General features: G+C 41.9%; 35 protein-coding genes and 3 pseudogenes. 20 read left to right on the plus strand and 18 right to left on the minus strand.

Annotated features, from left to right (window positions below):
- Positions 1-678 precede the first annotated feature (678 nt).
- On the minus strand, positions 679-1,155 hold the full coding sequence (locus J2S25_RS16640) for a CarD family transcriptional regulator (RefSeq protein ID WP_044395855.1): 477 nt from the start codon (positions 1,153-1,155) through the stop codon (positions 679-681).
- A gap of 394 nt (positions 1,156-1,549) precedes the next feature.
- On the opposite strand from J2S25_RS16640, the pseudogene arr reads away from it, so the two are divergent.
- Positions 1,550-1,966 (plus strand): annotated as a pseudogene (gene arr / locus J2S25_RS16645) (NAD(+)--rifampin ADP-ribosyltransferase).
- 20 nt (positions 1,967-1,986) lie between these two features.
- Here the strand turns inward: arr and J2S25_RS16650 are convergent.
- The 6 genes and pseudogenes from J2S25_RS16650 to J2S25_RS16675 all read right to left on the minus strand — a co-directional run.
- Positions 1,987-2,217, minus strand: a pseudogene (locus J2S25_RS16650) (type II toxin-antitoxin system death-on-curing family toxin); the annotation flags it as partial.
- A gap of 686 nt (positions 2,218-2,903) precedes the next feature.
- A complete protein-coding gene (locus J2S25_RS16655) occupies positions 2,904-4,172 on the minus strand; it encodes a cytosine deaminase (protein ID WP_307192444.1) in 1,269 nt (422 codons plus the stop codon).
- A gap of 4 nt (positions 4,173-4,176) precedes the next feature.
- Positions 4,177-5,442: a cytosine permease gene (gene codB / locus J2S25_RS16660; RefSeq protein WP_307192445.1), complete on the minus strand. Its 1,266-nt coding sequence runs from the start codon at positions 5,440-5,442 to the stop codon at positions 4,177-4,179.
- 576 nt (positions 5,443-6,018) lie between these two features.
- Entirely contained in the window at positions 6,019-6,444 is a 426-nt protein-coding gene (locus J2S25_RS16665; RefSeq protein WP_044393961.1) for an acyl-CoA thioesterase, read from the minus strand.
- 260 nt (positions 6,445-6,704) lie between these two features.
- A complete protein-coding gene (locus tag J2S25_RS16670) occupies positions 6,705-6,863 on the minus strand; it encodes a DUF3934 domain-containing protein (protein WP_084221813.1) in 159 nt (52 codons plus the stop codon).
- A 363-nt stretch (positions 6,864-7,226) separates the two neighbouring features.
- Positions 7,227-7,763 (minus strand): cupin domain-containing protein, encoded by a 537-nt coding sequence (locus J2S25_RS16675; RefSeq protein WP_307192446.1) that lies wholly within the window; start codon positions 7,761-7,763, stop codon positions 7,227-7,229.
- A 166-nt stretch (positions 7,764-7,929) separates the two neighbouring features.
- Here J2S25_RS16675 and J2S25_RS16680 point away from each other — a divergent pair, with 166 nt between their 5' ends.
- The gene (locus tag J2S25_RS16680) at positions 7,930-9,756 is read left to right on the plus strand and encodes a S9 family peptidase (RefSeq protein WP_307192447.1); all 1,827 of its coding nucleotides are present in this window, start codon (positions 7,930-7,932) and stop codon (positions 9,754-9,756) included.
- 616 nt (positions 9,757-10,372) lie between these two features.
- Here the strand turns inward: J2S25_RS16680 and J2S25_RS16685 are convergent.
- From J2S25_RS16685 to J2S25_RS16700, 4 genes are read right to left on the minus strand one after another with little or no spacing between them, the layout of a single operon-like run.
- Positions 10,373-11,443, minus strand: a complete 1,071-nt coding sequence (locus J2S25_RS16685; RefSeq protein WP_307192448.1) for a glycosyltransferase family 4 protein — start codon at positions 11,441-11,443, stop codon at positions 10,373-10,375.
- The gene (locus J2S25_RS16690; RefSeq protein ID WP_307192449.1) at positions 11,440-12,429 is read right to left on the minus strand and encodes an NAD-dependent epimerase/dehydratase family protein; all 990 of its coding nucleotides are present in this window, start codon (positions 12,427-12,429) and stop codon (positions 11,440-11,442) included. Before J2S25_RS16690 ends, J2S25_RS16685 begins: the two co-directional genes overlap by 4 nt.
- Positions 12,392-14,146, minus strand: a complete 1,755-nt coding sequence (locus J2S25_RS16695) for a glycosyltransferase (protein ID WP_307192450.1) — start codon at positions 14,144-14,146, stop codon at positions 12,392-12,394. Before J2S25_RS16695 ends, J2S25_RS16690 begins: the two co-directional genes overlap by 38 nt.
- A gap of 49 nt (positions 14,147-14,195) precedes the next feature.
- A complete protein-coding gene (locus tag J2S25_RS16700) occupies positions 14,196-14,993 on the minus strand; it encodes a sulfotransferase family 2 domain-containing protein (protein ID WP_307192451.1) in 798 nt (265 codons plus the stop codon).
- A 263-nt stretch (positions 14,994-15,256) separates the two neighbouring features.
- On the opposite strand from J2S25_RS16700, the gene cysC reads away from it, so the two are divergent.
- The 4 genes from cysC to J2S25_RS16720 all read left to right on the plus strand — a co-directional run bounded on the left by cysC (position 15,257) and on the right by J2S25_RS16720 (position 21,440).
- Positions 15,257-15,862 carry an adenylyl-sulfate kinase gene (cysC, locus tag J2S25_RS16705; protein WP_307192452.1) on the plus strand — a complete coding sequence of 202 codons (606 nt, stop codon included), beginning with the start codon at positions 15,257-15,259 and terminating at the stop codon, positions 15,860-15,862.
- Positions 15,863-15,886: 24 nt separating this feature from the next.
- Positions 15,887-17,032, plus strand: coding sequence for a sulfate adenylyltransferase (sat, locus tag J2S25_RS16710; RefSeq protein ID WP_307192468.1), 1,146 nt, complete (start codon positions 15,887-15,889; stop codon positions 17,030-17,032).
- A gap of 160 nt (positions 17,033-17,192) precedes the next feature.
- Positions 17,193-18,953 carry an SLC13 family permease gene (locus tag J2S25_RS16715; RefSeq protein ID WP_307192453.1) on the plus strand — a complete coding sequence of 587 codons (1,761 nt, stop codon included), beginning with the start codon at positions 17,193-17,195 and terminating at the stop codon, positions 18,951-18,953.
- A 153-nt stretch (positions 18,954-19,106) separates the two neighbouring features.
- Positions 19,107-21,440 carry a TOTE conflict system archaeo-eukaryotic primase domain-containing protein gene (locus J2S25_RS16720; RefSeq protein ID WP_307192454.1) on the plus strand — a complete coding sequence of 778 codons (2,334 nt, stop codon included), beginning with the start codon at positions 19,107-19,109 and terminating at the stop codon, positions 21,438-21,440.
- A gap of 217 nt (positions 21,441-21,657) precedes the next feature.
- On the opposite strand, the gene J2S25_RS16725 is transcribed toward J2S25_RS16720, so the two are convergent.
- On the minus strand, positions 21,658-22,041 hold the full coding sequence (locus tag J2S25_RS16725; protein ID WP_044394600.1) for a DUF4183 domain-containing protein: 384 nt from the start codon (positions 22,039-22,041) through the stop codon (positions 21,658-21,660).
- 169 nt (positions 22,042-22,210) lie between these two features.
- Here J2S25_RS16725 and J2S25_RS16730 point away from each other — a divergent pair, with 169 nt between their 5' ends.
- Entirely contained in the window at positions 22,211-22,612 is a 402-nt protein-coding gene (locus J2S25_RS16730; RefSeq protein ID WP_307192455.1) for a DUF4183 domain-containing protein, read from the plus strand.
- Positions 22,613-22,696: 84 nt separating this feature from the next.
- Here J2S25_RS16730 and istA read toward each other — a convergent pair.
- A pseudogene (istA, locus tag J2S25_RS16735) lies at positions 22,697-23,620 on the minus strand (IS21 family transposase); the annotation flags it as partial.
- Positions 23,621-23,810: 190 nt separating this feature from the next.
- Between istA and J2S25_RS16740 the strand changes: the two are divergent.
- Complete coding sequence (locus tag J2S25_RS16740) at positions 23,811-24,086, plus strand: hypothetical protein (protein WP_307192457.1); 276 nt, start codon at positions 23,811-23,813, stop codon at positions 24,084-24,086.
- Positions 24,087-24,223: 137 nt separating this feature from the next.
- A complete protein-coding gene (locus J2S25_RS16745) occupies positions 24,224-24,487 on the plus strand; it encodes a hypothetical protein (protein WP_307192458.1) in 264 nt (87 codons plus the stop codon).
- Positions 24,488-25,398: 911 nt separating this feature from the next.
- Here the strand turns inward: J2S25_RS16745 and J2S25_RS16750 are convergent.
- The 4 genes from J2S25_RS16750 to J2S25_RS16765 all read right to left on the minus strand — a co-directional run bounded on the left by J2S25_RS16750 (position 25,399) and on the right by J2S25_RS16765 (position 30,001).
- Positions 25,399-26,889: a glycoside hydrolase family 32 protein gene (locus tag J2S25_RS16750; RefSeq protein ID WP_307192459.1), complete on the minus strand. Its 1,491-nt coding sequence runs from the start codon at positions 26,887-26,889 to the stop codon at positions 25,399-25,401.
- A gap of 70 nt (positions 26,890-26,959) precedes the next feature.
- Positions 26,960-28,372 (minus strand): sucrose-specific PTS transporter subunit IIBC, encoded by a 1,413-nt coding sequence (locus tag J2S25_RS16755; protein WP_307192460.1) that lies wholly within the window; start codon positions 28,370-28,372, stop codon positions 26,960-26,962.
- 225 nt (positions 28,373-28,597) lie between these two features.
- Entirely contained in the window at positions 28,598-29,593 is a 996-nt protein-coding gene (locus J2S25_RS16760; protein WP_307192461.1) for a LacI family DNA-binding transcriptional regulator, read from the minus strand.
- 168 nt (positions 29,594-29,761) lie between these two features.
- On the minus strand, positions 29,762-30,001 hold the full coding sequence (locus J2S25_RS16765; protein WP_307192462.1) for an alpha-amylase family glycosyl hydrolase: 240 nt from the start codon (positions 29,999-30,001) through the stop codon (positions 29,762-29,764).
- Positions 30,002-30,420: 419 nt separating this feature from the next.
- On the opposite strand from J2S25_RS16765, the gene J2S25_RS16770 reads away from it, so the two are divergent.
- The 6 genes from J2S25_RS16770 to J2S25_RS16795 all read left to right on the plus strand — a co-directional run bounded on the left by J2S25_RS16770 (position 30,421) and on the right by J2S25_RS16795 (position 36,738).
- Positions 30,421-31,074 (plus strand): ABC transporter permease, encoded by a 654-nt coding sequence (locus J2S25_RS16770; RefSeq protein ID WP_044394603.1) that lies wholly within the window; start codon positions 30,421-30,423, stop codon positions 31,072-31,074.
- Positions 31,075-31,099: 25 nt separating this feature from the next.
- Complete coding sequence (locus J2S25_RS16775; RefSeq protein ID WP_044394605.1) at positions 31,100-32,065, plus strand: ABC transporter ATP-binding protein; 966 nt, start codon at positions 31,100-31,102, stop codon at positions 32,063-32,065.
- Between the two features lie 14 nt (positions 32,066-32,079).
- Positions 32,080-32,823, plus strand: coding sequence for an ABC transporter permease (locus J2S25_RS16780; protein WP_044394607.1), 744 nt, complete (start codon positions 32,080-32,082; stop codon positions 32,821-32,823).
- Between the two features lie 29 nt (positions 32,824-32,852).
- The gene (locus tag J2S25_RS16785; protein ID WP_307192463.1) at positions 32,853-33,773 is read left to right on the plus strand and encodes a glycine betaine ABC transporter substrate-binding protein; all 921 of its coding nucleotides are present in this window, start codon (positions 32,853-32,855) and stop codon (positions 33,771-33,773) included.
- Between the two features lie 156 nt (positions 33,774-33,929).
- The gene (locus J2S25_RS16790) at positions 33,930-35,378 is read left to right on the plus strand and encodes an ATP-binding protein (protein ID WP_307192464.1); all 1,449 of its coding nucleotides are present in this window, start codon (positions 33,930-33,932) and stop codon (positions 35,376-35,378) included.
- Entirely contained in the window at positions 35,353-36,738 is a 1,386-nt protein-coding gene (locus tag J2S25_RS16795; protein WP_307192465.1) for a sigma-54-dependent transcriptional regulator, read from the plus strand. The genes J2S25_RS16790 and J2S25_RS16795 overlap by 26 nt, the downstream gene beginning before the upstream one ends.
- 53 nt (positions 36,739-36,791) lie before the next feature.
- Here the strand turns inward: J2S25_RS16795 and J2S25_RS16800 are convergent, their stop codons facing one another.
- Positions 36,792-37,307 (minus strand): DoxX family membrane protein, encoded by a 516-nt coding sequence (locus J2S25_RS16800; protein ID WP_044394615.1) that lies wholly within the window; start codon positions 37,305-37,307, stop codon positions 36,792-36,794.
- Between the two features lie 269 nt (positions 37,308-37,576).
- On the opposite strand from J2S25_RS16800, the gene J2S25_RS16805 reads away from it, so the two are divergent.
- From J2S25_RS16805 to J2S25_RS16825, 5 genes are all read left to right on the plus strand, one after another.
- On the plus strand, positions 37,577-38,347 hold the full coding sequence (locus J2S25_RS16805) for a YhcN/YlaJ family sporulation lipoprotein (RefSeq protein ID WP_307192466.1): 771 nt from the start codon (positions 37,577-37,579) through the stop codon (positions 38,345-38,347).
- A 217-nt stretch (positions 38,348-38,564) separates the two neighbouring features.
- On the plus strand, positions 38,565-39,386 hold the full coding sequence (locus J2S25_RS16810) for an STAS domain-containing protein (RefSeq protein WP_241768513.1): 822 nt from the start codon (positions 38,565-38,567) through the stop codon (positions 39,384-39,386).
- 317 nt (positions 39,387-39,703) lie between these two features.
- Positions 39,704-39,904, plus strand: coding sequence for a cold shock protein CspC (cspC, locus tag J2S25_RS16815; RefSeq protein ID WP_044394619.1), 201 nt, complete (start codon positions 39,704-39,706; stop codon positions 39,902-39,904).
- 218 nt (positions 39,905-40,122) lie between these two features.
- Positions 40,123-41,058 (plus strand): endonuclease I family protein, encoded by a 936-nt coding sequence (locus J2S25_RS16820; protein WP_307192467.1) that lies wholly within the window; start codon positions 40,123-40,125, stop codon positions 41,056-41,058.
- Between the two features lie 150 nt (positions 41,059-41,208).
- On the plus strand, positions 41,209-41,748 hold the full coding sequence (locus J2S25_RS16825; RefSeq protein WP_241768514.1) for an MEDS domain-containing protein: 540 nt from the start codon (positions 41,209-41,211) through the stop codon (positions 41,746-41,748).
- The last annotated feature ends 156 nt before the right edge of the window (positions 41,749-41,904 follow it).

Genomic DNA, 41,904 nt, shown 5'->3' on the forward strand with positions numbered 1-41,904 from the left:
CTAAAGCCAACCAAAATTCATCTCCCACCTACTCATTGGGCTTTAGCCCTTCCCATTCCTTGAGGATGGGAGACTTCTTTCGGAAATCCGTTAAATTCCATTATAATCATATAAATCCTTCCTAGATTAACGCCTCCGGAAGAATTTAATTAAACGTTTGATTAAATGGATGCACATCACCGTCCCCTGTCCCACATCGACCAGTAATCTTTACCATTATTATGTAATTAAAAAGTGGTTCCCTCGTCTGGAAACCATTTTTGTAGTGAACCATATGGTGATACCAATTCGTTTTCTCTTTTACGTAAGGAAGCTAAACAATTATATTTCACTGTCTCAATAGATGCAGAAAATTCTTAAAGATAGAGGTGAGATTGATTGTATTTTTTTCTAGAAATAATGACTTAAATCATAGATTGTATACCTAAAACAATGAAAGCCCTACCTCTCTTTCATCCTTACAGCTCCTAGTCCGTGCCAGTGTGAATCAGGATTGCAAAAATCAAGTGACTATTTATCGAGTTATGTAAAGGAAAATAAAGTGATAAAAATGGATTAGATTGTAGAAAAAACAAAAGAGGTTCATGCTATGCTCTAAAGGTGAGTTGGAGAAGTTAAATGTCTTTGAAAAGATTTATTTTAATAATAAACATAAAAAAGAGATGTATTACAGAAACCTTAACAGAAACTTTTTATTTGATTTTCAGTAATTCCTTTAATTAATCCCAGTTCACTAATCAAAGATTGATGTGCGTTTTTTAACATTTTTTTTTCGCTTGTATTAAGTGATTTTTCTTTCTTCATACGCATTAAATCACGTACCACTTCAGTACATTCTTGCATTTTACCTGTTTTTATTTTTTCCGTATTCACTTTATACCTTTGTTTCCATGGCAGTAATCGATCTGATTCTCCATGTTGAAAAATGTTCATGATGTGTTTTAATGCAATTATGTCAGTAACAGGGCGTATATTCGAACTCAATATTTTACCCGCGGGAATCATGACCTGCATATTACCGATCAACATTTTTATGACATAATATTGTTGCTTTTCCCCTGAAATTTCCTTTTCTTCTATGGCTTTTATTATACCTACTCCGTGCATTGGATAAACAATGTTATCGTCAATTTGGAACAAATAATCCACCTCCATATTTGGTAACCTTCTTAACCTTAACATATAGATTATTTTTTATCAAATTTTTAATAATATCATAAATTTATTTATAGCGTCAACAACTTTTTCTTTAAAATTAAAAAAAGTAACAACAATAGAAATCGTGTCGAGAAGCGAAGGGACGTACGCAACAAAAAAGGCAATCCCCCTCGTCGGCTAAAACAAGAGTGGATTACCTTCGTTACAGCGACCTATTTCGCAGTTGAATCTTACCGTTCAGCAAAATCGAAAATACCGGATCCAAACCTCCGACAACATTCTCTCTACTTCCATTATACGATTAATTATCTATTATTTATAGACTACATTTTCTAAAATCCCTGTCTTATACTGTTATATACAAATCCAAAACAATTAGAGGTGTATCAGGATGAATGACAAAAAAGCAGTCTTAGATCATGGTCCTTTCTTTCACGGTACTAAAGCAGATATGAAAATTGGAGATTTCTTAGAACCGCAGCACTTATCAAATTACCAAGACAAAAAATCGAATTAAATCTATTTCACTGCAACATTAGATGCCGCAAAATGGGGTGCAGAATTAGCAACATCTCAATCAAAAGAAAGAATTTACATCGTAGAATCCATAGGTGATTTTGAAAATGATCCGAATTTGACTGATAAAAAGTTCCCTGGGAATCCAACTCGTTCGTATCGGTCTAAATCCCCTTTGAAAATCATAGCTGAATTACGTTCATGGGAAAGACATTCCGATGAAGAAATAAATCATATGATCACATTTTTAACAAAATTACGTGAACAAGGAACTGCTGTAATAGAGGATTAATTGTTTAGGGGACATAAGACCGCATTGTGGAAGGCATGGTTCTTGGCTATTGACTCAAAAAGTGCGGCTGCTTTTTCGAAAATTGTTGGATAAGCATCACTACCAAATACAGATTGTTTTGGGCGGTTAATCGCTGAATCAAGCAGGTTTGGATCTTTTACACCTAATGGTTCATCTGGGGAATATAGACGAATTCGCACCGTATTAATAGCTATTACTTGGTTTGTTGTAAGATAGATGACTTTATCCATTACAGATTTTCCGAACGAGAAAGCCCACGCAGGTGCGATAGCACCCTCTTTAGAGGTGGGATGAAAGTTCGGTCAGACAAGGGGCAGCTTTTGCTACCTTAATTGTCTGAAAATATGCTATAATCAGCATATAGACAAGCAAAAGTCTCTAAAACATTGTCAAGTATAAGACGTTAAAACGCCTAGTGTTCATTGAAAACTAGATATTATTGTATGTGGTTCGATAGCCTAAATCATGCTATCGGTAAAACAATATGTGTCGTCAAGACAAAGACGCTAAAACATATCGAACACACACAAGCTGATACACTTGGTAACAGGGTGTATACCCTATCTGCTATATGCACTGGATAGGGAGGGGTGATGGGACACCCCAATCTTAGCACTTAGACGAAGCAGAAATGAATGGAGTCTGAAACAGGTAGCTAAGAATCCCACTGACGTTAGTCAGCTTGCGACTTTAGTCGTGGGAGTCTCAACTGTTCACTAACCCTTTAAATGCTTTGTCATGCTCCTTAACTTTGTTGCTATTGACTACAAAAATAGAATGGAATGACCTATGTTTCTTCACAAAATGAACGCTTATTATGAGAAAAGAGCTTGCACACTTGATACCGACTTACAAAATAGCGTGTTAGCCCGTTAAAATCGGCTTTCGATTTTAACAACCATCTTTACGAAAACTGCTATTTATTAAAAAGAATTTTTTCCTCTGAATCGCCAATTCGAATGGATGCTTCACTTGGTTTCGTTTCTGCAATTATTTTCCCTTCACGAATCGAGTACCGTACTGCGGCCTGCTTACGGATTGCTTCGTATTCGTTTTCAGCTGCTAGTACTATGAAATTGGCAGGCTTGCCTGTTTCGATTCCATAGCTCTCCTCGATGTTCAAGGTTTTTGCGCTGTTTGTTGTGATTAAATCGATTGAGTTCATGATTTGCTCATAGCCCATCAATTGGGAAACATGGATGCCCATATGCAGAACCTGAAGCATATTGCCTGTTCCTAGTGGATACCACGGATCAAAAATGTCATCATGGCCAAAGCTTACATTCAGTCCTGCTTCAAGCAATTCTTTTACCCGTGTGATTCCCCTGCGCTTCGGATACGTATCAAACCTGCCTTGAAGATGGATGTTCACTAACGGGTTTGCAACAAAATTGATGTTGGACATCTTCAATAATCTGAAAAGTTTGTACGTGTAGGCATCATTATAAGAGCCCATTGCTGTTGTGTGGCTGGCTGTGACACGGTTGTTCAATCCGCGTTCATAAGCTTCGGTCGCCACTACTTCAACGAATCGAGATTGTTCATCATCAATTTCATCACAATGGATATCTACAAGGCGATCATATTTTTCAGCCAGGTCAAACGCTGTTTTTAATGAAGACACGCCATATTCCCTTGTGAATTCAAAATGAGGAATGCCGCCAACGACATCAGCCCCCATTTTCAAGGCTTCCTCAAGCAGCTCTGCCCCGCTCGGAAAAGAGTTGATTCCTTCCTGAGGAAAGGCTACAAGCTGTAAGTCCACATAGGAGGCCATTTCTTCTTTTACCTCAAGCAGCGCTTTTAAAGCTGTTAACTTAGGATCCGTCACATCTACATGTGTGCGGACATGCTGGATTCCCTGGGCAACTTGCCATTTCAATGCTGTTTTAGCTCTTGTTTTCACATCATTCTCTGTTAATGTTTCTTTACGCTGGGACCATCTCTGGATGCCTTCAAACAATGTCCCGCTCTGGTTCCATTCAGGCTCACCTGCCGTCAAAGTTGTGTCAAGATGGATATGCGGCTCGATGAACGGGGGCAGCACAAGTGAACCTTCAGCATCTAGCCCTTCCTGCCCTGTTTCTTCTATTGCATTCTGTGTAATTTGATCGAACTTCCCTGCTTTTATAGCTATATTCCATAGCCCGTCTTTTCCTCTGAGTTTTGCATTTTTAATAATCACTTTTTTAAGCCACCTTCTTCATGTCTGTCATAGAAGCCTTTCTTGCCTGCACTAACACCGCAATCTTTGAAACGATGACGAATGTTAAGACTGATCCCAATAGCGCATTGATTGGCGGGATGCCTGGAACAAAATTCGCTCCTGCAATGCCAACGCCCCATGCTAGTAAGGCAATCCAGTTAACTGCTTTAAATTCCATTTCTTCAAATCGCTTGTATTTTCCTCGATTGACGATGAAATAATCCGCTAAAATAATCGCTCCGATTGATGGCAGAGCAGTTCCTAAAATCGTCAGCCAGCCAACAAAGTTATTGTAAAGCCACATTGCTGCAATCGTACCGACGATGCCATTGAAGATGACGACCTTGCTTTTTGCGATTTTAGTAATATTGGAAAACCCAAGACCTGAAGCGTATAATGCATTATCATTTGTTGTCCAGATATTTAAGCCTAGCACGATGATTGCCGGGATAATCAATTTTTGCAGGAACATTACCTCTGAGATATCAGACTGCCCTGTGGCAATCGCACCAATTGCTCCAAACACGAACATAAGAGAATTTCCGATAAAGAAGGCCACGACTGTTGTGATGACAGCTGACTTTTTCGTATGGGCAAAGCGAGCAAAGTCTGGTGTCAATGTACCTGCACTGATGAATGATCCGACAGTAATTGTTAACGCCGCTGCCAGTCCAATCGCTTCAGTTGGCTGATATTGCAATAATCCTTCCAACCCGCCAGCTGTTTCGGTTGCTTTAAAAACTGAGAAGCTTCCTAATACAGTGATTAGGGGTACCGCTATGAAACTAAGAATTGCCAGGGCCTTCATTCCGAAGAATGCGGTAGCTGTCATTAAAATACCAGCAACAGCGATGAGCAAAGTCGTATCCATTCCAGTCACTTTTTGGACAGGAAGAGCGAACATCGCTACCCCAACTCCAAACCAGCCTACCTGTGTAGCTGCCAGTAAAAACGAGGAAAGATAGGAGCCTTTTTCCCCAAAAGCATAGCGGGCAAGCAAATGGGTTGATAACCCCGTTTTAGCTGCGATATAAGCAAGGGCTCCTGTATAAGCCCCAAGAATCAGGTTTCCTGCCAGGACAATTCCGATGAATTGAATAAATGTTAACCCAGTTCCTAACGTTCCCCCAGACCACATACTAGCTGAGAAGAAAGTAAGCCCTAGCATCACAACAAGCATTTTCCAGAATCCACTTCGGTTACCTTGTGGCACGGCCTGTAACGGAAAATCTAAATCTACTTTTTTCATTTCAATTCCTCCAATGTCTATTGTTTTGAATCTGGTACCGAAGAGATCTTCGATTTAGACATTTGGAAACGAAAAAAGGCTACTTGCCGTTTTCCGACAAGTAGCCTTTCCGCCATGATAAACCAAAGAGCATGGGTATACCTCACCCAATGGCCATCATTACATCCGCTGTCCTTGTCAGCCTCACGGGACTGAATTAAAGGTACCAGTATTTAATTGTTCTTAGTATCACAGAAATTCTGCTAGATGTCAATATGGATATTTTGATAGGATGATATTTCTTGAAGGATTTAGTCTTTAAGAAATGATTTAAAGGAGCATTTAACATCATATTTCACTTCTATGGCCCACCACGATTGGAATACAGGAGACCCGCTCATTTTGAAAGATGAATCGGAAATGAAAAAGACCGTCCCCATCTCCCGTTATCCCTCAATCGTTTTTCATGAAATTTTGTCTCTCCAAGTATTTCAGCATTGTTTGTGAAAATTCCTGATCGGTGCCTGTGGATTCCATCATATAATTCCAAAATAATCCCACCTCAGTATCAGTTATCACAAAGGATAGTTCCGTTTTCTATCCTTTTTCCAGTTCTACTAAATATTCCTTTAATCGATCTTTTGTTTTAGAGGAGAGCGGCGCCGACTTTCTAGTATGCTCGTCCATTTGAACAATAACGGTCTCAGCCATCGCAGCAAGCTTTCCTTTTTGATAGATTCCTTGAAATAAAGAAAAGGAACTGCTGCCAACTCTTGTAATGGCACTGCCGATTTCCACTGTTCCAGGCCACCGTATTTCTGAAAGCAGATCCAGCTTTAGGCTCGCTATGACGAACGCGGCGTTTTCAGCATGCAGCGGCTCATTTGCATAGAGAAGCTCGGTTCTTCCCGTTTCCAGGAAGGTTGAAAACAGTGCGTTATTCACATGTCCCTGTCGATCCGTATCTGCATATCTGATCTTGTCATATGCCTTTAATGGAAAAGCTTCATATTCTGGTTTCATCTGAATCACGATCATTCCTCCTGCATGTATGCTTTCTTGTTAGATACTTCAACAACTTAAACGACAATTCCTTCTTAAACCTGTTTGCTCTTCTTTAAATGATGATATCCAATTCAGTTGCAACTGAAATAATCAAAGAGAAGTGCAGGTCCTGCTTGAGACCCTGGCATGTTTTTAGATGATAGTTTGTATTAACGAACTTTCCCTCCAAAGAAAAAAACACTTAGAGAATCAACTCTATGTGTTTTCTGAAATCTCTATCAGTCATCATTACTCGTCTTGGAACCATCTGTGTTTTTTACACCTTTACTTTTGTAAGGTTTAGCACTTTTTGCTTTGTTTGCACTGGCTTGCCAGCGGTTCCAACCTTTTTTTCCTGTTCCACTGCCTGTTCCGTTTTTACCCTTGGTTTTACTCATTGAATCAACTCCATTATTCTTTACGTTGTTCTACCGCTCATTGAATAGTCTTAACCATTTTAAATTGGCAAAACCAATAAGCAATGAAATATAAGCATATTACATTAGTTAGTATTTTACCAACACACAATGAAGGGATGATGTCCCCTTGCTCCAATTTAAAGGTAAACTCCAGATTTTATCAACCAGACGCTATGTTCAGATGACTCATTTTAACGAACTTTCCCTCATACAAAAAAGTAAGAAGGAAGGCGAAAAGCTTTCCATGCGATAAATTTACATCAAAGCTCGGATTCCTTCTCCTTACGTCTTATCCGGAAAAAAAAGTGAAGAGTAGCCTTTTCAGATTACATAGTTAGATTCTTACAATACCCTTGTCGCCGCCATCGCATCGGCTTTCGTCCTATGAACAGTTCCGAATGGATGGTTAGGGGGAGCGTAGATGGAGTATAGCTTTAAAGGAGTATTACCGGTATTGGTCACATTATGCCATGTTCTAGCTGGAACCATGATTGCAAAATCGTCACTGACCGGGCTTTGAAAGGTTAGGTTCTTTTTGCTCTTGCCCATCTGAACGATCCCCTGGCCTTGCTCGATCCGTAAAAACTGATCTACATTAGGATGCATTTCCAAACCGATATCACCGCCAACAGGGATGCTCATCAACGTGACTTGTAAATGCGGTCCTGTCCATAAAGCCGTGCGGTACGTGTTGTTTTGTTTCGTCGCTTCATTGATATTGACCACATATGGATTTGGTCCATAATCCGCTAAAGGAATCCTTCCATTACCGTTAGGATAGCGGTATGCATGAAAGCCGTTCACCTGCAGCACTCCATAAGGATTAGCCCACTGACCAGACTGTCTTCCATAGTAGTAACCATTTGGATCATAGTACATTTTTGTCAATCCCTCCCTAGTTTATCAACATATCCTATGCAATTAATACGGGTGGAGACACAATAACAGTTGTTCATGCATTAGCTCTCCCCTTCGCAATCTTTAAAAAGGTTTTTACAGTTATTGAGCGAATTCTTAATGTAATGGATAGGAGATGGGAAAAATTATGGTTAAAGAGAGTAAGGTCACTGAAGTAAAGCGGTACACAATACAGCAGTTTTATGAATCAGAGTCGATAACGGATAATTCGATTTCATCTGATGGCAGGAAAGTTTTGTTTTCAGGAGACAAAACCGGGATTTACAACGCATATTGTCTGTCAGTTGACGATGGAGTGAGGACACAGCTTACGCACTCTGAGGATAATGCAGTTCATATTGCAGGCTATTTTCCCGATGATGACCGGTTTTTATTTTTAAGTGATAAGGGTGGGAACGAAATCTTACATATTTATGTAAAAAATGAGAATGGGGAAGAGCTTGATCTCACTCCAGGAGAGCAAGAGCGTGCGAAATTTTATGGCTGGAGTCAGGACGGAAAAAGCTTTTTCTACGGGTCCAATAAGCGGAAGCCTAGTTTCATGGACGTCTACGAAATGGATATTGCCACTTTTGAATCTACTTGTATTTTTACGAATGAGGAAGGATATGAATTTGGGTCTGTCTCTCTGAATAAACAGTTTATTTCCTTAGGAAAAGTGAACAGTGCCAATGATTCCAATGTTTATGTTTTTGACCGGCAAACAGAGCAGCTTATGCATGCCACTCCGCATGAAGGGGATATCCAGAACATCCCACAAGCATTCTGCAGGAATTCCGAGACCCTTTATTTCCTAACTGATGAAAATGAGGAATTCTTCTATCTGAAAAAGTATCATCTTTTTACAGGGCTAACAGAGGATGCTGTGAAGGAAGATTGGGATATCATGTTCACGCGCTTCTCCAAACAGCATACCTATATGGTTTATGGGGTTAATCAGGATGCCAGTACTGTCGTCAAGGTCCTTCACACAGGAACTGGAGATTATCTGGAGCTGCCTCAACTTCCAGAAGGGCAGATTTTGGACTTGAAATTTTCGGCAGATGAGAGTCTGATAACTTTCTTGTTTAACAGCACGACTTCGCCTACGAACTTATATAGCTACGAGCTTGGAACAGCTCAATTAAAACAGCTTACTGATACTCTTAACCCGGAGATCAACCAAGCGGACTTGGCAGACGCGGAAGTGATTCGTTTCCATTCTTTTGATAGATTGGAGATTTCGGCAATTTATTACCAGCCAAATGTGAAAACAGGCGAAAAGGCAGCTGCCCTTGTATATGTCCACGGAGGTCCTGGCGGGCAGTCAAGAACAGATTACAACCCGCTGTTACAATACCTGTCCAATAACGGTTATGCTGTTTTAGCAGTAAATAACCGCGGCAGTTCGGGATATGGAAAAACCTTCTTTAGCGCGGCCGACCTGAAGCACGGGGAAATTGATCTTGAAGATTGCATCCAGGCCAAGAAGTTTCTCCAGGAGCAGGCTGATATTGATGGCGAACGGATCGGAATCATTGGCGGAAGCTACGGTGGCTATATGGTTCTTGCCGCGTTAGCTTTCAGACCGGATGAGTTCAATGTCGGGGTGGATATCTTCGGAGTCTCCAACTGGGAACGTACGCTGAAAAGCATTCCGGCCTGGTGGGAAAGCTTCCGAAACGCACTTTACAAAAAAATCGGAGACCCGTATACGCAGACAGAATACATCCGGAGCATCTCACCACTGTTCCATGCTGACAAAATCAACAAGCCGATGATTGTTTTGCAGGGCGCAAATGACCCGCGTGTCCTCAAGGTCGAGTCTGACGAAATCGTGACTGCATTAGAAAGGAACAATGTACCGGTGGAATATATCGTCTTCCCTGATGAGGGACACGGATTTATGAAAAAGGAAAACCGGATAAACGGCTACCGAGCCGTCTTGGATTTTTTGGAACATTATTTAAAATGATCGTACTAAAAAAATCGTCTGGAGTGACTTCCAGGCGATTTTTTCGGCATAAATCCACGAAAAATGAATTACATATTTTCCGAACGAGAAAGCCCACGCAGGTGCGATAGCACCCTCTTTAGAGGTGGGATGAAAGTTCGGTCAGACAAGGGGTAGCTTTTGCTACCTTAATTGTCTGAAAATATGCTATAATCAGCACATAGACAAGCAAAAGTCTCTAAAACATTGTCAAGTATAAGACGTTAAAACGCCTAGTGTTCATTGAAAACTGGATATTATTGTATGTGGTTCGATAGCCTAATCATGCTATCGGTAAAACAATATGTGTCGTCAAGACAAAGACGCTAAAACATATCGAACACACACAAGCTGATACACTTGGTAACAGAGTGTATACCCTATCTGCTATATGCACTGGATAGGGAGGGGTGATGGGACACCCCAATCTTAGCACTTAGACGAAGCAGAAATGAATGGAGTCTGAAACAGGTAGCTAAGAATCCCACTGACGTTAGTCAGCTTGCGACTTTAGTCGTGGGAGTCTCAACCTAATCGTTTCTCATTTTTTAAACTACGTTGAATGCTAACAATTCCCTTGACCTAGGATCCACTTGTCTCACCCTACTCCCAAATCCTTCAGCATTTTCTCGAAGTTCTCTGCGTATTTTTCCAGGCTGAAGTTTTCCTTTAGATGTTTTACGCCGTTTTCGCGGATTTGCTCTCGTAATGGTAGATTGTTCATCAATTCGGTGCCTTCCTTGATTGCATCCTCGATATTTCCAATCGCATAATATTTCCCTGTATAATTATGAATCACCGAGCTTCTGACTCCATCTGAATCGGTTGTAAGGATCGGGCATCTACAGCTCATCGCTTCGAGAATCGAGTAGGGAGCCCCTTCTACTTTGGAGGTGGAGCACAAGAAGCCGCCGGAATCCCCTATGATGGAATAATAATCCGCCATTTGATGATTGGGGATGTTTTGCAGGGTAACCAATTGATCGCTCAGCCGATAATCTATTACCTTCTGTTGGAAACGCACACGCTCTTGCGGGGTGGACAGTGATGGGTCTTCGAACATGAATAACAGAAGGTCTTTATTCGCTTTCACCAGCTTATTTCCAATCTCTATGAATTCTGTCCAATTCTTATTTCCTTCTAATCTCCCTACCCAGCCTATAATCGGACCCTTCGCCTTTTTGATCTGCCGGTAGGAGAATTTTTCTGAATCAAAGCAGTTATTAAAGCTGAACTTCTTCTTGTTTGGGAAAAACTCTTCAATCAGGCAATCGATATGCGGGGTGCAGGGAGTCAGCAGTCCGTCCGCATACTTTTGGATTGAATGGGATGCCATCACGAAAAAATCTCTTGCTCCTTCTTTCGACCCGAGCCCCTGGATTTCTAGAACAAGCGCTCCCTTATACCCCCATGCCCTATATTTCGAGAGAGAATAAAAATCAGAAATCACAATTACAGCCTGATAGTTGCCGGCGAGCAGGATTTTTTGGATTTCATCGTCTTTCTTGGCAATGAACACATTCCCATCATGGTGATTGATGGTATCCCGCTTGTTTTCAAAATAAAGGAAATCGCATTGAATATTCTTTTTTTTCAGGGCCGCGGCTCTTTGCCTGTTAAGCGTCTCGACCCCCCCGCTTGGAACATAGAAGACAAATAGTACCTTCATTCTTCGTCCTCCTTTTTACCATCCTGTACGGTGCTTTGATAATATTCGAAGGTTTTTCTTAAACCAGCTTTCAAGTCCGTAACTGGCTTCCATTGCAGGGCTTCTTCTGTTTCTCTTATACATAAATAACTTTGCCGAATATCGCCTTCTCGTCCGGGAACATAAATCGGATCGATGTCAGAGCCGCTAATGGATTTCATGAGGCGATAGAGCTCATTGATAGAGACTTGTGTCCCTGATGATACGTTCAATGTTTTTCCGCTGCCATGATGGAGCGCCTGGACGTTCGCAGAAACAACATCCTCAACAAAAACAAAGTCTCTCGTCTGCTCTCCGTCTCCATAAATAACCGGCCGACTATTTTGGGCCAATGCTGTTGAAAATACAGCGACCACTCCGCCTTCCAGTTTTGAGTTCTGCCTTGGCCCATAAACGTTCCCATATCTTAAAATTGTATAGTCTAGTTGATATAACTTTTTTGCGAGGCTTAAATATAGCTCTGAAGCATATTTTGAAGTTCCGTATGGTGAAAGCGGCCTTATTTTATGCTGCAAATCGATCGGGAAGTATTCTGGTTTTCCGTAGACAGCGGAAGAGGAGGCAAAAATCATTTTCTTCACCTTGGATTGAATGGCAGCATCCATCACTTTTAACGTCCCACGCACATTCACCTGCTCGTCGTACAAGAAATTTTGAATCGATTTATGGACATTGGCCTGGGCAGCAAGGTGAATCATATAATCTGGACTGAATTCCAAAACTGTCGGGGTAAACCGATCCTCCAAGATGTCGCATATTTCCAACCTGATCCCTTCCTGGCGCAGATTCCCAAGATCTCCTGTTGCCAGGTTATCAATGACAAGAACGTCATAATTCCATTCAGCAAGTTTCTGGGCCAAATGCGAGCCTATGAATCCGCATCCACCCGTGATTATCACCTTTTCCATCTTATCTTTGTTCCAGAGCTGTGCGGCAAATGTTCTCAAAGGTATCGACACTCCTAGTCAAGGTCCACTTTTCAGCCTCTTGTTTCCCGTTCAAGGCAATTTCTTTTCTTAAGGCAGGATGTTCAATCAGGCGAATGATGTCAGCGGCAAGCCTATTTTCATGCCTGTAAGACATCAAACACGTCTCCTCGTGGCGGCCATACTCTGTATTCCCTCCTGAATATACTGTGGCAAGGGCTGCACCGCATTTCATCGCTTCCAACCCTGGCAGCTGCGCCGCTTCATAAATGGAAGATGCAACAAAAATATCTGTCTGGCTGTATAAAGAACAAAGTTCAACATCGTTCTGTGGAGTATGGACGACAAAACGGTTCGATTTCTTTAATTCTTGTAAAAATGGGGAATGTTCGAATTCCCTTGGAGGACAAATAAAATTGTATTGCAAATCAGGGTAGTGATGCTTCACGTTATAGAGCTGTTCAAACAGATAATTTTGATCCCTGTGCCAGGCATCCCCGCCCTCCGGCTTCCTGACAATAGCTGAAATTTGCAGGTTTTTATTCTCTGCCCGCAGCTCTTGATCGACAAAATTCGGGCTGACATAGATTGGAATGGTCTGACCCTTCAGGCCATGCAGCAAGTGAACGAGCTCCTGCTGGTGTTTTGATAGAAGCAATAGATACGGAGCTTCAAAGTAGGAGGGAAAAGTAACATCCTGATTAGGAAGGAACACCGGTTCATAACAGAGGCTTAAGCGGAAGTGCAGGCCCCTCCCTTTTTCAAAGGCTTGCTGAGCCGAGTCTACAGTTGTATAAAAATTCGATACAATGATATCGCTCGGCGGATAGTCGCTCCACTGTAGGGTCGTATCGTTCGCGTACAGGATTTTCGCACGGACATCGTATTCTTTGATGCTATATTTTGGCATAAGGATGGTCACATCATGTCCCCTGTCTACAAGGCTGTTGGCGATGTCAACCAGCATGCGCTGAGCACCGCCTTTGTTCAGCGACAGGATCGGGAAGGTGAACTTCATCCTTTTTTCTTTCTCCATCATCATGTTGAGTACCTCCCTGTATTGATGTTGGATTTTTTCAATTTCTTTCGTCTGGAAATCGGGATATTTACGTGAGCCCATTCCTTCATGAACCCGGTATTGGACGAGCGGCTCATTGAGGAAGTAAAATTCATAAGATTGCACGGCTCTCAGCCAAAAATCATAGTCCTGGGTATAGAGCAGCTTTTCATTGAAGAGACCGACGGAGCCTATTACTTCTTTCCTCATCATGACTGTGCATCCATTGATATGATTGGAGGTTTTCAGGTTCCTGAGAAAATCGACTTTACGGGAAATGACAACCCCTGCGGAAGAAACGTACACTTTGCCTTCTTCATTCATCAAGGAGAAATTCGTATAACTGATATAGGCATTCCTTTTTTTCATGAATGCTACTTGCTTTGCCACTTTATCCGCGGAATAAAGGTCGTCGGAACTGAGCCAGGTGATATACGTTCCTTCCGCTTTTTTAATCCCCGCATTCAAAGCGCTCCCTGTTCCTCCATTTTCTTTTTCCAGATAAATGATTTTGTCCATGTATGGCAGGATCTTTTCCTTGTATCGATTCGATCCATCGTTGACGACCACGACTTCTTTGTTTGGATACGATTGATTTAAAGCGCTCTGAATCGATAAGTCGATATACGGGCAATTGTAAAAAGGAATAATAATTGATACTTTCTCCATGATTTCCTTCATCCTTCTCTCCTGACCAAGATTCCAGGCAGGTGATGATCATATTTCATGCTCAACTCCCCGACCTCCTCTCATATCCATAAATCTCGAAATCCTTTTGGAAGATGTCATTGACAAGGCGGATTGCTTCTTTGTCATAAAAGCTTTCATAGGTTGGAAACCGGCCGATTCCAATAAAGCTCTCATTCGTCAATTCCCTGTCAGCCCAATCTCCCTTTAGGACCATCGATTTTTTCATATGATGAGATGAATTGGCCAGCTTCTTGATATTGGAGTTCTTCAGCTGGTAGGTGCTTTCTAGCTGTTTTATTTCCGTAGTAAAATTCTCCAGATGGATATAGTGTTGGACGAAATTTTCTTCTCCTTCGGTATACTGGGGATGGAAGTGATTATCTGCCATTTCCTGGTGATCCCGGATATAGCCCAAAAATTGCTTAAAAGTGATCCCCTTCTCCCTATCTTTGTCTCCATAGAGAACCGACCTGATTTTCTCCCATTCCTGATTCCAGTAAAGGCTCTTGCTAGTCAACAGGATCATAAACTGGCTCACTGCCCTTGTATAAGGATTGCGGACGAGCTTGAAAGCATCCTTTTCTCCAGAAACCGCTATTTCGAAAAGCTTGTCGCGATAATTGGCTTTGTTCTTATAAACCTCCTGATCGTAAAAATGAATCCATTCGTTATAAGCAAGTGCTTCATCCAATAATCCAATCTGGTCATAAAACCATTTTGCCAATGTGGTACAACCGCTTTTTTGGCTCCAAAAAAGGATCAGCGGGAACTCTTCCTGTACGTGCGGCACTCTATATTTCACAACATGATCCCAAACCTTTTTCAGATCAACGCTCAAATGATCACTACCTTTCTTTTACTTTCCTGCAGTTATTTATCCTCTCTAGTTACTACAGTATGCCAAGCCGCAGTGTTTGCTATAGGCAGAGAGATTATCTTGTCTGCCAGAATGCCTAATGTGAAAAAATACGTTCATAGCAGGCGGATTTTCTATACAAGCCGGCAGGAATTGCATATTTTACTATCAATCCAACTTAGTGGCCAATTCAGTTCCCGGTGGTACTTACAGGGGCATCCCCTTCTGGAAAGGAGGAATTTTACTTGGAAAAGAAAGAATCAGCAGCCACTATCTTTTGGCACAGGCACGCCGTTACAAAAGAAGACCGACAGCGGCTCCATGGTCATAAGAGCCTCATGGTTTGGTTAACTGGACTGTCAGGTTCCGGAAAATCAACAATTGCCAACGCTGTTTTGCTTGAATTATTTAACAAAGGAATCAGCGCCTATCTATTGGATGGTGATAATTTGCGCCATGGGCTCAACAGCAATCTATCCTTTTCTCCCGAAGACCGGAAAGAAAATATCCGGAGGACGGCAGAAACAGGCAAATTGTTTGTCGACGCAGGAATCGTCGTTCTTTCAGCGCTCATTTCCCCCTTCAGGGAAGACAGGCTGAATGCCAGGACCATTTTAGGTGAGGAGAATTTCATCGAAGTGTATATCAAATGTCCTCTCGAAGAATGTGAAAAACGTGATCCAAAGGGTCTATATAAAATGGCCCGAAGAGGGGAAATCAAGCAGTTTACTGGCATTGACCAGGAATACGAGGAACCGGAAGCAGCGGAACTCGTCCTCGACACAAGCGAGTCCTCGATGGAAAAGGCAGTCGATACTTTAGTCACTTTTATCATGGAAAAAATAATCTAGGATAGATAGGGAGGGATTGATTTGGTGCCTATCACCCCACACGGCGGCGTCCTTGTCAATCAGGTTGATTTAGGCAGCGATCTTACAGAGATCGAGGTGGAAATCGAATTGGATGCGATGGCTCTTTCGGACCTGGAGCTGATTGCCACTGGAGCATACAGTCCGATTGATGGCTTTATGGGCAGAGAAGACTATCTTTCTGTTCTTCAAAATATGCGGCTGGCAAATGGGATGGTTTGGAGCATTCCCATCACACTTGCCGTTGATGTGGACAGGGCAAAAGTCCTGTCACCTGGACAGAAACTTAACTTGAAATACGGCGGGGAAAGCTATGGTGTCATGGAGTTAAGGGAAATGTACCATCCAGACAAGAAAAAGGAAGCGGAAGCCATCTTCCAAACAACAGACTTGCAGCATCCGGGAGTGAGCAAGCTTTTTGACCGGCCCGGCCTTTATCTTGCAGGCCCTGTGAAGCTGACAAAATTCCCGAAGAAGAATCCAGAATTTTCGCGTTATCACCTGACACCGCAAGAAACAAGGAAAAGGTTCACAGAAAACGGTTGGAAAACAGTCGTCGGCTTCCAGACGCGGAACCCCGTCCACCGCGCACATGAGTATATTCAGAAGACAGCACTGGAAACAGTTGATGGGTTGTTCCTCCATCCATTGGTCGGCGAAACGAAAAGAGACGACATACCGGCAGCGATCAGGATGGAAAGCTATGAAGTGCTCCTTGAAAATTACTATCCAAAGGACATGGTTGTGTTAGGCGTCTTTCCGGCTGCGATGAGATATGCTGGTCCGAGGGAAGCCATCTTCCATGCGCTTGTCAGAAAAAACTATGGCTGCACCCATTTTATAGTCGGCCGGGACCATGCAGGGGTAGGCGATTACTATGGCACTTATGACGCCCAGAAAATCTTCGGCCATTTCCGCCCAGAAGAACTAGGCATCACCATCCTCGCTTTTGAACATAGCTTTTATTGCAAAGCGTGCGGGAACATGGCCACCAGCAAGACATGCCCCCACTCCGCAGAGGACCATCTGCACCTTTCCGGAACGAAAGTCAGGGAAATGCTCCGCCAAGGAAAATTCCCGCCACCACATTTCACCAGGCCCGAAGTCGCTGAAGTCTTGGTAAAAGGGCTGACGGCTGACCAGACTCATTAACATAAAAACGAGCTGCTCACTCGTTTTTATGTCATTACATCCCTATATAATTTTCATTCATTTGTGAATGATGCTTTAGTTTTTCAGGCGAAAATCATGTACAGGCATCCTAACCTCCACATACCCTGTCATTAGTATGATTTTAAGGAGGAATCAAGTAATGACAATCCAGGCAATAGGTCTATGTATCATTCTTCTAGCCATGTTCATTGCCTTGTTGAGGGAGCAGCTGCCTCCAGAAATAGGAGTTTTTCTCGCTCTTGCCGCCATCACTCTCTTTGGGATTCTAACACCAGAAAAGGCTTTATCTGGTTTTTCTAACCCGGGAGTACACACCGTTGCAAACCTATTGATCGTAGGTGCTGCCGTATCAAGAAGTGGTCTGCTTCATGGCATCATCGAAAAAATATTAACAGGAAGCAAGTCCATTTCCTCCATCATCCTAAAAATCATGCTACCGACTGGAATGTTGTCGGGATTTATCAACAACACTCCACTTTTAACCATTATGCTGCCTTCGGTCCAAAGGTGGGCACTTGCCAATAAGGTCAGCCCGTCTAAACTCCTCATCCCTCTGTCCTACGCGAGCATACTCGGCGGAACAACCACCCTGATTGGTACTTCATCCAATCTGCTTGTGCAAGGATTGCTACTGGAAAATGGAATCAACGGGTTCCAACTATTCGACTTTGCCTTTATCGGGGTGCCGCTAACGGTGATCGGAATACTCTATTTTTCCTTATTAGGACATCGGCTGCTGCCAGACAGGAAGCCGAATATTGATAAATTCCAAGAAGAACAGTATTTATATATCCATCATTACAAAGTCAGGCAAAATTCCACCCTGGTTGGCAAGTCTATAACAGAAGCGATGCTGCAAAACTTGGACCATCTATTCTTAATCGAAATTCACCGTGATGGCAAATGGATCACCGCCGAAAAAGATGAAATCATCCACGCAAATGATATCCTTTTGTTTTCAGGGAATCCAAAAGGAGTCTTGAATGCCGGACTCTATCTTGGCCTGGAGAAGTGCCTGGAAGGAGAAATTCCAGAATTGTCAAACTCACGGTCTGCCCTTATCGAAGCAAGTATCCCTGAAGGATCTGCCCTGGCTAATAAGAGAATCAAGGATATTCATTTCCGTTCAAAATACCATGCTATCATTCTAGCAATCAAAAGAAGAGGGTGCGAAATCACCAGCGGTTTTGGCAATCTGCCTCTTAAAGAAAACGATACCCTTGTGCTGATGGCCGACCAACATTTTTTAAAAAACTGGGGAGAATCAGATATTTTCCGCCTGCATTCTTCTGTTCAGCCAGAGCCGAAAAAAACAGGCTGGCATATGGTCATGATCTGTATTTTGCTGCTAATGATGGGCATGGCGGTCTTTCAGGTGATGTCCATTTACAAAATCTCCTTGTTCACAACCGTCCTATTAATTTCCACTAAATCGATCAGTCTGGCTGATGCCTTTCGTGCTGTCAATTGGCGGCTGATCATCATGATGGGATCCTCAATAGGAATCGGGAAGGCCGTGGAATCAACCGGGCTGGCAAAAATCCTGTCAGAACTTCTTTTATCCATTGGCGGAATCAGCGGGTTACTTGGAATTCTAATCTTCTTTTTCCTGGCAACCATGCTCCTGACCGAAATTCTTAATAATCTTGCAACTGCAGCTGTGATGTTTCCTGTCGGATTCAGCATTTCAGAGAAATTGATGCTGGATCCCCTAATGTTCGCGATTGTCACCGCCATAGCCTCTTCCTGCAGTTTCCTGACCCCCATCGGCTATCAGACGAATATGATTGTTCTTGGACCTGGCGGCTATAAATTTTCCGATTACCTTAAAGCAGGATTCCCCTTGAGCCTGCTCTGCATGGGAGCCACCATCCTGCTGGTTTCAATCAGGTGGCTTTAAAGGCGGCACTGGGGGGTTCTCCCGTCCCATTTGAGAAACGAAAAATATTTAAAGGATTTGCATTTTTTCCCTTGTTTCCATCTTCCATTTGTCCTCTAAACCTTTTATCCCGTACAATAGAAGCAAATTATTATTTAATTCAGAGGGGCGCTTATGTATCAAAACAAAACGCTGGAGGACTGGATTGTGGAGTGCAGCCGCTTGAGGAAGGAGAATGCCTACCTTAAGCAGCAGATTGCCGGTCTTCTCCATCAGAAAAAAGCAGAAAAAAATTCATTAGAATCTCCTGAGGTTGTGACGAAACATTCGCCGTTGCCTGTAAAAATCCAGCTTTTTAACAGCTTGTTCAAAGGGCGGGCCGATGTGTACGCGACTCGCTGGGAAGCTAAGGATGGACGGGCTGGATATCTTCCGGCATGTGCCCATGAATGGGATCGGCCAATTTGCCAGAAACCGAAGATTAAGTGTTCAGAGTGCCAGCATCGCACGCTGTTGCCTCTAACTGATCAGGTGATTGAAGGCCATCTTTTTGGCCAGCATATTGTTGGCCTGTATACGATGCAGAAGGATGAATCATGCTCGTTTCTGGCGGTTGATTTTGATAAAGAGAATTGGCAAAAGGATGTATTGGCGTTTATTCAGATTTGCAAAGCGTACGGTATTCCATACAGTTTGGAACGTTCCCGATCAGGCAATGGCGGGCATGTTTGGTTTTTCTTTTCTGAAAAAATGAATGCTGCTCTTGCGCGGAAACTAGGCTTTGCATTGCTCTCCAAAACATTGGAAATTCGGCATGAAGCGGGAATGGATTCTTTTGATCGCATGTTTCCTAACCAGAATACTCTGCCTAAAGGCGGCTTTGGCAATTTGATCGCCCTTCCGCTGCAGCGTCATGCGGGTCTGAACGGAAATAGCCTGTTTGTCGATGACCGTTTCATTCCATATCCTGATCAGTGGATTTACTTGTCGACGGTGCAAAAGCTGTCCAAAAAAGATGTCGTAAACTTTTTGAAAAAGTTGGATGCTCCATCAGGTGAACCGTTCAAGGCAGATCACATTTTTCCAAAAAAATTAATGATAGTGGTTAAAAATGGGCTTTATATAAAGAAAAAACTGCTCCCTTCCTCCCTTGCTGCAAAATTAATGGAGCTTTTTACAATAAAGAATCCTGAGTACTACAAGGCGCAGTCGAAAAGATTATCGACCGCCAGTATTCCCAGAGTCATCAATTGCTCCGGGGAGGATCTGGAGCATCTCATCCTTCCCCGCGGCTGCAAGGAAGGTCTCGTTGCATTACTCGAAAACCACGGAATTGAAGCTGTTTTTAAGAATGAAACGTATGAAGGAGAGCGATTGGATATAGAGTTCACCGGTAAGTTAACCTCCCAGCAGCTGGACGCTGTTTCCCAGTTGATGCAATACGATCACGGGGTATTGTCTGCCACAACTGGTTTCGGAAAGACGGTTGCCGCTGCCGCCTTAATCGCTGAACGGAAAGTGAATACGCTGATTATTGTCGACAAAACTCAACTCAAGCAGCAATGGGTCAGCCAGTTGGGTTTCTTTTTAAATTTGGATAAAACAGAGATTGGCGAAGTAGGTGGAGGTAAAGAGAAGATTACTGGAAATGTGGATGTTGTCACGCTTCAAAGTCTTGCCTATAAGGGCGAGATCAAAAGCTTTATCACCCAGTATGGGCAAATTATAGTAGATGAGTGCCATCATATTTCAGCATTCACCTTTGAAAGGGTTCTGAAGCATGTCCGAGCAAAATACGTTTGCGGCCTAACCGCAACACCAATTAGGAAAGACGGATTACATCCAATTATTTTTATGCAATGTGGCCCAATCCGATACAAAGTAGATGCCCGGAGCCAGGCAAAAGTCCGACCGTTTGTGCACAAGCTCATTGTCAGGAATACAGATTTCACTTCAGATTCTGATTCCATCCAGGATCTATATAAATTACTGGCGAAAGATGAGGAACGCAATCAGCAGCTGTTCGATGATGTATTGCATACTCTGGAAGAAAAACGCTCTCCGATCATTTTAACAGAACGAATTGAACATCTCGAACAACTCCAGAACATGTTCAAAGGTTTTGCCAAGAATATCATTACGCTTTCCGGCAATCTGTCTAAAAAAGAACAAAGGTCCACACTCGAGAGACTGGCAAGCTTAACAGACTCTGAAGAACGGCTAGTAATTGCGACTGGTAAATATATTGGGGAGGGATTCGACGACGCACGCCTCGACACCCTCTTCCTAGCCATGCCAATCTCCTGGAAAGGGACACTACAACAATATGTCGGACGCCTCCATCGACTGCATGATAACAAACAGGAAGTACGAGTATATGACTATGTTGACCAAAATGTGGCGATGCTAGAAAATATGTTTAAGAAAAGGAAGAGTGGATACAGAGCGATGGGATATATAACGGAAGGCAAAGATCAGCATAATGCTGAGCAGATGCAGCTATTTTAATGTTTAGCGAAACCTTTATCCTTTCTTAACAATTTTCATGTAAAAACACCAAAGGCTCCCAGTCAAGATTGGGAGCCTTGGATTTGTAAATTGGACAATAGCCATAGCTTACTGTTGTTGTAAGCTTTTGACTATCCCTTTTTTAAGAAGTAGGAGAAAGTTCATTCCAGACTTAAATGGTTTAAATTTTTAAATTAACCGTCCCCTAGTTGCGTTCCTATGATGCGACAGTAGTGGTTGAAGCGGGGGCGTAGTTGACTACTTGTAACACGACTGAAGTGTTTTGCAAAATTGTACTTCCTCCTGCTGGAACTGCAAACGCAAGAGAACCGACAGCTGTTGCTCCAGGTGTATACGTAGAATTTCCTTGCTGCTGCAAAATACCATTGATATAAACGTTGAAGTAGCTGTTGTTTGATGTTAAAGCGGGTAGCGCAGTAACCGCAGAACCATCATCTTGGAAAAATGAGGCTGCATCGATCGACAATGTACTACCAGCTGCTGTTTCTGCTGTTGTCACATAAAAAAATTTCGCTGGACTTGGGACCACATTGGTTGTTGTAGAAGCAGTAACAAGCAATTTCATAAGTTGTAATGCCAAATTTTCTCCTCCTTCCAAAAAATGTATTTAACACAATATAGTTTATGTATTTGTTCTTTTATTGAATGAGAAATTTACCCCTAGTCGGAGTCCATTTTTCCATAATTTTCATGAAAGTGATCACCTTTTTACCCATGAAAAGATAAAATGATGAAAAAGGATGTAAAAAATGATTGCCAAAAAAGAAATAACCAAGGTTAATCCTGGTATTAATCATTGCTGTCATCATTGTGATCATTGTTCGCAAATTTTCCCTCCAAAATGGTTGATTGAACTATTATTGGCAAGTCAATGCAAACAGGAAAAAGTACTAAAAACAGATCTTCTTCAGTACAATGCAGTTTCAGACGGAAAGAAGTTTATCTATACAGATAGCGATGAGGAACTTGACTATGGGAAAACAGGAATTTTGGATCCTAAAGAAGTTTCCTTTTATAACCTGTTTATAAATGGCGTGCTACAACCTGCTACTTTATACACAGTTTCAAAAGGAGTGCTAGCCTTAAACTGTAGTGAGCCTCCAATCGCAGGGGCAGTAATTATATTACAGTTCGTAAAAGTGATCGGCTGAAGCGACACAGGAACGTTTCGCACGTCTTATTCGGATACCTGTCCGAACTTGAGCCTACTTCGGACAGGTTTTGCGGGAAAAGGAGGATACTTGTGGTTTTCTATTACGTATTTCACAAATTTCATATAAGTACTGATTCGCTGCCTCTATCGTTTCAAAAGTGTCACGAAAGGCAAATGCTTTTCTTCGAATCACTTCCACACTACGCTCGACATGGCCTTTTTCATTTCCACGACGAACATTACAAAAGCGAAAGTGAAAACCATAATAAAGAGAGAGTTTTAATAGGCCATCGGTAGGCTCTTTTTCGGTTCCGACAAAACGTTTGACGGCTACCCTCATATTGTCATAGACCATCGTTTGGTAAACTCCACCGGTTTCTTTAAAAAATAAGGCGTGAGCTTCTTGAAAGCATTCCATCTTCTGTTTCATAAATAAAAAGGCCATCCGGTAATTTCCAAAGGCAGAAGTAAATACTGCCATTTGCAGCTTCCGCCACTTACCATTAATATTGACTTTCACTTCACCCCAATCGAATTCACAAATATCCCCAGGAATATAGGATCCTTTAATAAAGGCTTCTTTCACCTTTCTTTCTAACTGGCGAATCGTTCGAAGCACGGTACTGTAACTAGCTTCTACTCCTTCTGATTCTAACGCCTCAAACACATCTATTGGCTTTTTTACTTGCTTTCTAAGGCCCTTTTGCCGTTTTGCATCATTTTCTTGAAGATGGGCCATAACTTTTTGTTCTATTTCCTGAGTCATTACTCGCTTTGTACGAACCCCAACCTTATATTTAGGGGCCTCTACAAGATTCTGAATTAGTTCTCCTGTATGTACATCATCATTGCACTGTTCAATTTCTATTTTTTTATTTTCATATTCTTTGATATATTTACTAACTGTCTTTCTATCAACTCCTATTTCACTAGCAATCTCCCTTTGTGATCTCCCTTCCCTTAAATATTTTAGTAATACCTCTTGTTTTTTATTCAATGTAATCAACTCTCCAGGCTCCCCACATAATGGAATTATCTCTGCAGGGTTATTTATAACACTGGGGGAATTTTCAATGACTCCGGTGGCCCACTTTTAGATTACTATATACAACAGTAATTGACGAATATGAACTGGAAGTATCAGAAGATTTATGGGCATTGGTTATTAATTTTCTAAATAGCAAGGGGTTTCAAGGATGATTTGTTCTTACTGCCAAACAGAGAACAATAAATTCGCAAGCGAATGCAATTTCTGTAAAGCTCCTTTAAAGGTTGAGCGTCCGTCCTTAAACAGAGAAGTCATGGAAGAAGATTATGAAAAGCCATTTCCCATTTTAATAAATTATCACACTTATCACTTGCTGCTGCTGCTAAGAAAGGCAAGGGAAGAACGGACAAGGTGCTATCACCTCATGAGAGGTGTCCAGAAGGGCTCTAAATGGATTGAAATTGCTTCTGAGTTTGTTTGCTGAAAGTGAATATAGGCGTTATACGGCTCATATGAGGGGCATAGAAGGTATCTTAATAGATAGAATGGGGTACAAGCCTAAACGAATTGATGATAAACTATTAATAAGCTTACAAGCGAAAATTGAAAGGGAGAAGTAAAATGTCCGATAAAAAACTAGATATGATTTTAACGGCTTTAACAGAGTTTAGGAGCGATTTTGATGAGTATAAAAAAGAGAATAGAGAGCAGTTAAGCCGTATTGAAGGGGCTGTTATTCGTTTAGAGGAAAACCAACCGCAAGACATCATGGCAATACTTAACCAGATCAATAAAAAGCTTGATGACCGTGATAATGAGTTGCAAGTTTTAAATAAACGTCTTTTCAAAACGGAAAGTGAAATGGAAAGGCTAACTCGTCAATAAGTCTATGAAAAAGGACTTTTTATTGTTATTGTCGAAACATAGAGAAATGAGAAAAACCGCCTTAGCTTTGGACGGCTGGCGGTTTCTCAAAACGTGCAAGAGATTAATCCCTTTATTAACTTTTGAATATTTATATTCTACCATACCGGGATCAATTTCTGCTACATAAGGGAGAGAAAAAGTAGTGGGGAAAAATAATTATTGAATTGATACACATAATCTTTCAAATCTGGATACCATCTTCTATATAAAATAATTTTAGAAGTGACAGTTGCGTAGCTAGCATTAACACCAGATAGGAAAGCTACGGCCAGTGAGATAGCAATTGTCGTCTTTGCTATTGAATCTACTCCGGAAGCATTGTATGCCTGCTTAACAATGGTGATAAGGGCGCCTATTAATGCTGAACCACTTACCAGAAGGTTAATGTCGTGCTGGATGGTGTTGTAATAACTCCATGCTGTTCCAAAGGGTGGTTTGCACAAAGGCTATAAGCCTATATTACCGGCCAGCGTCTAAAGGCGCTGGCTTTCATATAGCATTCAAGCCTCATTGCCTTTGCCTCTTTTGCATACCCCTTAAAGGAGTTCTTGTATAACTTGCCACCCTTAAAACCTGCATTCCCGAAATTTGTAACGAGAATTCGTTGTGAAAGCCTTTATTTACAATGTTTATAACGTTTTTTCTTAATAATAACTCGTTATATATAACTGATTTTGTAACGTGGCAATGTCCTTTGTTTTCAAGGGTTTTGAAGGTCATCGTTATACAATCCGGGAATCTAGGTTTTTATAAAGGACAGCCACTAGATTCTGAGGAGTGGCTTTTTCCTCCAGCAGCTTGAACAGGAATCCGTCCATAAAAGCATCTCCTGCCCCGGTCGTGTATATAATTTCGTCATCGTCTCACCCTTAAATCGAGATTCCTTGTGCAAGTTCATGCTTTTTATAGTTACAGGTAAGCTTTCCAGCACTGAAGACTCTGATTCCAGTTGAATTTTCTTTAGGGAAAACGCGGGCAGTAAAGACGACTTCACCGTTATTAATGAAAATTTCAGCAATGCTAGCATCGACAAATACTTGGACTTTAACAGCATCCCCAATCACGAGGGATGCACATCGCACGAAGCCAAATTCACTGCCGAATGCAGCCGCAAATTTTTCCCGATTCAAGCTTACCGTATTGTGGCTGGAGTCAAACTGAAGCAAAAGCCCTTCTGATTCAGAAGCAAATAGCTCAAGTCCAAACAGTTCGTTATCTTCTGGATTGATTTCGATTTCTAATTCATAGCGGTTTGAGGCATTGTCGAACTCTACGAATTCTTTCTCCAAGATCAATTCAGCGCCAACGGAATTTAGCCTAAGCTGTTTCATCTCTTGTGCAGGGTTTTGAAGAAGTCTGTCCTTTTCAATTGTAAGTTCACGTGGAATAGAAAGGCAATGTGCCCATGATTCTTTGTCAGAAGGGTACTCCACTTCACCCATTCCAGCCCATGAAAACAGCAGTCTTTCGTTATTTTTACCAGAAAAGGTTTGTGGTGCATAGAAGTCAAATCCCTTTTCTAATTCCTGATAATACTGTACTTCAAACGTCAGGCTGTCTATATCCAATTTCCCAAGCACATAAATGACGTTGTAAATGTTGTGATAATCATGTCCTTCCGCCTTTAGGCCCTGCGGCGAGACGATGAGCACATCGTGGCCATTCAGCTCAAAAAAGTCCGGGCATTCAAACATATAAACAGAGTCTGGAAGATCCAGCTCGAGCTTCAACTCGCCTTTGAAGGACCAGTTAACTGCATCTGCTGATTCATATACAATGTTGGCACCGGTCAAATCAGATCTCTGTGCACCCAATAGCATATAGTAGCGTCCGTTTTTTCTAAAGACTTTCGGATCGCGCACATGGCCTGTATAGCCTTCTGGCACGCCCTCAATGATGGGATTGTTCTCGTATTTCACGATAGTTCCGTCGAGGTCCATGATTGCCAAGCACTGATTCGCCGACCGCTCCTCACCGCCATATTTGATATTCCCTGTGTAGTAGAGGTAAAGCTTTCCGTCAACTTCGAACGAAGCCCCGGAATAGGCACCATGCGATTCATAGTCCTCAACAGGTACAAGAGCCACCGGAAGGCGTTCCCAGTTGACCAGATCCTTAGATTTCACATGCGCCCAGTGTTTCATACCGTGGGTCGCATCGAATGGGAACCACTGGTAAAAGACATGGAATTCGCCATTGTAATAGCTCAAGCCATTTGGATCATTTAGTAATCCGAATTGTGGATGAATATGAAAAGCCGGTTTCCAGATTGAATTGACTGATTTTTCTCTAAGGATTTCAAGCTCATTTTTTTTTGCATCATAGAGAGTTCGGTATTTCGCTTCCATGTTTTTTCCCATGTGAAAATCCCTCCTGCTGAAATAGGATGAGAGGGACTTCATCCTCTCATCCTCGTGTTAGTATTGAGTTTTACAAGATATCTGACTTGTTTTCCTTTAGCATTTTATCCGAAAATCCGAACATCCAAGTCAAGACAAACGCAGTCGCAATTGCGATGACGTTAACAAGCAGGTAAAGTAGAATCTGGCCGTTCAAATAAAGCAGGGTTCCCGGGATAACCGTAATAGCCATGCCCGTTGCTTTCAATCCGAAAATGGAAGCGAAGAAACCACCGATACCACCTCCAATTAGACCCATAATAAATGGTTTGCCATAGCGGAGATTTACACCAAAGATGGCTGGTTCTGTAATTCCAAGAAAAGCGGATAAAGCAGACGGCATTGCCAATGCTTTGAGCTTCGCAGACTTAGTTTTGAATCCTACAGCCAGTGCAGCTCCGCCCTGTGCAGCAATTGAAGCAGTGATTATTCCGTTATATGGATTGTTTCCAAGGCTTTCAAGCAAGGAAATTTCAAGCATATTGAACACATGATGTACACCAGTGACGACAATGATCTGGTTCAGGGAGCCGATTAAAAGGCCACTGATGCCAAATGGTAGGTCCAAAATAGCAACTGTTGCATCAAGGATGACATTTTCTACAGTGTGGAAAATTGGTCCAATTACAAACAGAGCCAGAGTAATCATAACAAGCAGTGTTAGAAACGGAGTGACAATCAAATCAAATGCATCAGGTACCATTTTGCGGATTCTTTGTTCAAGCTTTGCGCCGAAAATCCCGGCAATAAACGCCGGCAGAACCGAGCCTTGATAGCCGACAACCGGAATAAAACCAAGAAACATTATAGGATCTGCACCGCCGCCCGCTACATTCCAAGCGTTAGGCAATGAAGGACTGACAAGCATGAGGCCGAGAACTAGCCCAATAATTGGCGATCCGCCAAACACCCTGAACGTCGACCAGGCAACAAGTGCCGGCAGGAAGATGAAGGCAGTGTCTGTTAATACTTGTGTGAACAGAATAAAATTCTCGGAAATGTCTTCAGGCGCCATTCCAAATAAGGCAAGAATTTGTTCCTGCATAACTAGGCCACGAAGCCCCATGAACAATCCAGTCGCAACGAGCGCCGGAATGATCGGGACAAATACATCACCAAATGAACGAATGGCACGCTGGAATACAGTACCACTTTTTGCAACTTCCTTCTCCTGCTCTGCTTTAGTAGATACACCGACTCCGAGCTTCGTAACTTCCTCATAAACTTTGTTAACCGTGCCAGTTCCAAGAATTACTTGATATTGGCCAGAGTTGAAGAATGCTCCTTTTACTTTTTCAATATCTTCAATCTTCACTTGATCAATCTTCTCTTTGTCCTTTACCATAATTCTCAATCTCGTAGCGCAATGTGCTGCGGATAAAACATTTTCCTGCCCACCGACAGCCTCGATTATTTCTTCTGCAATCCTGCGATTATCTGACATATTTTCCACTCCCTTTAAATTTATTGATACCCTACATTAATTTTTCAAAAAGCCGTTTGAGCCTTTTGAAAATGTGAAATCGATTTCATATTGCTAAAAAAATTGTGGAATCGATTACACACCGTGGTTAAAATAAACCCTAAACGATTCAATTGAGTCAAACACAATGTCCTCTTTAGGGATTCATCACAAGCATTCATTACTATGAAATCGATTACACAATGATTATATACTACCTCTAACTATTAGTCTATATCCAAGTACAATTTTTTTAGGACAATTACTATTTTCGCGAATTTGGTCCAGCAACATCCTTGCTCCTTCTATTCCCGCTTCTTTATTGTAATACTCAACAGTTGTTAGGGCTGGTTGGACGTACCTGGATAGGTCAGAGGCCCCGATCCCAGCAACTCCAATTTGCTGAGGAATCCGGATGTTTTTTTCCTTTAAATATTGCATAGCCCCTATCGCAAGTCTATCAGTTACGGCAAATACCGCTTCAGGAAGCCTGTTTTCCCCGGCTTGCTCGATAATCGTTTTCATCGCCTCATACCCAGCTACTAGATCAAAACTGGTAACTGCGAGCCACTCCTCCCGAGCGTTTAAGCCATTCTCCGCCATTACATCCAAAAACGCTTTTTTACGAAGATATCCAACCGCCTTATCTGCTTCATCAACGCCAATAAAGGCTATTTTCCTGTAACCTTTATCAATGATCGTCTGGGTTAAATCCCTGGCAGCGTGGTAATCATCATACACCACACATGACACCCGGTTAAATTCCTGGCCGATTGCCACCACCGGAATATTGAGCTGTTCAATCTCAGCAGCCAGAAGCTCATCTGTATTGGTCGCTAGCAGAATAATGCCGTCTACTTGCCTACTTTTCAAAAGCCGTAAATATTCTATTTCCTTGTCCGATTCCAGATTGGTCGTTGTTAATAAAATATGATAACCGTACTCCTGAAACACATTATTAAGGCCGTCCACTACCCGACTTGATGTTTCCGTACTGATTTTCGGCAGGATGACACCAATTACTTTTGTCTGCTTTGTACGAAGTGATTTCGCATGCTGGCTGGGGACATATCCAGTCTTTTCAATCGTCTCAAGTACCCGCTTTCGCGCATCGACACTCACATATCCAGAATCATTTAGCACACGTGATACCGTCGCCCTCGAAACATTCGCCATCTCGGCAATCTGCTTAATTGTAAGCATTCAAATTCCCCCTGATCTCCTGTCAATCTCATCATACCAAGCGAGTGAAAAATCTACAATCTCCATCGTTATTTTTCCGGAGTTTAGACTTTTAGCTCTTTTGGAGTCCCAATGACCACAACTACGCTGCATGAAAAAACAGAGAGCATATGTTTTTTCTTCATCCATCTAAACAGCAAATAGTTCTGTTGATTGCGGTTGTACTGAAAAATTGGCGATGAAGAGCAGTTTTTCTCCTTCATACTCGAGTGTATAAGCATAATATTGCTTTGCCTCGGTATCGAATTCCCATTTTGACAGGCAAGAATAGGAGCGGCAGTTATTCGGCGGTTGAGCTGCGTTTCCTTTTCCATCACGCCAAATATACCAGTCGCGCTTTGGATTGTTCTTGCTCGATTTTGATTCCATTGGATCCCTAGTCGTCACATTTTTTATCTATAAGGATTACTTTATGTAGTTGTGTTTATCGGAGTATGAAGAAACACCTATTGACAACACATAAACGATTCTTCCATCTTCGATGAGCCTCTGCTTACAACTTTTTTTGAAAAAGCTCATTTTTTGAATATAATGCAAAGTTAAATCCTTACAATTCCCGGGACACCGGAACCGACCCTTTGTCCTGGCGTTTGTCAAAATATTTTAACAACCATGTAAAATTTTTTTGCTTTTGTAAAATTGTTTCGTTTTTACAGTAATAAATAGGACCAAGCACTTGACCCTTTGATAGCGGGGTTCGGGTGCTTTATTGTATCTATTTTTAAAATTTGGCACGGTTCTTGCATCTATTACCTTTGTACTAGTTAATTTGAAGGTGGTGGAAAGAGATGAATGATTTATTGAACTACATGCTAGAAAACCAGACTTCGATTTGGACATATAGTGTGGAGCATCTGCAGCTTGTGGGCTTGGCCGTTTTCATTGCGATCGCAATCGGACTTCCGCTTGGGATTTATCTTACAACGAATGAAGAACTGGCTGAGACAGTTCTCCAGGTGGCTAATATCATCATGACAATCCCGAGTATCGCGCTTTTTGGGATCATGATTCCGATTCTGTCGGTCATCAATCAGGGTATCGGCTTCGTGCCAGCGGTGATAGCACTTATTTTATATTCGCAACTGCCGATCATCCGTAATACTTATGTAGCCATCAATAATGTCGATCCCAATATTCGTGATGCCGCCATTGGGCTGGGAATGAATACGATGCAGCGTCTCCTGCGTGTGGAGATTCCCAATGCCCTTCCTATCATTATGGCAGGAGTCAGGCAAGCCGTGGTCATGAATATCGGAATCGGCGCAATTGCTGCGTTTATCGGGGCTGGCGGACTTGGAGTATTGATCAACCAGGGGATTTCAAGATCGAATACAACCATGGTACTGGCAGGAGCGATCGCCATTTCCCTTCTGGCGATTGTGACAGACGGACTGCTCGGACTTCTCCAAAAACGTATGACTCCAAAAGGTTTTCAACAATAAATAGAAGTAAGATGGGGTGAAAGATATGATTAAATTTGATCAAGTCACCAAAGTGTACGGTGATAAGGTGAAAGCAGTCGATAATGTAAGCTTTGATGTACCTGAAGGCAATATCGTCGTTTTTCTAGGGCCATCGGGCTGCGGCAAAACGACAACACTTAGAATGGTAAACAGACTAGAAACGATCACGGATGGCAAAATTTTTGTCAACGGAACAGATGTGAATTCTTTGAATGAAATCGAGTTGAGACGAAAGATCGGCTATGTCATTCAACATAACGGTTTGTTCCCAAACATGACGATTGAAGATAATGTGATGGCTGTTCCTAATTTAATCGGCTGGGACCGAAAGAAAAAAGCAGACAGGTATAAATACTTGATGGATTTGGTCGGCCTGAATCCAGATGAATATCGGAAGCGTTACCCGCATGAGCTTTCAGGAGGACAGCAGCAAAGAGTCGGAATCGCTCGTGCGATGGCCGCAGACCCACCTGTCATGTTAATGGATGAACCGTTCGGGGCACTTGATCCCGTCATCCGTACCCGAATTCAAAATGAGTTTTTGCAAATTCAGCAGGAAGTGAAAAAGACAATCCTGTTTGTCAGCCATGATATTGATGAAGCCATCAAAATGGGAGACGCCATCGCAATCTTCCAAAATGGAAAACTAATGCAATATGATTCTCCTAGCGAGCTGCTTGCCCATCCTAAGAATGAGTTTGTTCGTGAATTTGTTGGCAAGGACCGCGCGTTAAAAAGTCTGAGTCTTCATACCGTGGAGGATTTGATTTCAGAACGAATGCTGCGAAAACTGGACGGCAATGAGAATTCCAACAAAAAGACAATTTCCGTTGAAACGAATCTAAGAGATGCCTTATCCATTCTGCTCAACCAGGAAGCAGACCAGCTTGTCGTCCAGGCAAATAACAAGCTTGTTGGTGCGATGAAAATTGATGATGTAGAGGCCTATTTGCATCAGCATATTAAATAAGGGGGGTGAAAAGCATGAAGAATAAGCGTTTACTATCTTTTGTCATCAAGCTGATTCTCTTCACCCTGGTTGCTAGTTTCTTCGCTTGGTCATTCAAATCGGGGTATTACCAGCTAATCATCGATGATTCAGAAGGGTTTATCTTTCTGTTAAAGCAGCATATCAATATGGTGCTCCTATCCATCTTGCTGGCAATCGTGCTTGCGATTCCAATGGGGATCCTGGTTACGAGGCCTAAATTCCAAAAGCTTCAATGGCTGTTCATGAATATAGCCAATCTCGGGCAGACCATTCCAAGTCTGGCGATCCTGGCACTGGCGATGACCTGGATGGGAATCGGTTTCAAGCCAGCGGTCTTTGCTCTGTTCCTCTATTCCTTATTGCCAATTTTACGCAATACTGTAGCTGGGATTAAATCGATTGATCCGAACTTACTGGATGCAGCAAAAGGGATCGGCTACACGCCTGCTCAAATTCTTTTGAAAATTGAACTACCAAACGCAGCCTACCCTATTATGGCTGGCATCCGGACAGCAGTGGTCATCAACATTGGAACAGCTGCTTTAGCCTATCTCGTTGGCGGCGGCGGACTTGGCGACTGGATATTCACTGGAATCATGATGAGGGACAACTCCTATCTTCTGTCCGGAGCCATCCCGGTTACTTTGCTCGCTCTCTTGGCCGATCAATTAGTCCGGTTCATCGAAAAGCTGGTTATATCAAAAGGATTAAGACAATCAATAACAATATCAGATTAAAGAGAATCCATTTTTAGGGGGAAAACAAAATGAAAAAGATTTTATCATTTACCGCATTGATCGTTTTAATGGTTTCACTGCTTTCCGCATGTAGCGGTGAAGGCGACACATCCACTTCTACTTCAGACAAAAAGGTAATCGTCGGCGCAAAAAACTATACGGAACAATTCGTCCTTTCCAAAATCCTTGCCATCTATCTGAAGGAGAATGGCTATGAGGTTGAGGAAAAAAACAATATGGCCAGCCAGGTTGTCCGTCAGGCAATTGAGAATGAACAAGTTGACCTTTATTGGGAATATACAGGAACTAGTCTCGTAAACTACAACAAGCTTGACCCACTTTCAGATTCAGTAGCAGCCTATGAAAAAGTAAAAGAAGTGGACAAAGAAAAGGGCATTATGTGGCTAAATCCATCGTCATTAAACAATACGTACACACTGATGATGAGAGAAGAAAAAGCAACAGAGCTTGGCATTAAGTCAATCAGTGATTTAGCGGCTTATTTGAATGACGGCAACGAATTGTCTTTAGGTGCAGATGCTGAGTTCGCGACGCGACCGGATGGAATTAAAGGTGTAGAGAAAGCTTACGGATTCGAGTTTGGTTCTTCCAACATTAAAAAGATGGACGTTGGCCTTTTCTATCAGGCATTAAGAGACGGACAAGTGGATGTGGCAACAGGATTCTCCACGGACAGCCGGATCAAAGCTTTCCATCTCATAAACCTTGAAGATGACAAGAGCTTCTTCCCTGCTTACAATGCGGGAATAACCGTTCATGAAAAAACGCTTGAAAAGTATCCTGAATTAGAAGAACTTCTAAAGCCTTTAGCTGAAAAAATCAACACTGAAACAATGACGGACCTTAACTACCAAGTCGATATAGACGAGAAAAGTGAAACAGAAGTCGCCAGAACATGGCTGACAGAAAACGGCTTAATTAAAGAGTAATCTAATTTTCGGAGGAAATCAGCTATGGTTTCCTCCCTTTTTCATGCTGAGTTCAGATAGTTTGTCATGATAGCGGACAATAATATGGTATAAAGGGAATAGCTGAAATAAGCTCTTATTACGATCGAGGCATGCTGTCAGAAAGGTGAAAGCGATATGAAAAGATTCTACCCATCACGATTAACCAAAAGATTTCTATATCTCACTACCACTATCTTTTTTATTCCTCTATTGATCCTATTTATTCTTGCTACTACTTCTTCAAGAGATATCATCATAAATCAGGAGATTTTATGGAAGGGCTTTATCCTGATTTTTTTAGCGGCGCTGACCACGCTTTTATTCGGTATCCGCTGGATCATTAAACCAATCAAAGCTCTTACCCAGGACGCTGCGAGCTACACAAAGGGGGGAGATTGGTTTGTTCCTGTACTTGAGAAAGAGGATGAGATCCAAACATTGTCCAGCACTATGAAGTATATGGCGGAAAGTTTACAGGCGCATGAGCGGCATCTGCAGCTGATTTTGGAATCCTTCCCTTTCGGCGTCCTCGCTATTAACCCGGAAGGCTTCATCAGTTCCATGAATACAACTGCCGGAGATCTATTGAACAGAAAGAAAGAAACAATCATTGGAAAATCGATCTCTGCCCTGCCGCTTTCTTTCAGGAATCATTTTGAACAGTGCAAGCATGTTTCCAGAAAATTTGACGGCCTTGAAGAGGACTTCACCTTTGAAAATGAAAGGGGAAAGAAAGTAATTAAGCAGTCTAGTTCCCCGTTATTAGATGAAAATAACCAAGTCATTGGAGTCCTGATCACCTTTTGGGATGTAACCAAAGTGCGCCAACTGGAGACGCATATTCAGCGTTCCGAGCAGCTGGTTGCGATTGGCCAGATGACCGCCGGGCTTGCTCACGAGGTGAAAAATCCGCTTGGAACCGTCCAGCTTGCGAGTGATTTAATTGCCAGTGAAATAAAAGAAATGACAACTGCCAATGAAAAGGACGTTGCTTCCGCTGAAATCATTTCCGAAGCGGCAAAAGATATCCAGGAAGAAATACAGCGCCTTGATCATCTTGTTAGACGGTTCCTTCAATTCAGCCGGGAAAACAAAAAGGACGAAACTATTTTCAGCATGAAGACAGTCGCCGCAGAAACGCTTCAGCTTTTATCCCATCAATTTAGGAAAAAGAAAATTCATGCGACTCTTGAGGCTGATGGCGAGGATTACTTTGTAAAAGGTGACAAAAACCAGATGATTCAGGCTTTCATCAATCTTTTTATCAATAGTATTGAGGCAGTTTCGCACCATGGTCAGATTATTGTTTCGATGAAGATCGAAAATAGTGATACTATTGAAATAGAAATAAAAGATGATGGAATCGGAATCCCCCAGCAAAAGATTAAGCGTATTTTCAACCCATTCTTTTCTACTAAACAAGAAGGTACCGGGCTGGGCTTATGGATTACCCATGATATTATCTCTTCTCATAACGGCCATATCGAGGTAGAAAGTGAAATGGGCGAAGGAACATCCTTCCTGATTTCATTGAAAAAGCACGAGGAAGGCGATCATTATGAAAAAAACCATCCTGTTAGTTGAAGATAATGAAAAATTCCGCCGCCTAACCAGGCTTACCTTGCAGAAGGAAGGGTATGACGTCATCGAAGCGGAAACAGGGAAAAACGCTGAAAAGCATATGAAGAGCGAGAACATCGACCTTGTTTTACTGGATTTCCTTCTGCCGGATACGACTGGGTTGAAGCTGCTGGAAAAATGGGCGCCCACTTTTCCGGATACTGTTTTTATTCCTTGCACAGCCTACGGAGATATTGAGGATGCAGTGAAGGCGATGAAAATGGGGGCTTACGACTACTTAACAAAGCCAATAAAGGCTGATGAACTAAAGGTCGTCATCAAACGGGCATTTGAAATGAAACATTTGAAAAAAGAAAACAAAGAGTTAAAACAGGCTGTTCAGCAAAAATATGACCTTCATGGGATGATTGGCAAGAGCCCAAAAATGCAGGAGGTCTACTCGTTAATCGAGAGAGTTGCCAAGCAGGATATCACCATCCTGCTTGAAGGAGAAAGTGGGACTGGTAAATCACGGGGAGCTTACGCTGTACACCTCGAGAGCACGCGGAAATTAGGTCCATTCATCAAAGTCAATTGTGCCGCCATCCCCTCAAACTTATTAGAAAGTGAATTATTCGGCTACGAAAAAGGCGCTTTTACCGGCGCTGTCCGATCACAGGAAGGCAAGTGCGCCGCAGCCGACAAGGGCACTCTTTTTCTCGATGAAATTGGCGAAATCTCGCTGGATGTGCAGGCAAAGCTTCTGCAATTCACCCAAGACAAGACATTTACACCGCTCGGGACGGCGAAAGAAATATCTTCAGACGTTCGCATCATCGCTGCCACTAACCGGAATTTATCGGAAATGGTACAGAACGGTGAGTTTCGTGAAGACTTGTATTATCGGTTAAATATCATTGGCATCAAATTGCCTCCATTGCGTGAGCGAATCGAAGACATCCCCTTGCTTGTCGAACAATTTCTGGCACAGTTCGAAGAAGAACATACTCGCAGCTATTCCATTTCCAAAAGTCTTTTAACAAAACTCACTTCTTATCCATGGCCTGGCAATATTCGTGAATTGCAAAATGCCTTGTCCAGGGCAACCGTTCTCTCCCGGTCTGGACAATTGATTCTCGATGATTTTCCCGAAGAAATCCAGAATCATTTTTCTGAAAAAGAAGTTGAAACTCCTGAAGCTCCGATTGAATTAACGGACGACTTTTCTTTGCCAGAACATCTGGAAAAGGTTGAAAAAGAAGTGATAGAAACCGCATTGACAAGTGAAAACGGCAATCAGGCACGCGCCGCCGAAGCACTTGGCATAACAAGACAAGGCCTCTTGTACAAGATAAGAAAACACAAAATCCTCCGAAAAAAATAAGAAAAGCTGCCAGGATTTGGAATTATTCCTGGCAGCTTTTCAACGTTAAAAAGTTAAGCTACGTTGCGTGCGGTCTCTTCTCCGCGTTTGAGAACGACTTTGCGAATAAATGGTACGACATAACGGTCTAAACCATATTTACCAGCGTTAAAGCCAGCGAACAGGATGATGAACCCGAAGAAGATGTCTGTTGGATTGTGAGATACTGTTCCGGCCAGGAAGAAGCTAAAGTTCATCACTAGACCGAAGAACATCGCAGCAGTTGTCAGAGCACCAAGAATCAAACCAAGTCCAATAAGGAATTCTCCCAGCGGCACAATAAAGTTGAATAGATCCACATTCGGGATCGCAAAGCTTTCAAGGAAATTCACGTACCATCCGTATACCATGTGTCCATCCGGACCTTTGACAGGATTTGCGACAGCGCCTTTCAGGAAGCCACTAGCATCGAAGCCTTCACCAGTCAATTTTCCCCAACCACCAGTCATCCAATTGTACCCTAGCCAAACTCTAATGACAGTCAATATACCAGCAGCAACATTGTTCTCTCTTAACCATTTTGCAAACATGTTCCTCACTCCTATAAGTTAATTAGTATTACTACACTTATAAGATAACAAATATATCTCGAAAATAGGGGTTTTTGTGAATATATTCACAATTGTGTTGAAATGTTTTGAACGAAATGTGTCAACGTGCATGAAAAAGCAGCTTTTCTAAAAAAATGCCTTCATTCCGGCCTGAGCTACTTTAAATCAGAAAAAAATCCTTCCGTACTGCATATCGCTGCAAATTTTAGCCATCATAAGGATGACAATACCAACTAGGAGTGATCAGAATGAAAAAATTAGTCATCATTGCAGGCTGTGCTATTTTCACATTCGGTTTGGCCGGGTGTGGAGCCAATAACAATGCTGCCGACGATAACGGCAATCAGCGAGTCCAAATCTCACAGGTTAAGCGCGGTCCAGCAACCGACGGCACCAAGCTCCAACTGGCTGACCGGGCAGAGCGCCAGGTAGAGCAGCTGCCGCAAGTGGACGACGCACGAATCATCATCTCAGATAACAATGCATACGTAGCTGTTAGACTTGCGGACAACAATGGCGAAACGAATGGAAATGCATCTGTCAATGATGCACTGGATGGCAACGGCAAGACTTTTGCCGAGAACGGACAAGTGGATCCGGGTAACAACCGCGCAGGAAATAATGGAATCATTGACGGCAAAGGGGACGCTGGAAATGGCGACCGCCAAAATATAGGAAACACAAATCGCCCTCTTGATCCTAATAACGGCAACGGAACAATGAATGGAAATACGAATGGCAATGGAATGGACAATGGAAGTATGAATGGAATTGGTAATACAAACATGAATGGAAATGCAGCTGGCAACACCATGAACGGCAATAATAGCCAGCTGGAGATGCAAATTGAACAAAGAGTGCGTCAAGCAAATAACCAAATCGATAAAGTTTTTGTTTCAGTTGACCGCGATGCCTATACCAGAATGGGAACATTCGCCGATGACCTCCGCACCGACAGCAACAGAGACGGGATCTTCGAAGACTTCCGTAATGCAATGGACAGTTTCTTTGGCAGATAGCATTTGAAAGCATAGGATTTCCCTCCTATGCTTTTTTTGCGTCGATTTTTCATTATCCCGTTTTAAATGTTTATTTGTAAGAACTAACTATACCTACACCGTTTCCTCTGCAATTCGAAATTTTTAATTATAAATTTTTTCGAGTAACTGGTTTATAAATCGACAGAATGGGTATAAATAATTTGCTGAGAAGATGCTTTGTGCAGGGGGGGAAGATTTGCATAACACCGATGATCTAAGAAAAGAAATTAAAATCTACTTTCACGATAATGAGAAAATATTTGAAGAGAATTTACTTTCTCAAGCAGTTAATGTTTCGTCGAAAATAACCGAGATTTTAGAAAAAGGAAATATTGACCTATTAAAAAATGCAAGAAAATTAATTTTCTTTATAATTGATCAAAACTATAAAGATTTAGTTGCTTTTGCAGAAGAGGAAGGAATTGCATGGGCAAGACATTCTTTAACTCTACCTCTAAAATTAGAATGGATTCAAGCAATCAGAAGAACTTTATGGAAGATCATTGGACAAATTGATGAAGAAAAGAACCTGACAAATGAAAAAAAAGATTTTTATGAATTGGAAGAATTTATAAATGAACAAATAGACCAATTTCTTAACAGTTTCTTTCTCAGTTATTCTAAATCCAAAGATCAAATGCTCCATAAGCAAAGAGAAATGGTCGAACATTTGTCTGTCCCTATCATTCCAGTAAGTGAGACTGTTTCTGTTCTACCTCTAATTGGTGCAATTGATTCGTTTAGAATTAGAATAATTGAAGAAAAAGTTTTAAACGAAATAGCCAACACAAGGTTCCAAAATTTAGTCATGGACTTATCAGGTGTCGCCATGATGGATAAAGATGTTATCCACTATTTTAAAAAAATTTTGACTGGAGTGTCCATGATGGGCTGCAAGACCATCCTGACCGGACTCAGACCAGACCTCGTCAGAAAAATGGTACATGACGGAATACTTTTTGATAAAGACACAGAAACAAGAGGAACACTGAAAGAAACATTAAAAGATTTCCTTTAGTCGCAAAAAAACCACTCCCCTACTGGGGGTCAGACCCCCAGTAAGGCAGTGCGTTAATTCATTATAGTTTTATGGTTTTTTGGGTAGCGTTATTTATGGACTCGCCATTATTCCGACAAAAGTTTTCCTCTTTATAGTTACTATTTTAAAAATAATCCAAAAGAAGATTTGCTTTATTTTGCGTTTCCTGTTATGATAAAAAAGAATTATTTTTGTTCGGTGTAAAGGATAGTATAAGTATCAACTTTTCGTCTTGATGATCACTTTGGGCAAGGATAGTAATACGTTGTGCGAGTACGCACTAGGAGGCAACAAAAATGGAACAAGGTACAGTTAAATGGTTTAATGCAGAAAAAGGTTTCGGATTCATCGAGCGCGAAGGTGGAGACGACGTATTCGTACACTTCTCTGCTATCCAAAGTGAAGGCTTCAAATCTTTAGACGAAGGTCAAAAAGTTACATTTGACGTGGAGCAAGGCGCTCGTGGAGCCCAAGCTGCAAACGTTCAAAAAGCTTAATCTTAAATCGATTATATAAAACAGGCTCTCTTTAGAGCCTGTTTTTTTTATTGCAAAATTTGATTAGCTATCCTTCCGTGAATTTAGACTCTTTACTACCAAACCTATTTTTTTGACAAATGCTCGATCTTTGCTAGTTCTGCATTTTAACTCTTATTTGAAGGTTACTCTTGGAAACGGTAAAATAGGAATACGATGACGAGAATGAGGAGTTCGTTATGTCTAAATATAAAAAGCAACGGCAAACTATGAACTGGGAACACAAGTACGATTCACTTGACTTGAAAAAGCTGCTGACAATCCTAAAGGACAATCGCCGCGATATCCAGAGCAATCAGCAACTTTACTTTGACCATGAACAGGATAAATTAGACATCAAAGATTATTACCGTGGTGCACAGGATCTTGATTTGTCCAGTCTTGCACTATTTTACAAATTCCACACAATCGTATTCCATTCTCATAAAAACCAGCTCCCCTACTTCCTTGCCAAAGATTTGTATCTGTACACCTGGGTCGATTTATATCCTGACGGTTCTGCTAAAAGCATTTATTCCAGCCAGTTGAAGGACCCCGAGTCACTGCTTATGGAGGATAATGAAACTCTAAGAGAGAAATACGATGAATTTAGAAAACGATCTCGGAAAATCCAGATGAATGGTTTTGATTCCATCAAAGAACTGAAGATGTTTGAGGATCATTTTAAAATGAACACCGAGCATATTGTCCCGCAATCCTGGTTCGACGGTGCTGAACCGATGAAGGGGGATCTTCATCATCTGTTTGTTTGCGAACCGGATTGCAATATTTCGCGTTCCAACTTTCCGTTTGCCGATTTTGATTTTTATAACCCAGAATCGGAAAATGAACCGATCCAGAACAATTGCGGAGTCACTTCAGGTTTCGAGTTCGAACCCGAGCATGGAAAAGGAGCATCTGCCCGGGCGATGCTTTATTTTTTCCTCAGGTATCCTAAAAGAGTCAAGAGCGAGTTTAAAAAAAAGGTGAATATCCCGCTTCTCGCTCGGTGGAATGAAGAATTTCCACCCACTCTGTATGAAAGACACAGAAACCAGGCAATTTTCTATATTCAAGGAAATCGGAATCCGTTTATCGATTTCCCAGCGCTCGCAAAAAGAATTGATTTTTTATAAAAACGCTGATCACTTTGAAATTAAACGGTTAAGCCATTTAATTACCGGTTATCCGAGTTAACCCCGATTTATTCCTTTTTCATTAAATATGTTATACTATATTAATGATGTTTTTATGTCAATAATTGATGGGGTGCTAATTTGGAAAGTATGCATATAAAAGAGATTACTGAACTTGCAGGACTTACCAAAGGTCATGGGTTATATTTATTTAAGAATCAGGATCAGTATATTACCAGAGTGGCCGACTTCGTTATTTCCGGTGCTAAACGAGGGGAGTATTCCATCATTATTGAAAATGACCGGTTACTGCCATTGATTACGAAAAGGCTCATGGAGACTGCCGATGAAAGCAGTTTGGAAAAAGCAAAGTTCATCAATAATTTTGACTTTTATTATGCCAAGGGAGACTTAGGCATAAACTCCATTTTTGATTTCCTTCCCACCCTGATCGAAGGTTATTCAGAGCGCGATGTTGCTATTCGCAGCTGGGCTCACGTAGAATGGCGCGATGAGCAGGAAGTAATTACGAAATTACTTTTTTCTGAACAATCGGCTGATACCATTGTCACCGAGACGGAACTTCTGTCTGTTTGTGCCTATGATTCCGAAAGGGTCAGCAAAGATTTAGAAGAAGGCCTTCTAAATTGCCATAATTTTCTTATTAACGATGAAAACAGGCTCACGTGAACTACTCCCACCACTTACCACCTTACGGGTCGCTTGAAGTGGGGGCTTCTCGACTTATCGCTGCTTTTACTAGCCAACGAAAACTGACCGAGCTAACCCTCTTGTTCCAAGAGTTTTTGTTTCTATGATAACGCTAATAATCTTAATCCTTCCTTT

Source organism: Mesobacillus stamsii (genome assembly GCF_030814065.1).
Lineage (GTDB): Bacteria > Bacillota > Bacilli > Bacillales > Cytobacillaceae > Mesobacillus > Mesobacillus stamsii.

Bases quoted from the DNA above. Each gene is read 5' to 3' on its own strand.
- J2S25_RS16640 (WP_044395855.1), bottom strand. From the start codon at position 1,155: ATGGAGGTGGATTATTTGTTCCAAATTGACGATAACATTGTTTATCCA.
- codB (WP_307192445.1), bottom strand. From the start codon at position 5,442: ATGAAAAAAGTAGATTTAGATTTTCCGTTACAGGCCGTGCCACAAGGT.
- J2S25_RS16665 (WP_044393961.1), bottom strand. From the start codon at position 6,444: ATGAAACCAGAATATGAAGCTTTTCCATTAAAGGCATATGACAAGATC.
- J2S25_RS16670 (WP_084221813.1), bottom strand. From the start codon at position 6,863: ATGAGTAAAACCAAGGGTAAAAACGGAACAGGCAGTGGAACAGGAAAA.
- J2S25_RS16675 (WP_307192446.1), bottom strand. From the start codon at position 7,763: ATGTACTATGATCCAAATGGTTACTACTATGGAAGACAGTCTGGTCAG.
- J2S25_RS16680 (WP_307192447.1), top strand. From the start codon at position 7,930: ATGGTTAAAGAGAGTAAGGTCACTGAAGTAAAGCGGTACACAATACAG.
- J2S25_RS16685 (WP_307192448.1), bottom strand. From the start codon at position 11,443: ATGAAGGTACTATTTGTCTTCTATGTTCCAAGCGGGGGGGTCGAGACG.
- J2S25_RS16695 (WP_307192450.1), bottom strand. From the start codon at position 14,146: ATGAAGGAAATCATGGAGAAAGTATCAATTATTATTCCTTTTTACAAT.
- J2S25_RS16715 (WP_307192453.1), top strand. From the start codon at position 17,193: ATGACAATCCAGGCAATAGGTCTATGTATCATTCTTCTAGCCATGTTC.
- J2S25_RS16720 (WP_307192454.1), top strand. From the start codon at position 19,107: ATGTATCAAAACAAAACGCTGGAGGACTGGATTGTGGAGTGCAGCCGC.
- J2S25_RS16730 (WP_307192455.1), top strand. From the start codon at position 22,211: ATGATTGCCAAAAAAGAAATAACCAAGGTTAATCCTGGTATTAATCAT.
- J2S25_RS16740 (WP_307192457.1), top strand. From the start codon at position 23,811: ATGATTTGTTCTTACTGCCAAACAGAGAACAATAAATTCGCAAGCGAA.
- J2S25_RS16745 (WP_307192458.1), top strand. From the start codon at position 24,224: ATGTCCGATAAAAAACTAGATATGATTTTAACGGCTTTAACAGAGTTT.
- J2S25_RS16750 (WP_307192459.1), bottom strand. From the start codon at position 26,889: ATGGGAAAAAACATGGAAGCGAAATACCGAACTCTCTATGATGCAAAA.
- J2S25_RS16755 (WP_307192460.1), bottom strand. From the start codon at position 28,372: ATGTCAGATAATCGCAGGATTGCAGAAGAAATAATCGAGGCTGTCGGT.
- J2S25_RS16760 (WP_307192461.1), bottom strand. From the start codon at position 29,593: ATGCTTACAATTAAGCAGATTGCCGAGATGGCGAATGTTTCGAGGGCG.
- J2S25_RS16765 (WP_307192462.1), bottom strand. From the start codon at position 30,001: ATGGAATCAAAATCGAGCAAGAACAATCCAAAGCGCGACTGGTATATT.
- J2S25_RS16770 (WP_044394603.1), top strand. From the start codon at position 30,421: ATGAATGATTTATTGAACTACATGCTAGAAAACCAGACTTCGATTTGG.
- J2S25_RS16775 (WP_044394605.1), top strand. From the start codon at position 31,100: ATGATTAAATTTGATCAAGTCACCAAAGTGTACGGTGATAAGGTGAAA.
- J2S25_RS16780 (WP_044394607.1), top strand. From the start codon at position 32,080: ATGAAGAATAAGCGTTTACTATCTTTTGTCATCAAGCTGATTCTCTTC.
- J2S25_RS16785 (WP_307192463.1), top strand. From the start codon at position 32,853: ATGAAAAAGATTTTATCATTTACCGCATTGATCGTTTTAATGGTTTCA.
- J2S25_RS16790 (WP_307192464.1), top strand. From the start codon at position 33,930: ATGAAAAGATTCTACCCATCACGATTAACCAAAAGATTTCTATATCTC.
- J2S25_RS16795 (WP_307192465.1), top strand. From the start codon at position 35,353: ATGAAAAAAACCATCCTGTTAGTTGAAGATAATGAAAAATTCCGCCGC.
- J2S25_RS16800 (WP_044394615.1), bottom strand. From the start codon at position 37,307: ATGTTTGCAAAATGGTTAAGAGAGAACAATGTTGCTGCTGGTATATTG.
- J2S25_RS16805 (WP_307192466.1), top strand. From the start codon at position 37,577: ATGAAAAAATTAGTCATCATTGCAGGCTGTGCTATTTTCACATTCGGT.
- cspC (WP_044394619.1), top strand. From the start codon at position 39,704: ATGGAACAAGGTACAGTTAAATGGTTTAATGCAGAAAAAGGTTTCGGA.
- J2S25_RS16820 (WP_307192467.1), top strand. From the start codon at position 40,123: ATGTCTAAATATAAAAAGCAACGGCAAACTATGAACTGGGAACACAAG.
- J2S25_RS16825 (WP_241768514.1), top strand. From the start codon at position 41,209: ATGCATATAAAAGAGATTACTGAACTTGCAGGACTTACCAAAGGTCAT.